The organism is Litorimonas sp. WD9-15 (assembly GCF_050271975.1).
Classification (GTDB): Bacteria; Pseudomonadota; Alphaproteobacteria; order Caulobacterales; family Maricaulaceae; genus Litorimonas.
Genome location: NZ_CP189850.1, coordinates 572,269 through 627,744, shown reverse-complemented (window position 1 = coordinate 627,744; position 55,476 = coordinate 572,269). Strand labels below are relative to the sequence as shown.

At 53.8% G+C, this 55,476-nt stretch carries 57 protein-coding genes (2 of these 57 cut by a window edge); 28 read left to right on the top strand and 29 right to left on the bottom strand.

Translation table 11 applies throughout. The features are described from left to right. Window positions 1-362 carry the 5' end (the start) of a PQQ-dependent sugar dehydrogenase gene (locus tag ACP9M6_RS03015; RefSeq protein ID WP_427453320.1) on the bottom strand. Its footprint begins 829 nt before the window's first position, so only the first 362 of its 1,191 coding nucleotides appear in the window; its start codon is at window positions 360-362; its stop codon lies off the left edge, out of view. A gap of 66 nt (window positions 363-428) precedes the next feature. Here ACP9M6_RS03015 and ACP9M6_RS03010 point away from each other — a divergent pair, with 66 nt between their 5' ends. Then, on the top strand, window positions 429-923 hold the full coding sequence (locus ACP9M6_RS03010; RefSeq protein ID WP_427453318.1) for a hypothetical protein: 495 nt from the start codon (window positions 429-431) through the stop codon (window positions 921-923). Between the two features lie 7 nt (window positions 924-930). Here the strand turns inward: ACP9M6_RS03010 and ACP9M6_RS03005 are convergent, their stop codons facing one another. Beyond that, complete coding sequence (locus ACP9M6_RS03005; RefSeq protein ID WP_427453316.1) at window positions 931-1,377, bottom strand: hypothetical protein; 447 nt, start codon at window positions 1,375-1,377, stop codon at window positions 931-933. A gap of 74 nt (window positions 1,378-1,451) precedes the next feature. Continuing rightward, the gene (gene rho, locus ACP9M6_RS03000) at window positions 1,452-2,750 is read right to left on the bottom strand and encodes a transcription termination factor Rho (RefSeq protein ID WP_427453314.1); all 1,299 of its coding nucleotides are present in this window, start codon (window positions 2,748-2,750) and stop codon (window positions 1,452-1,454) included. Window positions 2,751-3,028: 278 nt separating this feature from the next. Between rho and ACP9M6_RS02995 the strand changes: the two genes are divergently transcribed. The 3 genes from ACP9M6_RS02995 (at window position 3,029) to ACP9M6_RS02985 (ending at window position 6,701) form a co-directional block, all read left to right on the top strand. Continuing rightward, on the top strand, window positions 3,029-4,588 hold the full coding sequence (locus ACP9M6_RS02995; RefSeq protein ID WP_427453312.1) for a WS/DGAT/MGAT family O-acyltransferase: 1,560 nt from the start codon (window positions 3,029-3,031) through the stop codon (window positions 4,586-4,588). Window positions 4,589-4,650: 62 nt separating this feature from the next. After that, on the top strand, window positions 4,651-5,454 hold the full coding sequence (locus tag ACP9M6_RS02990) for an esterase/lipase family protein (protein WP_427453311.1): 804 nt from the start codon (window positions 4,651-4,653) through the stop codon (window positions 5,452-5,454). Between the two features lie 62 nt (window positions 5,455-5,516). Continuing rightward, the gene (locus tag ACP9M6_RS02985; RefSeq protein ID WP_427453310.1) at window positions 5,517-6,701 is read left to right on the top strand and encodes a DUF922 domain-containing protein; all 1,185 of its coding nucleotides are present in this window, start codon (window positions 5,517-5,519) and stop codon (window positions 6,699-6,701) included. On the opposite strand, the gene hemJ is transcribed toward ACP9M6_RS02985, so the two are convergent. The 3 genes from hemJ to hemE all read right to left on the bottom strand — a co-directional run bounded on the left by hemJ (window position 6,698) and on the right by hemE (window position 9,169). Further along, window positions 6,698-7,126, bottom strand: a complete 429-nt coding sequence (gene hemJ, locus ACP9M6_RS02980; protein ID WP_427453308.1) for a protoporphyrinogen oxidase HemJ — start codon at window positions 7,124-7,126, stop codon at window positions 6,698-6,700. The genes ACP9M6_RS02985 and hemJ overlap by 4 nt on opposite strands. 37 nt (window positions 7,127-7,163) lie before the next feature. After that, window positions 7,164-8,051 (bottom strand): bile acid:sodium symporter family protein, encoded by an 888-nt coding sequence (locus ACP9M6_RS02975; RefSeq protein ID WP_427453307.1) that lies wholly within the window; start codon window positions 8,049-8,051, stop codon window positions 7,164-7,166. A gap of 83 nt (window positions 8,052-8,134) precedes the next feature. Further along, window positions 8,135-9,169, bottom strand: coding sequence for a uroporphyrinogen decarboxylase (gene hemE, locus ACP9M6_RS02970; RefSeq protein ID WP_427453306.1), 1,035 nt, complete (start codon window positions 9,167-9,169; stop codon window positions 8,135-8,137). Between the two features lie 465 nt (window positions 9,170-9,634). Between hemE and ACP9M6_RS02965 the strand changes: the two genes are divergently transcribed. Genes ACP9M6_RS02965 through dnaQ form a run of 5 tightly spaced genes read left to right on the top strand, consistent with a single transcriptional unit; the run spans window position 9,635 to window position 13,230 of the window. Beyond that, the gene (locus tag ACP9M6_RS02965; RefSeq protein WP_427453304.1) at window positions 9,635-10,498 is read left to right on the top strand and encodes a pyruvate, water dikinase regulatory protein; all 864 of its coding nucleotides are present in this window, start codon (window positions 9,635-9,637) and stop codon (window positions 10,496-10,498) included. Further along, the gene (locus tag ACP9M6_RS02960) at window positions 10,495-11,088 is read left to right on the top strand and encodes a Maf family protein (RefSeq protein WP_427453302.1); all 594 of its coding nucleotides are present in this window, start codon (window positions 10,495-10,497) and stop codon (window positions 11,086-11,088) included. Before ACP9M6_RS02965 ends, ACP9M6_RS02960 begins: the two co-directional genes overlap by 4 nt. Then, window positions 11,085-11,936 (top strand): shikimate dehydrogenase, encoded by an 852-nt coding sequence (gene aroE / locus ACP9M6_RS02955; RefSeq protein WP_427453300.1) that lies wholly within the window; start codon window positions 11,085-11,087, stop codon window positions 11,934-11,936. Before ACP9M6_RS02960 ends, aroE begins: the two co-directional genes overlap by 4 nt. Then, the gene (gene coaE, locus ACP9M6_RS02950; protein WP_427453298.1) at window positions 11,933-12,517 is read left to right on the top strand and encodes a dephospho-CoA kinase; all 585 of its coding nucleotides are present in this window, start codon (window positions 11,933-11,935) and stop codon (window positions 12,515-12,517) included. The genes aroE and coaE overlap by 4 nt, the downstream gene beginning before the upstream one ends. Beyond that, window positions 12,514-13,230 carry a DNA polymerase III subunit epsilon gene (gene dnaQ / locus ACP9M6_RS02945; protein ID WP_427453297.1) on the top strand — a complete coding sequence of 239 codons (717 nt, stop codon included), beginning with the start codon at window positions 12,514-12,516 and terminating at the stop codon, window positions 13,228-13,230. Before coaE ends, dnaQ begins: the two co-directional genes overlap by 4 nt. Here the strand turns inward: dnaQ and ACP9M6_RS02940 are convergent. Next, entirely contained in the window at window positions 13,227-14,105 is an 879-nt protein-coding gene (locus tag ACP9M6_RS02940) for a glycerophosphodiester phosphodiesterase family protein (protein ID WP_427453295.1), read from the bottom strand. The genes dnaQ and ACP9M6_RS02940 overlap by 4 nt on opposite strands. 11 nt (window positions 14,106-14,116) lie before the next feature. Here ACP9M6_RS02940 and mnmE point away from each other — a divergent pair, with 11 nt between their 5' ends. From mnmE to ACP9M6_RS02905, 7 genes are all read left to right on the top strand, one after another. Then, window positions 14,117-15,439 carry a tRNA uridine-5-carboxymethylaminomethyl(34) synthesis GTPase MnmE gene (mnmE, locus tag ACP9M6_RS02935; protein WP_427453293.1) on the top strand — a complete coding sequence of 441 codons (1,323 nt, stop codon included), beginning with the start codon at window positions 14,117-14,119 and terminating at the stop codon, window positions 15,437-15,439. A gap of 147 nt (window positions 15,440-15,586) precedes the next feature. Next, window positions 15,587-17,455 (top strand): tRNA uridine-5-carboxymethylaminomethyl(34) synthesis enzyme MnmG, encoded by a 1,869-nt coding sequence (gene mnmG, locus ACP9M6_RS02930; protein WP_427454744.1) that lies wholly within the window; start codon window positions 15,587-15,589, stop codon window positions 17,453-17,455. Continuing rightward, window positions 17,452-18,087, top strand: a complete 636-nt coding sequence (gene rsmG / locus ACP9M6_RS02925; protein ID WP_427453291.1) for a 16S rRNA (guanine(527)-N(7))-methyltransferase RsmG — start codon at window positions 17,452-17,454, stop codon at window positions 18,085-18,087. The genes mnmG and rsmG overlap by 4 nt, the downstream gene beginning before the upstream one ends. 9 nt (window positions 18,088-18,096) lie before the next feature. Further along, a complete protein-coding gene (locus tag ACP9M6_RS02920; RefSeq protein ID WP_427453289.1) occupies window positions 18,097-18,876 on the top strand; it encodes a ParA family protein in 780 nt (259 codons plus the stop codon). A gap of 16 nt (window positions 18,877-18,892) precedes the next feature. After that, window positions 18,893-19,891 (top strand): ParB/RepB/Spo0J family partition protein, encoded by a 999-nt coding sequence (locus ACP9M6_RS02915; protein WP_427453287.1) that lies wholly within the window; start codon window positions 18,893-18,895, stop codon window positions 19,889-19,891. A 14-nt stretch (window positions 19,892-19,905) separates the two neighbouring features. After that, on the top strand, window positions 19,906-21,039 hold the full coding sequence (locus ACP9M6_RS02910) for a metallophosphoesterase family protein (protein WP_427453286.1): 1,134 nt from the start codon (window positions 19,906-19,908) through the stop codon (window positions 21,037-21,039). After that, window positions 21,036-23,675, top strand: coding sequence for an AAA family ATPase (locus ACP9M6_RS02905; protein ID WP_427453284.1), 2,640 nt, complete (start codon window positions 21,036-21,038; stop codon window positions 23,673-23,675). The genes ACP9M6_RS02910 and ACP9M6_RS02905 overlap by 4 nt, the downstream gene beginning before the upstream one ends. On the opposite strand, the gene ACP9M6_RS02900 is transcribed toward ACP9M6_RS02905, so the two are convergent. From ACP9M6_RS02900 to ACP9M6_RS02875, 6 genes are all read right to left on the bottom strand, one after another. Next, the gene (locus tag ACP9M6_RS02900) at window positions 23,672-24,511 is read right to left on the bottom strand and encodes a mechanosensitive ion channel family protein (RefSeq protein WP_427453282.1); all 840 of its coding nucleotides are present in this window, start codon (window positions 24,509-24,511) and stop codon (window positions 23,672-23,674) included. The two genes, ACP9M6_RS02905 and ACP9M6_RS02900, sit on opposite strands and share 4 nt — an antisense overlap. A gap of 3 nt (window positions 24,512-24,514) precedes the next feature. Continuing rightward, on the bottom strand, window positions 24,515-25,567 hold the full coding sequence (gene holA / locus ACP9M6_RS02895; RefSeq protein WP_427453280.1) for a DNA polymerase III subunit delta: 1,053 nt from the start codon (window positions 25,565-25,567) through the stop codon (window positions 24,515-24,517). A 10-nt stretch (window positions 25,568-25,577) separates the two neighbouring features. Next, window positions 25,578-26,090 (bottom strand): LPS assembly lipoprotein LptE, encoded by a 513-nt coding sequence (gene lptE, locus ACP9M6_RS02890; RefSeq protein ID WP_427453278.1) that lies wholly within the window; start codon window positions 26,088-26,090, stop codon window positions 25,578-25,580. Beyond that, window positions 26,087-28,765 carry a leucine--tRNA ligase gene (gene leuS / locus ACP9M6_RS02885; protein WP_427453276.1) on the bottom strand — a complete coding sequence of 893 codons (2,679 nt, stop codon included), beginning with the start codon at window positions 28,763-28,765 and terminating at the stop codon, window positions 26,087-26,089. The genes lptE and leuS overlap by 4 nt, the downstream gene beginning before the upstream one ends. Window positions 28,766-28,847: 82 nt before the next feature. Further along, window positions 28,848-29,654, bottom strand: a complete 807-nt coding sequence (locus ACP9M6_RS02880) for a helix-turn-helix transcriptional regulator (protein WP_427453274.1) — start codon at window positions 29,652-29,654, stop codon at window positions 28,848-28,850. Window positions 29,655-29,657: 3 nt separating this feature from the next. After that, a complete protein-coding gene (locus ACP9M6_RS02875) occupies window positions 29,658-30,098 on the bottom strand; it encodes a DUF3576 domain-containing protein (RefSeq protein WP_427453272.1) in 441 nt (146 codons plus the stop codon). A gap of 207 nt (window positions 30,099-30,305) precedes the next feature. Between ACP9M6_RS02875 and ACP9M6_RS02870 the strand changes: the two genes are divergently transcribed. After that, window positions 30,306-32,072 carry a porin gene (locus ACP9M6_RS02870; protein WP_427453270.1) on the top strand — a complete coding sequence of 589 codons (1,767 nt, stop codon included), beginning with the start codon at window positions 30,306-30,308 and terminating at the stop codon, window positions 32,070-32,072. A 108-nt stretch (window positions 32,073-32,180) separates the two neighbouring features. Further along, window positions 32,181-32,855 carry a hypothetical protein gene (locus ACP9M6_RS02865; RefSeq protein WP_427453268.1) on the top strand — a complete coding sequence of 225 codons (675 nt, stop codon included), beginning with the start codon at window positions 32,181-32,183 and terminating at the stop codon, window positions 32,853-32,855. A gap of 25 nt (window positions 32,856-32,880) precedes the next feature. Here the strand turns inward: ACP9M6_RS02865 and ACP9M6_RS02860 are convergent, their stop codons facing one another. Continuing rightward, entirely contained in the window at window positions 32,881-33,780 is a 900-nt protein-coding gene (locus tag ACP9M6_RS02860; RefSeq protein ID WP_427453266.1) for a thiamine phosphate synthase, read from the bottom strand. Between ACP9M6_RS02860 and ACP9M6_RS02855 the strand changes: the two genes are divergently transcribed. Continuing rightward, window positions 33,779-34,450 (top strand): YggS family pyridoxal phosphate-dependent enzyme, encoded by a 672-nt coding sequence (locus ACP9M6_RS02855; RefSeq protein ID WP_427453264.1) that lies wholly within the window; start codon window positions 33,779-33,781, stop codon window positions 34,448-34,450. The two genes, ACP9M6_RS02860 and ACP9M6_RS02855, sit on opposite strands and share 2 nt — an antisense overlap. Here ACP9M6_RS02855 and ACP9M6_RS02850 read toward each other — a convergent pair. Beyond that, a complete protein-coding gene (locus tag ACP9M6_RS02850; RefSeq protein ID WP_427453262.1) occupies window positions 34,447-35,049 on the bottom strand; it encodes an acyloxyacyl hydrolase in 603 nt (200 codons plus the stop codon). The genes ACP9M6_RS02855 and ACP9M6_RS02850 overlap by 4 nt on opposite strands. 66 nt (window positions 35,050-35,115) lie before the next feature. Beyond that, window positions 35,116-35,628: a L,D-transpeptidase family protein gene (locus tag ACP9M6_RS02845; protein WP_427453260.1), complete on the bottom strand. Its 513-nt coding sequence runs from the start codon at window positions 35,626-35,628 to the stop codon at window positions 35,116-35,118. 100 nt (window positions 35,629-35,728) lie between these two features. Here ACP9M6_RS02845 and ACP9M6_RS02840 point away from each other — a divergent pair, with 100 nt between their 5' ends. The 3 genes from ACP9M6_RS02840 to ACP9M6_RS02830 are packed head-to-tail and all read left to right on the top strand — an operon-like array spanning window position 35,729 to window position 38,109. Beyond that, window positions 35,729-36,436, top strand: coding sequence for a response regulator transcription factor (locus ACP9M6_RS02840; protein WP_427453258.1), 708 nt, complete (start codon window positions 35,729-35,731; stop codon window positions 36,434-36,436). Continuing rightward, the gene (locus ACP9M6_RS02835) at window positions 36,433-37,452 is read left to right on the top strand and encodes a cupin-like domain-containing protein (protein ID WP_427453256.1); all 1,020 of its coding nucleotides are present in this window, start codon (window positions 36,433-36,435) and stop codon (window positions 37,450-37,452) included. The genes ACP9M6_RS02840 and ACP9M6_RS02835 overlap by 4 nt, the downstream gene beginning before the upstream one ends. An 18-nt stretch (window positions 37,453-37,470) precedes the next feature. Then, a complete protein-coding gene (locus tag ACP9M6_RS02830; RefSeq protein WP_427453254.1) occupies window positions 37,471-38,109 on the top strand; it encodes a lysoplasmalogenase in 639 nt (212 codons plus the stop codon). Here the strand turns inward: ACP9M6_RS02830 and ACP9M6_RS02825 are convergent. The 3 genes from ACP9M6_RS02825 to ACP9M6_RS02815 all read right to left on the bottom strand — a co-directional run bounded on the left by ACP9M6_RS02825 (window position 38,092) and on the right by ACP9M6_RS02815 (window position 40,711). Further along, on the bottom strand, window positions 38,092-38,922 hold the full coding sequence (locus tag ACP9M6_RS02825) for an exodeoxyribonuclease III (RefSeq protein WP_427453252.1): 831 nt from the start codon (window positions 38,920-38,922) through the stop codon (window positions 38,092-38,094). The genes ACP9M6_RS02830 and ACP9M6_RS02825 overlap by 18 nt on opposite strands. Before the next feature lie 41 nt (window positions 38,923-38,963). Continuing rightward, window positions 38,964-39,632, bottom strand: coding sequence for a LolA family protein (locus tag ACP9M6_RS02820; protein WP_427453250.1), 669 nt, complete (start codon window positions 39,630-39,632; stop codon window positions 38,964-38,966). A gap of 86 nt (window positions 39,633-39,718) precedes the next feature. Next, window positions 39,719-40,711, bottom strand: coding sequence for an adenosine kinase (locus ACP9M6_RS02815; RefSeq protein WP_427453248.1), 993 nt, complete (start codon window positions 40,709-40,711; stop codon window positions 39,719-39,721). A 64-nt stretch (window positions 40,712-40,775) separates the two neighbouring features. On the opposite strand from ACP9M6_RS02815, the gene ACP9M6_RS02810 reads away from it, so the two are divergent. Then, entirely contained in the window at window positions 40,776-41,687 is a 912-nt protein-coding gene (locus ACP9M6_RS02810; RefSeq protein WP_427453246.1) for an ATP-grasp domain-containing protein, read from the top strand. A gap of 38 nt (window positions 41,688-41,725) precedes the next feature. After that, a complete protein-coding gene (locus ACP9M6_RS02805) occupies window positions 41,726-42,619 on the top strand; it encodes a phytanoyl-CoA dioxygenase family protein (protein ID WP_427453244.1) in 894 nt (297 codons plus the stop codon). On the opposite strand, the gene ACP9M6_RS02800 is transcribed toward ACP9M6_RS02805, so the two are convergent. Then, entirely contained in the window at window positions 42,591-43,451 is an 861-nt protein-coding gene (locus ACP9M6_RS02800; RefSeq protein ID WP_427453242.1) for a DMT family transporter, read from the bottom strand. The genes ACP9M6_RS02805 and ACP9M6_RS02800 overlap by 29 nt on opposite strands. An 803-nt stretch (window positions 43,452-44,254) precedes the next feature. Here ACP9M6_RS02800 and ACP9M6_RS02795 point away from each other — a divergent pair. Beyond that, window positions 44,255-45,520, top strand: coding sequence for a hypothetical protein (locus tag ACP9M6_RS02795; RefSeq protein ID WP_427453240.1), 1,266 nt, complete (start codon window positions 44,255-44,257; stop codon window positions 45,518-45,520). Here ACP9M6_RS02795 and nth read toward each other — a convergent pair. Then, the gene (gene nth, locus ACP9M6_RS02790; RefSeq protein ID WP_427453238.1) at window positions 45,517-46,200 is read right to left on the bottom strand and encodes an endonuclease III; all 684 of its coding nucleotides are present in this window, start codon (window positions 46,198-46,200) and stop codon (window positions 45,517-45,519) included. The two genes, ACP9M6_RS02795 and nth, sit on opposite strands and share 4 nt — an antisense overlap. Continuing rightward, window positions 46,201-46,743 carry an NADPH-dependent FMN reductase gene (locus ACP9M6_RS02785; RefSeq protein ID WP_427453236.1) on the bottom strand — a complete coding sequence of 181 codons (543 nt, stop codon included), beginning with the start codon at window positions 46,741-46,743 and terminating at the stop codon, window positions 46,201-46,203. A gap of 152 nt (window positions 46,744-46,895) precedes the next feature. Here ACP9M6_RS02785 and ACP9M6_RS02780 point away from each other — a divergent pair, with 152 nt between their 5' ends. Continuing rightward, window positions 46,896-47,399, top strand: a complete 504-nt coding sequence (locus ACP9M6_RS02780) for a hypothetical protein (protein WP_427453234.1) — start codon at window positions 46,896-46,898, stop codon at window positions 47,397-47,399. Here the strand turns inward: ACP9M6_RS02780 and ACP9M6_RS02775 are convergent. The 6 genes from ACP9M6_RS02775 to ACP9M6_RS02750 form a co-directional block, all read right to left on the bottom strand. Next, the gene (locus ACP9M6_RS02775) at window positions 47,396-49,363 is read right to left on the bottom strand and encodes a tetratricopeptide repeat protein (protein WP_427453232.1); all 1,968 of its coding nucleotides are present in this window, start codon (window positions 49,361-49,363) and stop codon (window positions 47,396-47,398) included. The two genes, ACP9M6_RS02780 and ACP9M6_RS02775, sit on opposite strands and share 4 nt — an antisense overlap. An 83-nt stretch (window positions 49,364-49,446) precedes the next feature. Beyond that, window positions 49,447-50,253 carry a 4-hydroxy-tetrahydrodipicolinate reductase gene (dapB, locus tag ACP9M6_RS02770; RefSeq protein ID WP_427453231.1) on the bottom strand — a complete coding sequence of 269 codons (807 nt, stop codon included), beginning with the start codon at window positions 50,251-50,253 and terminating at the stop codon, window positions 49,447-49,449. A gap of 26 nt (window positions 50,254-50,279) precedes the next feature. Further along, entirely contained in the window at window positions 50,280-50,783 is a 504-nt protein-coding gene (locus ACP9M6_RS02765) for an invasion associated locus B family protein (protein WP_427453229.1), read from the bottom strand. 63 nt (window positions 50,784-50,846) lie between these two features. Continuing rightward, window positions 50,847-52,211 carry an MFS transporter gene (locus ACP9M6_RS02760; RefSeq protein WP_427453227.1) on the bottom strand — a complete coding sequence of 455 codons (1,365 nt, stop codon included), beginning with the start codon at window positions 52,209-52,211 and terminating at the stop codon, window positions 50,847-50,849. Window positions 52,212-52,220: 9 nt separating this feature from the next. Further along, entirely contained in the window at window positions 52,221-53,036 is an 816-nt protein-coding gene (locus ACP9M6_RS02755) for a lysophospholipid acyltransferase family protein (RefSeq protein ID WP_427453226.1), read from the bottom strand. Beyond that, window positions 53,036-53,626, bottom strand: a complete 591-nt coding sequence (locus ACP9M6_RS02750) for a TetR/AcrR family transcriptional regulator (protein ID WP_427453224.1) — start codon at window positions 53,624-53,626, stop codon at window positions 53,036-53,038. The genes ACP9M6_RS02755 and ACP9M6_RS02750 overlap by 1 nt, the downstream gene beginning before the upstream one ends. Before the next feature lie 287 nt (window positions 53,627-53,913). Here ACP9M6_RS02750 and ACP9M6_RS02745 point away from each other — a divergent pair, with 287 nt between their 5' ends. Next, on the top strand, window positions 53,914-54,699 hold the full coding sequence (locus tag ACP9M6_RS02745; RefSeq protein WP_427453223.1) for an SDR family NAD(P)-dependent oxidoreductase: 786 nt from the start codon (window positions 53,914-53,916) through the stop codon (window positions 54,697-54,699). A 68-nt stretch (window positions 54,700-54,767) separates the two neighbouring features. Here the strand turns inward: ACP9M6_RS02745 and ACP9M6_RS02740 are convergent, their stop codons facing one another. After that, window positions 54,768-54,917 (bottom strand): hypothetical protein, encoded by a 150-nt coding sequence (locus ACP9M6_RS02740; RefSeq protein ID WP_427453222.1) that lies wholly within the window; start codon window positions 54,915-54,917, stop codon window positions 54,768-54,770. Window positions 54,918-55,067: 150 nt separating this feature from the next. Here ACP9M6_RS02740 and ACP9M6_RS02735 point away from each other — a divergent pair, with 150 nt between their 5' ends. Then, window positions 55,068-55,476 carry the 5' portion of a DUF917 domain-containing protein gene (locus tag ACP9M6_RS02735; protein ID WP_427453221.1) on the top strand. The gene runs 830 nt beyond the window's last position, so the window shows 409 of its 1,239 coding nt (coding positions 1-409); its start codon is at window positions 55,068-55,070; the stop codon falls past the right edge of the window.

The following is a 55,476-nucleotide window of genomic DNA, read 5'->3' as shown; positions in this document are numbered from 1 at the left end:
TAAGCATAAGAGAGATAAACCTCATGCGTTTCAGGAAAGTCCGGCGCGGGAGCAATATCCAACATCCCACCCTGCCCCGAGACAAAGAGATCTTCGGGCGCGAATGCGGGCCCGCCACTCCACGCCAGAGCTGTTGATGTTCCGTCCACGACGCGCAAAATACCGCCTGCAATTTCCGTGACGAGAAAACCACCACCCGCCTCTTGTGGGATTTCTGCAACAGCCCAAGGGCGCGTCATGCCTTCAGCCAATGTTTCAGCATTAAATTCCGTGGAAGAACGCTCCGTCAATTCAGGCGCGTTTTGTGGTTCCAAACACCCCGACAAAATAAGGGCCGCACTCATCATCATCAATTTACGCATGGGTGTCTCCGGCTTGACCTGCCCGCAGTCTTAGCCATAGCTATTTCGAGCGCAAGGGAGATGACGATGACTGTAACGAAACGCATACTAGAAATTATTCAGGCTTGGCTTGTGAGTCTAATCAAGAATGCCCCTGCGTGGATATTAGCTGTTGTGGTAACGGCCATTCTAGGCGTCATTTTCCAGACGCAGAACGTTATTGCACGGCTGGGTGGGATTGGGGCGGATATCTCTTTCGGAGAACGGTTAGTCATGACGGGATATGATGTCTCCCATCTCGGCACGCTTTATGCTATCTTTATCGCGCTGGCTTTTGTCATCGCTTTTCTGGCAGGTGGGCTCGTTTATCGCTTCGCCAAATTCGGACGCCCCGTTATCTATGCTGTTGCAGGGGCTGCGGCGATCTTCGTTATGCTCTTCGCGATGAAAGCCAATTTCTTCGATATTCATATCATCGCAGGCGCACGGGACATGGCGGGTATTTCCATGCAAATATTGGCGGGCGGGTTAGGTGGTTTTGTCTTTGCGAAACTTAGCGCAAAAACTGAAAAAACCGCGTAAGTTATATTTAAAGAGGTCTACCCAACGGAACGCAGGTAATTTTTTCACACATCAGCGTTTGATCTGCGATTTTGAATGTTGCGCGATGGGCTTCAGCGTCAAATTTTACTGCACGTCCATCGAGTGTTCCCGTTAAAACTTCACCCGCAGCTGTGGAAACAAGCGTCACATCTGCCTCAACACCATCATAGCTGAGAATGCTGGCCTCTTTCGTAAACTGGGTCAAAAGCTCTCTACCATCACACACATATTGTGCACTGGCATGACCATAGGGTGCGTGGTTTGAAGCCCCTTTATGATCCATTTCTTTATGATCCGCTTTTTTGGTCATAACAGGTTCGGCCTTCACCATGGCACCGGCATCCGGGGCCTCGCGTGTAGAGGCAGGGGCCGCACAGGCTGTGAGTACGGCCAATGCAGTACCAACAAAGATCAATTCAAACTTTAGATGCATTTAACCTCACAAACTTTTAAATACCTATCGGAACAAATGATTTGTTAAGTCAAATAACAATCTTAAAAAAGGCCTTAAGTATTCATTGAATCAAAGAAGTCCGCATTAGATTTATTATCTTTCAATTTCGACAGTAAAAACTCAATCGCGTCCATTGTCCCCATCGGGTTGAGGATACGGCGGAGGACGTAGGTTTTTTGTAGTTCATCCGCCGGGACGAGAAGCTCTTCCTTCCGAGTGCCGGATTTTGTGACGTCGATGGCGGGGAAAATACGCTTATCCGCGACTTTTCGGTCGAGCACGATTTCCGAGTTACCCGTGCCTTTGAATTCCTCAAAGATCACTTCATCCATGCGGGAACCCGTATCGATCAGGGCCGTCGCAATAATCGTCAGAGACCCCCCTTCTTCGATATTCCGCGCGGCACCAAAGAACCGTTTCGGACGTTGTAGGGCATTGGCATCCACACCACCGGTCAGGACCTTGCCGGAGCTTGGCACGACCGTGTTATAGGCGCGACCTAAACGTGTGATCGAGTCGAGCAGGATAACGACATCCTTGCCGTTTTCCGTCAGGCGTTTGGCCTTCTGGATGACCATTTCTGCGACTTGAACATGGCGGGTAGGCGGTTCGTCAAATGTAGAGGAAACGACCTCGCCCTTCACACTGCGCTGCATGTCGGTGACTTCTTCGGGACGCTCATCGATTAGCAGGACGAGAACGTAACATTCAGGATGATTGCGTTCGATAGAATGGGCGATATTTTGCAGCAGAACGGTTTTACCCGTACGCGGCGGCGCGACGATCAAGGCGCGTTGCCCCTTACCAATCGGCGAGACAATATCGATGACGCGGCCGGAATTATCTTTCAGCGACGGGTCTTCGATTTCCATTTGGAAGCGCTCATCCGGATAGAGCGGCGTCAGATTATCGAAATGCACTTTGTTGCGGGCATCCGCGACGGAGGAGAAGTTAATAGATGTGACTTCGCTCAGCGCAAAATATTTCTCATTATCTTTGGGGCTGGCAATCTGTCCGCTGACCGTATCGCCGGTGCGCAAACCGAATTTACGAATAAGTTTCGGGTCGACATAAATATCATCGGGACCGGGCAGATAGTTTGCATCGGGCGCGCGCAGGAAACCGAAGCCGTCCTGGAGTTGTTCCAACACACCGGACCCATCAGTACGGACTTCATCTTCAGCGAGATCTTTTAGAACGGCAAAAAAGATGTCCTGCTTGCGCATGGAGGCCGCGTTTTCAATCCCGACTTCTTCAGCAAATTTGATAAGTTCGGCGGGTTTTAATTTTTTGAGATCGTCGAGGGAGATGGTCTCCATCTCGTCGAGGTCTTGTTCAAGTAGGTTTGTCATTTGGGTAATCACTTTGGGAAATGGAGCCGTCCCTGATATATTCCATATCTTGTGAGTGTCGCTTTGGCGTGTCTCATATACAAATTGGGAGGGCGACAGGACCAGAACGGCCTGCTTCGTAGACTCGATATGGTCGAAAGCCTTCACTTCGTCAAGCCTGAAGCTGCCCTGCTATGAAAAGCCCTCCGCGCGAGCTGCTTGACTTGTTGCGATTTAGGGTGCTGTTTCTAACTACAATCAATAATGACGAAAAAATCGCAAAGATTGGGGAGTAAATTATGAAACAGATGCAAGGCTTGGACACTGTTTTTGTCTCAATGGAACGGCCCATCGCGCCGGTCCATATCGGCTCTATTCTCATTTATGATCCCTCCACGGCAGACGGGGGGTTTGTCCGGTTTAAGGATATTCTCTCTTTTATTGAATCGCGCCTCAGCATGTCTGACACGATGCGCCAGAAAATGGTAAAGGTTCCTTTCGGCATTGATTATCCTTATTGGGTGCAGGACAGCGCATTTGATATTGAATATCATATCCGTCATATCGCCCTGCCCAAACCCGGGGATTGGCGTCAGCTCTGTATTCAGGCCGCGCGGATTTTTGCGCGCCCGCTCGACCTCTCACGCCCACCTTGGGAATTCACAGTTGTCGAAGGGTTGGATAATATTGACGGCGTTCCAAAGGGCTCCTACGCGATTATCACGAAAGTCCATCATGCCGCGATTGACGGTGTATCGGGTGTCGATCTGATGAATGTGCTGCACACTTTATCACCCAATGAAGCGCCGCCTGCACAGCTTGATAATTGGCGTCCAGAAGCGGATCCCAGTCAGATTGGTATGTTTGCACGGGGCTATGGGCGGAATCTGATTAACCCGGTCCGCCAAGCCAAAGCCATTCGCCATACTGTGCCGGGCCTGTTCCGCGCGACCAAAGGTCTGATCAAGAAAGAGTTCGATTTCAACGCGCTCATCAAAGCCCCCAAGACACGGTTTAACGGTACGGTCTCCCCGCACCGCATGATTGATGCGCGGAGCTTTCCCATAAAAGATATCAAGCGCATTCGCGCTCTGGCAGAGGGCTCAAAGCTCAATGATGTGATGCTCTCCATCGTTGGCGGGGCCATGCGGAATTATCTCGATCATTATGCTGAAAATCCCGAAAGCTCTGTGACGGCAATGGCCCCGATTTCCGTGCGGGATGAAAAAGAAAAGAACACGATGGGCAATCAGGTCTCGGCCATGTTTGTGCCGCTGGGGTCTCACATCCCGTCCGCGGCAGAACGGATGAAATATGTGACGGAAGAAACCGTCAAAGCCAAAAGCTTCACCCATGCGCTGGGCGCCCGGCAAATGACGGAAATGGCGAAACTCACGCCTGCCCCGGTGATGAATATGGGTGCGAAAATCTTCTCGCAGCTCAAACTCGCCGATCACGTCAAGCCCGTGATCAATACGGTTGTCACCAATGTTCCAGGCCCGCCCGTGCCCATTTATTCGACGGGCGCGCAACTTGTCGGGCTTTACGGCATGCTCTGTCTCGTTGACGGCGTGAAGCTCGGCCATGTCGTGCATAGTTTTGTCAATGACGTGACCCTGACTTTCACCGCCTGTCGCAGCGCGATCCCGGATCCGGATTTCTATTCGCAATGTATTCAAGACAGTTTCGATGCCCATATGGAAGCTGTTAGTGATATTGAAAAGTTGGCCGCCGCGCGTGCGGAAAAGCTGGCGAAAAAAGATGTCAAAAAATCCGCTATCAAAAAGAAAATGACAACGGAAAAAAACGTGCCCGCGCCGAAGACCAAGCCCGCAAACGGATCTGCGAAAACACAGTAAACGCTGTCTTTACATTTTGTCAGGCAAATCAGGGGACGCTACGGCGTTTCAAAGGATAAATTATGGCCATCTCGCTCACCTCTTCTAAAATAGCACCACAAGGCGCAGCACAACTTGGCCTGTCCCGTAAGGGTCCGGCCCTGTTCTGGACGCTCACAGAAGGCGGGCGGGCGTCTGTTGAATTAACAAGCTTTGTCTTCATGCGGCGTCTGTTGCGGCGGTTACCAAAAGGTGACGGACATCCGGTCATCTTTTTCCCCGGCTTCTTTGCGAGTGACCGGTCAACCAAACCCATGCGTAAACTGTTCAGCCGCTTGGGGTATAAAACCTATGGCTGGGGTCTGGGCCGAAACCTTAAATTCAACGACACACGCGAAGCCAAGATGAATGTGTTGCTGGAAAAGGTTTACAAAGAACACGGTCAAAAAGTCTCCCTTGTCGGATGGAGCCTTGGCGGTGTTTTCGTCCGCGAGGTGGCGAAATCCAATCCGGATATGGTCCGCAGTGTCATCTCCCTCGGCAGTCCGATTTCTGGGGAGTTGGATCATTCCAATGCCCGGCGTCTGTATGAAGCCCTGAACGGAAAACCGGACAGCGCGATGAAAACGCGCCTGAGCACGATTGCAACGGCACCACCCGTGCCGACAACCTCTATCTATACAAAGACAGATGGCGTCGTCGCGTGGAAAGGTTCCATCCAACGCCCCGGAAAAACACCCTCTGAAAATATCTGCGTCCCGGCCAGTCATATCGGCCTGGGCGTCAATCCACTCGTCATGTATGCGTTAGCGGACCGCCTTGCCCAGCCGGAAAATGAGTGGACGCCTTTTGAAGCGGAAGGGCTATCGCGCTTCGTTTTTAAATAAACGTAATCTTTCTGACTGCAGCTTTGTCTTGATAAGGCGCCGCATTCGCCCGAATAAAACACATGCGCGGTTTTCTTTTCTCTCTTGCATTTATGGGCCTGTTTCTACTGGCCCTGAACCCGCAATTTGTTGTGAAGATCGAGACTGGTCTTTTCCCTTCACAGACAGACTCAATAGAAACTACGACACAAAAACCTGCGCCGTCGATAGAAACCCGTGTCGACATTCTCCCGGAAAAGCCGGTTATTGAAACCCCTCCACCACCGCCACAAAAGCCTGCCAGTGTCCCAGTGGTTGAAAAACCTGTGACGCCTGACCCTCAATTTATTCCCGTTTCCACACCGAGATTAGACCCTAAGATTATTCCCGCCGTTGAAAAACGAAGCCTGCCAAAGATTCCGCAAACAGACATACCCGACGAGTCTGAACTGCCTGTTCTTCCGAATTTTGATGAGGTTGCAACAGATGATGATTGGATTGGCGAAACACCCTGCGGTATTGAAATATTTGATATTCCAAACAGGCTCGCAAATTTAGGTCCGAGAGAAAGAGGGGAGGTTCAAACCGAACCTCTGATTTCGAGCATGGGATCAAAACTTATAGGTCAACCGAGTTATGTCTTTAAGAGCGAAAATGGCATCACGCTCAGGGTTGTTGAGCCTTTGGTCGAATTTTATAATGTCAGGGGCGAGACTTACCGCGAGGCGCAAGATGATATTTTCTCACGCAAACCTCTGGAAATTATAAGAGCTTCGCGACCCAATAACTCACCGCATATTAAAACAAGCAGCCCCGGTGCGGTCACGCTCGCTGATATTTTATCACCAACCGCCATGTCATATACGCTGTCCGGTTTAGATAATCGGTATGATGTTGTGGTGGATAGAACCCGTGTCACATCAGGGTTTCTCATTACACTTCCACGCTGGGAAAGTTATAAAACGGCCTCCACATCAGACCGCGCGAAATGGGATGACTTGCTCTGTAACGCCGCCCATCATGAACTTGGGCACCTTCGCATTCGCTTGGATATTCTTGCAGAAACCGTGGATGAATATGCCCTTTTCGGCACAGGGTCAGAGGATGAACTCGCAGATAAGATCGGCAACTACAGGGAAGCCGTAGAGGCCAGTATTCAAACCCGCCAAGATGTTTATCACATCTATAATGGTGGAGGACTGCGACGCGGCATGGTTGAATTACCCTATGCCGAGCTGCCTTTTCCCTGGTTGGAAACTCAGAACTAAAACGGTTTTACGATCGCCAGAATAACAATGATGATGGTGATGATCGGTGGTACTTCATTGATCACTCGGAAGAACTTTTCAGACCGTGGACGTCCCCCGTTTAAAAATTCTTTGCGCGTCTTCGCCAAAAAACCATGATAACCGATAAGACCAAAAGCGAGGATAGCCTTTACCCAAATTGAAATGGGTTGCGGATATACAAGAAGCAATGTCAGACCCAATATAAACGCAACAATCATAGCCGGATTCATGATAATTCTTAGGAGTCGAACTTCGGCTTCTTCCATCTGTGTTTCCAACTCCCCCCCAATCTCTGCGGCCGAATGATAAACAAACAGCCGTGGTAGATAGAGCAGTCCCGCCATCCAGAAGATAACAGCTGTGAGATGGATGGCTTTGATCCAGGGATAGAGAATATCGAACATGACAGGTATTTAGACTCTAAAGCGGAATATGGAAAGATCAGGCTTTGATATGTTTATGGACGCGCCGATTATACAGGATCAATCCTGCGCCTAAGAGCAGCATCATCGCGCCATAGAGCAAGACCGTCATAAGGACTGTCCCGCCTAAAACATGACCCGGCGGGAAGAGAGAGGCCGTCAATAATAAACCCAGATTCGTATTCCGCACGGTAATTTCTATCTGAATAGCCGTTCCGTCTTTAGCGGGGAGACGGAGAAGCTTCGGAATGATCACGCTCAAACTCAATAAGGTCAGAGCAAATGCAAGAATGAGCAGAACATTTGTCATGCCAAAAGATTCCAAATCCAAACGGCCTGCACCTGCAGATCCGATAACAATCAGGGCAATGACGAAAATCGAACCGTAAATACCAAATTTGGAAATCATCTCCGCCTGGTTCGGAAGTTTGGCAAATATAACCATGCCGATAAACAAAGGAAGAAGAAGGAAAAGACAAATCTCAAAGGCGATACGTCCGACCGGCATGATAAAATCCGCAGGCATATGTTGTGAAATTAAAAGATTTAAAACAATGGGCGTCGTGACAAGGCAGGCAATCGTCGTGATAGCCGTAATCGCAATGGAGAGAACAATATTCCCCTTTCCCATATAGGTGAAAATATTCGAAACCGTACCGCCCGGTATCGCGGCCAACAAAGCCAACCCGATGAGAAGACCCGCCGTCGCCCCTGAGAATGTGATGAATAAAAAAGCGGCTAATGGGACTAAGACGAATTGTAAACTCAGACCTATGGCAAAGGCGCGGGGCGTTTTGATAATCGCCTTGAAGTCTTTCAAGGTCAGGGTTGCCCCCATGCCCAACATCGCCAGACTCAATTGCGCCGCGGCAAACCAATATTCATGTGTTAAATAAAAACTGAACATAAATATCTTTCAGATCCGCGACATGTTTGGAGATAACGTATTTTAAGACACAGTCTTTTCATTTAATCGGAACAGTGCCGGGATTAGACGTAATTCGGCTCCCGCCCACGAATGTGATCCACGACCGCTTGCACATTCTCAATCTTCACATCCGGCGTGACACCGTGACCAAGATTGAAAATATGTGGGCCCCCTTCAGCATCTCGTAAAACGGCATCGACAGATTTACGCAGAACGGACCCCCCAATGCGCAGCGCCAACGGATCGAGATTACCCTGGAGCGGCATCCCGTCCGGTATGGTCGCCCGGAAATCCGCCATTGGCATTTGTGTGCCTGCCGCAATCGCGGTAATACCCGTCTCATGCGCGTAGCGAATGGCGTTGAGGCCTGATCCGCGCGGGAAGCCCAAGATCGGCACATCGACACCCGCCGCCCGGACACGGGAGATAATATCGCGGGTCGGGTTAATCACGAGACGATCAAACATGTCCGGCGCGAGACCTTCCGCCCAGCTCTCAAAAATCTTGAGCGCGTTGGCACCCGCGCGCGCTTGTCCGATCAAGTAATCAGCAGAACTTTCCACCAGTGCGGCGAGCAGGTCTGCCATGGCCTCCGGATTTTCATAGGCGAAACGTTTTGCGATCTCTTTTGTCGGGGAGCCTTTCCCCTCAATCATATAGGTCGCAACGGTCCACGGACCGCCCGTAAACCCGATGAGAGCTTTATCCGCAGGCAGCCCCGCCCGCACACGCTCAACCGTTTCCCAGACGGAGGAAATACGATCTGCTGCACCACATACTGTCAGTTGACGAATCCCCTCAACATCTATGGGCTCCAGCACAGGACCCGTGCCTTTGATGAACTCGACCTTACGACCTAAGCCAATCGGAATGAGAAGGATGTCGGCAAAGAGAATGGCCGCATCCATATCATAGCGGCGTATGGGCTGAAGGGTAACTTCCGCTGCTTTGTCCGGCGTAAAACAGAAGTCGATGAAATCCTTACAGGTCGCTCGGATCTCAAGATATTCCGGCAAATGCCGTCCAGCCTGACGCATGAACCAGATGGGCGGCGTATCAGCGGTCTTACCGTTTAGAACCTCTATCAGTTTCATCATCTCATCTTTCGCATTTTAAGGCTTTGCTAAGCCTGACTTTAGAGCAGGCCTTAGCGTTTTCCCCGCACATATCCAAGCCATCCCTTTTCTCTCTAAAAAAAAATTAAAAAGAGAAGTTGATGTAGAGCCTGTGAGGATGTGGGCGGATTCACCTTTTGTTAGGAGAGTTTAATATGCACGTCCGGAATCTGGACTGGATTATAATCCTCTTATGGGTAACTCTTATAATTCAAATGTGGGTAGCTGCTCATTTTACATAAAAGCCTATATTCTTTGTTGTATAAATTTGGGGACTAAATTCTGAGTAAGTCTTATACACGCAATTCACAATATTAACGTGAAAGGTGCCTCTCTGTGGATGTGAAGTGTGGGTTTCTTGAATCTACCCCTGTTTTTAAGGGGATAAGGTCCCGCTTCGCTTTGCCTGTGGACAGGGCCGCATAAATTCGCGAAACCCTGTCCAACATGTCGACCCGTAATCCGAACATCGCCATCTACTTTCATGTCCATCTTGTCTCTGACTCGACGGGTGAAACGCTTGTGGCTATGATGAAGGCCTCGACGGCGCAATTTCGCTCTGCCACGGCCTTGGAACACCTTCATGCTTTGGTGAGGTCCGAGGCCCAGATGACCCAGACATTGGAAACCATTGCCGCCAAACCGGGTGTTGTGCTTTATACATTGGTCAATCCAGAACGACGCGCGGCCTTGCAGGCCTTTTGTCGGGAGCGGAATATTCCTGCCATCTCCATTCTCGACCCGACTCTCTCTATGTTAGGGCGCTATCTCGGCGCGGCCATGACAGATGAGGTCGGGGCGCAGCGGAATCTGGATGACGCTTATTACTCTCGGATCGAAGCGTTGGATTACGCGATGGCGCATGATGATGGGCAAGCGGTTAGCGGACTAGCGGATGCTGATATTGTTTTGCTGGGCGTGTCGCGGACCTCGAAAACACCAACCTGTATTTATTTGGCCAATCGAGGGTATAAGGCGGGCAATATCCCATTGGTTCCTGGTGCACCGTTGCCAGTAATTTTAGACGGTATGACCAAGCCTTTTATTGTGGGTCTCGTTGCTTCGCCCGACCGCATCGTACAAATTCGTCAGCAACGTCTCATCGGGCTGAAACAGGATACACAGACGGATTATATTGATCAGGACCGCGTGCGGGACGAGATGAAACAGGCGCGCCGTATGTTCACGCGAAAAGGATATCAGGTCATCGATGTGACGCGAAAATCTATTGAGGAAACGGCCGCACAGATTATCAACCTCTATAATAAATCGCGTCCCATCGAAGAACGCCGCAGGGGCTTAAGATTATGAGCAGATTAATTCTTGCCAGCGGCTCGGCCATCCGTCGCCAAATTCTGGACGGCGCTGGATTGGACTATGAGGTCATCGTGCGACCCGTGGATGAAGCTGCAATCAAAGAGGCCATGTTGGCGGAAAACTCCCGTCTCCATGATATCGCTGATGCGCTCGCCGAGGCCAAAGCTTTACGCGTTTCGCGACAGGAACCCGGTCTCGTTATCGGGGCGGACCAGATCATGGTGATGGACGGGACATTATTTGATAAGCCTAAGGACCTCGCAGAAGCCCGCGAACGCCTGCTCTCCATGCGTGGCAAAAAACATGAATTAATTGGTGCCGTTGTCATTTGTGAAAACGGTGTACCTGTCTGGCGACATCTCTGCCGGACAAAGCTCTGGGTGCGGGACTTCTCGGAAGACTTTCTCGATCAATATATAGAATTGGAAGGTGAGGCCCTGACTAAATCCGTTGGCGCTTATCGTTTCGAAGGTCCCGGCGCGCAACTCTTTGAAAAAGTCGAGGGCGGTTTCTTCGCCATTCTCGGCCTCGACCTCCTACCCGTGCTGGACTATCTCCGGACGCGGGGGATGATTACCACGTGAATATTATACCGAAATTGGCGGGTGTTTGCGGATGGCCTATCCACCACTCCCTTTCCCCTGTTTTGCATAATTATTGGCTGAAACAGGCAGGCATTGCAGGGGCCTATATTCCCTTTGCGGTTAGTCCTGAGGATGCGATTGATGCGTTTCGGGCGCTCAAACGGACCTCGATTATGGGTGTGAACGTAACCTTGCCGCTGAAAGGGCAGGCCTTTCAAGCCGGAGACATCGCGACGGATGATGCGCAGAAACTGGGTGTTGCGAATTGTCTCTATAAATCCAAAGGCCAGCTCGTCGCCCATAATACGGATATGGAAGGCTTCGCCGCACCCTTATTAGAGCGTATGGGGGCGAACCAGTTACAAAATGGATCGGCTCTCGTGATCGGCGCGGGCGGCGCGAGCCGGGCCGTTCTCGGGGCGCTACTCTCGCTGGGCGTGCCTGAAATTTGCCTGACAAACCGGACCGATGCGAAAGCCGAGGATCTTGTCAGTCAGGTTGACGTGCCGAGCCTATATGCGGTGCCTTGGGCGCAAAGAGAAATAGCGGTTGCGCGCGCAGATCTCATTATTAATGCGAGTGCGGCAGGCATGGCGGGAAAACGGGCGCTGGATATCTCCCTCGCAGATGCCCGGTCCAATGCCTTAATTTATGATCTCATCTATACGCCCCGCGTCACGCCGCTGATGAAAGAAGCAGAAAGTCGGGGCCTACAAACATTGGGCGGTTTGGAAATGTTGATTGCGCAGGCCCGGCCAAGCTTCCGTCTTTTTTACGGCCAACTTCCCCCGGCTGAGGCAGACCCGACCGAAATTCTGTTTGACGCTTTACGGACTGGAATCCGATGAAAATCATTGGCCTGACAGGGTCCATCGGGATGGGAAAATCCACGACGGCGCAGATGTTTTCTGACCTCGGCTGTCCGGTCTTTGATGCCGATGCCACTGTCCATAAAATGTACGCCAAAGGCGGGCGCGCCGTGCCGTTGATCCGTGCGGTCTTTCCAGACGCTATTGTTGACGGGGCTGTGGATCGGAAAGTTCTGGGCCATCATATGAGGGCCGATTCTCTGAACTTGAAAGTCTTGGAAAGTTTCATCCACCCTTGGGTCGGCGAAGCCCGAACGCTTTTTCTCACGCAAGCGAAACAGAATGGCGTAAAGGCCGTCATCTTTGATGTGCCGCTCTTGTTTGAAACAGGTGGCGATAAAAAAGTCGATGCCACCGTCGTCGTCACTGCGCCTGCAGAGGTCCAACGTGCGCGCGTCATGTCTCGCCCAGGGATGACGAAAGACTTATTCGATATGATCTTGTCCAAACAAATGCCGGACGCCGAAAAACGCCGCCGCGCCGATTATATTATATCCACAGCCGAAGGGTTGGACGCCGCCCGCAAGGCGGTGAAATCTGTGCTAGATGATATCCTATGAGAGAAATAGTCTTCGATACGGAAACGACCGGATTTGATGCCAAGGGCGCGGACCGGATTACGGAAATCGGCTGTATTGAGATTGTCGATCTGCTGCCGACGGGCCGGGAATTTCATACCTATTGTGATCCTCTACGCGAGGTCCCGGACAAAGTTGTCGAGATCACGGGCCTGACGACGGATTTTCTGCGCGGCAAACCGCTTTTCAAGGATTGCGCGCAGGACTTTCTCGACTTTGTCGGGGATGCCACCCTCATCGCGCATAATGCGCAATTCGACATGGGCTTTATCAATGCGGAATTAGATCGTGCGGGTTTCGCACCCCTGCCCCGCACCCGTTTCAAAGATACGCTGGCCATGGCGAATGCTAAATTTCCGGGCTCACCGGCCTCACTCGATGCGCTTTGTAAACGGTTTGATATTTCGCTCTCCGCGCGGGACAAACATGGAGCCATCATCGATTCCCAACTCCTCGCCATGGTCTACCTGGAACTCTCCGGCGGACGCGAAATGCGCCTCGGCCTAACCCCCGAAGCGCAAGTCACACAGAATGAGACGGGGTTCCCCACCGCAAAATCAAGAGACATCCCTCTCATCTCCCGCCCAACGGAAGACGAGCTCGGCGCGCATAAGGATTTCATCGAAGGCCTAAAAGGCGACGCGGTCTGGGCGAAGGTCTGGTCGCGACGTCAGCGGGGATTGGGAAGCGTTTAATTCGTCGCCAAACAAGCCTTATACGCCATCTCATCTGTTAGCCGCATTACAGGATCATATTGTTCCATATAATCCGTGACGACGAGTTTGGCATTATCTAAAATATCGCCAAGATTATCCGCTTCCGAGCGTTTCCAGACGCGGCCAATGACCGTAGAGCCATTAGATAACAAGGGCTTAGCGATTGTATCATCGCCAGCATCATTGCCGAGCCAAACCAAATCCTGTGGGCGGGCGGCGGTAGGCGGTACCGAGAGCAACATGTCCGGCGCGAGTCTTGCGAGCTTCTTCGCTTGACCGTCTGAATAAGCAATCAGGACAACTTGATCGGTCATGCCGGCTGTGCGGATAGCATCTATAACAGGTTCAAATTTTGCCGAGGATTTGAAGTCGATTTCGAGATAAATTTTATTCTTCGCCGTTGTGAGCAAATCATCAAAAAGTGGGGGACGGTCCGTTGTAAGTTCACCTGCGCGGGTTTTGAGCAAGATGTTTTCAAGATCGGCTGCGCTGGACGCGGCGACAGCACCGGATCCCGTGCTCATCTCTTCCCAGACACCGTCATGATAGCTGAACAACACACCGTCTTTTGTACCGGCAATGTCGATTTCCGCGACTTTATATCCATCAGCGATGAGCTTATTCAGGCCTGAAATGGAGTTTTCTGGTACGGCCCAGCTGCGCGATGTGCCACGATGCGCCGCCATGAGTGCCGCGCCCTGCGGAAGGCAATCAAGCGCTTTGCGCAAGGATGGATAAGTTGAGTTAGCCGTGGATGTCGTGATCGGCGGCGCGTCTGATGCAGCACATCCATAAAGGAGCGCGGCGGCCAGTGCAGTTGAGATTGAGGCTTTGAAAATATGTAATGTCGTCATAAGTCGGCCCTATGACAGAACGTGATTTTTTACAAGACGAGACCATCTTTGCCCTGTCCTCCGCGCCGGGACGCGCGGGGGTGAGTGTGTTGCGTTTGTCCGGTCCAGAGTCAGGCGATGTTTTGAAATCTGTGACGCAATCAAAATTGCCGGAGCCCCGTCGCGCAAGTTTGCGAACCGTCTATGATTTGGACGGCGTGATGATTGACCGACCCCTTGTTCTCTGGTTCCCCGCACCAAAAAGTTTCACCGGCGAAGATTGCGCCGAATTCCACGTGCATGGCAGCGTCGCGATTTTGGAAGCCATGGCGCGGTGCCTGACAGAGGCTGGATTGCGACAGGCTAAACCCGGAGAGTTCACGCGGCGTGCGGTTGAGCGTGGAAAGATGGACCTGACGGAAGCGGAGGGCCTCGCGGATTTAATTGATGCCCGGACCCAGGGCCAGCGGATACAAGCGCTCCAAAATATGGAGGGTGCGCTTCGCGAAACTTATGAGGGGTGGCAATCTTTGCTACTTGACGCGCTGGCGCAGATTGAAGGCGAGATTGATTTTGCCGATGAAGCCGATGTGCCGGATGCGTTGTCTCATGCGGCCTACCCATATTTGACGCAGGCGCGTGACGGGATGGCGGCGCTTTTGGCGCAGGGCGATAAGGGCCGGGCGGTTCGGGACGGAATTCAGGTCGCGATTGTTGGCGCACCCAATGCGGGGAAGTCGACATTGCTGAATGGACTCGTTGGACGGGACGTCGCAATTACGTCGCCTCAAGCAGGAACGACGCGTGATATTGTTGAGGCGCAGACCGTCATCGCCGGGCTGCCCGTCACTTTTTCGGACACAGCCGGTTTGCGGGAGACTGTGGATTCCATCGAAGCGGAAGGCGTTCGCCGCGCCCTCGCCCGCGCAGAAGACGCCCATCTTGTCATTTTAGTCGAAAGAGAGGGTCTCGAAACGGCCTCTCACGTCGAGGAAAATATTGTTTTCCGTAACCTTGCAGGGGAGATCGACGGGAGAGTCGAGGAAAATGGCGATATTTCCGGTAATGCATTGAAAAATATAGGGTTAGACGCGCTACTCGGAAAATTGGAATCGCTGATTTTGGAGCGTTATGCGGGACTCGAATCCGCCGCTCTGACCCGTGTGCGGCATGTAAACTGTATAGAGGTGGCGCATTCATCCGTCGAAATGGCGCTGTCCCGCCTCGGCTCTGAGCCCGAATTGTCAAGTGAAGACATCCGTAATGCATTGATATCATTAGAAGAATTGGCGGGTCGATCCGATATGGAACAGGTCTTTGACCGTATTTTCTCCAGCTTTTGTATTGGGAAATAGGGTTTCTTTTGTAAAATTGTTCCACGTGGAACAATTTATGGCGCTGATCTCTTTATAGAATGTTCCACGTGGAACAATTGAGGGTTTCAACAGCAGAGTCCGCTCGACAGAATACCGCCCTGCCCCTATATCGCGGCCATGCAAAAGATGCAGACATATGATGTGATCGTCATCGGTGGCGGACATGCGGGCTGTGAAGCTGCGGCGGCTTCCGCGCGTCTGGGTGCGAATACACTTTTGCTGACCCATAAGATTGAAACAATTGGCGAGATGTCCTGCAATCCGGCGATTGGCGGGCTGGGCAAGGGCCACCTCGTCCGTGAGGTTGATGCTCTGGACGGCGTGATGGGACGTGTTGCGGATGCATCGGGCATTCAATTCCGTCTGCTCAATCGCTCCAAAGGTCCTGCGGTTCGCGGCCCGCGTACGCAATCGGACCGTTATCTCTACCGCACGGAGATGCAGACGCGTTTGGCGGAGCAGGACAATCTGACGATCATCGCGGGGGCTGTCGATGACATTATTGTTCCACGTGGAACACTCACGGGTGTACGGACCGAAGCGGGTGAGGAATTTCAGGCGGGGCAAGTTGTCCTAACGACGGGAACCTTCTTGAAGGGTGTCATTCACGTCGGTGAAACGCGTATCCCTGCGGGACGTTGGGGTGAAGCCCCTGCTCTCGGTCTGTCCGAACGGCTCTATGGTCTTGGTCTGCGCATGGGGCGGTTGAAGACTGGCACCCCCGCCCGCCTCGCGAAAAGCTCTATCAATTGGGACGTTTTGGAGCAACAAGCAGCGGATGAAACGCCCGTGCCATTTTCTTTTCTAAATAAAGAGATCACGGTGCCGCAGATCACCTGCGCGATTACCCATACAAATGAAGAGACACACCGCATTATCGCGGAAAATATAGAAAAATCAGCTGTCTATGGCGGAGGCATTGCGGGGCGCGGCCCACGCTATTGCCCGTCCATCGAAGATAAAGTCGTGCGCTTTGCCGACCGGAACCGTCACCAGGTTTTCCTCGAGCCGGAAGGTCTTTCCGGCAATCCAGATGGTGATACGGTCTATCCCAACGGCATCTCGACCTCCCTGCCCCATGAGGTGCAGGAGGCGTTTATGCGGTCAATTCGCGGTTTGGAAAATGTCGAAATCCAGCGCTACGCCTATGCGATTGAATATGATTATGTCGATCCCCGCGAGCTTCGCGCGACGCTGGAGGTCAAAGCGCAGCGGGGCCTGTTCCTCGCGGGACAGATCAATGGGACGACCGGATATGAAGAAGCGGCCGCGCAGGGTCTCATGGCTGGTGCCAATGCCGCCCTCGCCGCGCAAGGCCGCGAGCCGTTCATTCTTGATCGCAGTCAGGCCTATATCGGTGTGATGATTGATGATCTGATTACAAAAGGTGTGACAGAGCCCTATCGTATGTTCACCTCCCGCGCGGAATACCGCCTTTTGCTGCGGGCGGATAATGCGGATCGTCGTTTGACCGCGATGGGTGTGGAGTTGGGTTTGGTGGGTGAAGCTCGTCGTGAGATTACATCCCGAAAACTGGACAAACTTGATAAAGCTAAGTCTCTCGCACAGATCCTGATCGAATCTCCGTCCGTTTTGGCGAAGTCCGGCATTAAAATTAATCAGGACGGCGTGCGGCGATCTGTGATGGATCTGCTCGCCTACCCCAATATGACCGTTGCAGACTTGTCACCCGTCTGGCCAGAATTGTCTGATCTGGATGCGGAAACCGTGGAGTTTCTAACAACGGAGGCGACCTATGCCGGATATCTGGAGCGTCAGGCCAAAGATATCGCGGCGTTTAAGCGCGATGAAGGCTTGCGCATTCCGGAAGCGTTGGATTACGCCGCGATTGGTGGGTTGTCGAATGAAGTCCGTCAAAAACTGACAGACACGCGACCAGCGACATTGGGGCAGGCGTCGCGGATTGAGGGCGTCACGCCTGGCGCGCTCATGGCGGTTCTCGCTCATATTAAAAAAGCGCAGCGCGCAGCATGAGAGATGTCAGCCTCTGGACGGAATCCGATTTCGCCAATACCACGAATGTTCCACGTGGAACACTTTCGGATTTCGCGACGTGGAACACGCTTCTGCAGAAATGGAATAGCCGCATTAATCTCGTCGCACCGCGGGAAGTCGGTCAGTTCTGGCACCGTCACGCTTATGACAGTTGGCAACTCAACGCATATTTGCCTGACAACTGGACGCGCCTCGTAGATTTCGGCTCCGGCGGTGGGTTCCCGGGATTGTCTCTCGGCATCTACGCGAAACAGCGTGGGGCAGGGGAGGTGCACCTTGTTGAATCTGTGGGGAAAAAGACGAGCTTTCTCAAGACGGTCACGCGAGATCTCTCCCTGCCCATAACTGTTCATTCCGCACGTATTGAGGCGCTCCCGCCTTTGAAAGCCGATGTCCTGACAGCCCGTGCTTTTGCGCCGCTGCCAAAACTCTTCGCCTATGCCGCGCCGCATATCACAGAAGATGCAACACTCCTCCTCCCCAAGGGAGAAACTGCGGATAAGGAAGTGGAAACCGCCCGAGAGCACTGGCAATTCGATCTGGAGCGTTACAAAAGCAAGACAGACCCGGACGCCACCATTTTGCGCGTCACAAACCTCAAAGCCAAATAGAGGACGCCCGTGAATCCTGATCGCATCATCGCTATCGTCAATCAAAAGGGCGGCGTCGGAAAGACGACAACGTCGATTAATCTTGCGGCGGCGCTGGCGGCCAAGGATTTGCGGGTTCTCCTGATTGACATGGACCCGCAGGGGAACGCGTCCACAGGCCTCGGCATTCCACGTGCGCAACGGGAGCGTACCGTATATAATGTCATGACCGAGCGACTGGCCTTGGATGATGCGATTCAACCGACACAGGTTTCGGGCTTGTCCGTCCTTCCCAGCCATGTCGACCTCTCGGCCGCCGAAATGGAAATTGGCCAAGCGGAAGGCCGCACACGGATCCTGCGAGAGGCGGTACAAGTCTCAGAAGCGCAATTTGATTACGTTCTAATCGATTGCCCTCCCTCGCTAAACCTACTGACCATCAATGCACTGGCTGCCGCGCGATCCGTCATCGTTCCGCTGCAATGCGAATTCTTCGCCCTCGAAGGATTGAGCCAGCTATTGCAAACCGTCGAGATGGCGAAGTCTTCTATCAACCCATCGCTCGCCATCGATGGTGTGATGTTGACCATGTATGACCGCCGGAACCGGTTGTCTGCGCAGGTCGCCGAGGATGTCCGCAAGCATCTGGGCCGCGCTGTGTTCGAGACGATCATTCCGCGCAATGTTCGCATCGCAGAAGCACCGAGTTTTGGCCAGCCGGTCATCAGCTATGCGCCGTCTTCCAAGGGTGCAAAAGCATATCTCGCTTTGGCCGATGAATTGATTAAAAAACACAGAAACCGTAAATAAAACAACGGGTTATACTATGTCTGACGAAAAGAAAAAGCCAAATAAGAAAAAAGCCAGCGATCGGGGTCTGGGTCGGGGCCTCTCCGCACTCATGGCGGATATTTCTGTCCCCTCAGACGACGTCGAGACATCCGCAGGGCAACCGCCCTTGGAGACGAAATCCGTCCCAAGCTATGGCATGGCCCTGAGCCATAAAAAGCCGGAGACTGAAAAACGCGCCATTCAATTTATTTCGATCGCGCGACTGACACGTAATCCGGACCAACCTCGCAAACGGTTCGACCAGCGCGAATTGGAAGAGCTGACCGAATCCATTAAGGAGAAAGGCCTCCTCCAACCTATTCTCGTCCGGCCCCTGCCGGAGAGCGAGCGCAGCCGCGTCTCAAAAAAGGCGGATTATCAAATCGTCGCAGGTGAACGCCGCTGGCAGGCTTCGTTAAAAGCGGGGCTCAGCTCCATGCCCGTCCTCATCCGTGAGTTGACGGATCAGGAAGTTCTGGAAATCGGCGTTGTCGAAAATGTTCAACGCGCTGACCTGTCCCCGATTGAAGAAGCCCGCGCCTATAAAGCCCTGATGGAGGACTTTGGCCGGACGCAGGCCGATGTGTCAGATGCTGTCGGGAAATCGCGTCCGCATGTCGCAAACCTCATGAAATTGCTCGACCTGCCTGGGCCTGTTCAAATGCATATTGCGCGTGGGCGGATTTCTCAGGGTCACGCCAAAGCGCTCGCCAATGTGCCCGATGCGGAAGCGCTGGCGACGCGAATTGTTGAGGAAGGTCTGTCCGTTCGGGAAACGGAGAAGATTGCGAAGGCGCTTCGGGATGGTGAACCCGTCTCGCCGCCAAAACCGAAATCTTATAAAGACCCGAATATCATTAAGGTCGAATCCGATTTGACCGATGCGCTCGGCCTCGCGGTTGATCTGCGCGACAAGGGCGGGGCAGGGGAGGTCCGCATTAAATATAAAACGGCGAAACAACTTGAAGCTCTGATGCAGCGTCTCAAGGAATAGGCGAACACTCCACCTTGGCCTTTACCTTCATCCATACGGCGGATTGGCAACTCGGCAAGAGTTTTGGGCAATTCCCTGACGCTCAAGCCGGCCCCCTACGCGAAGCCCGGATAGAGGTCATCAGCCGGATTGCGAAAGCTGCAGCGGAAGAGGGCGCGACACATATTTTTGTTGCGGGCGATGTCTGGGACAGCGCTATCCCCTCCAACACAACCCTCCGCCAACCCCTGACCGTGATGGGCGAAACGCCGGAGGTTATCTGGTGGCTCCTACCCGGCAATCATGACCCCGATGGGGCGGATGGATTGTGGGATCGGGTGGAAGAGATTGCGCCGAAAAATGTCCGTGTCTTTCGGGAGCCCAACCCCGTTGAGATTGAAGCGGGTGTCTCGCTCCTACCTGCGCCATGGCAGCGAATACAACACGGGCAAGACTTGACGGCGTGGATGGACTTGGCAAAAACGCCGCCGGGAAACCTACGCATCGGCCTCGCTCATGGTGCGGTGAAAGGGTTCGGAACTGAGGGGGACACGGACCGCGAAGTCATTCCCCCAACCCGTGCTGAAACAGCTAGGCTCGATTATCTTGCGCTTGGTGATTGGCATGGGCGAAGTGCAATTAATTCCAAAACCCACTACTCTGGAACACCTGAACCTGACCGCCATAAAATGGGCGCTCGTGGACAGGTCTTATTGGTCACGGTGGGGGCTGGGCCGGAACCTCTTATTCGTGAAATTCCTACCGCGAAATATGACTGGCCCGTTCTGTCCCTTAAACTCCAACCGGATGAGATAGGCGCAAGTTTGGAGGTGTTGGAAAACCGTCTGTCAGAGGGTCAACCCTTACGCCGAACACATGTGCGTCTTGACGTTTCCGGTGGCGTCACAGTCGCGGATTGGACTGTTTTCGAAGCGCGCATAAATGCCTTACGCGGTGACTGCGCGTCACTGCAACTCCGTGGAGAAACCGATGTGAACATCGTTGTCGTTCCCGAAGATATTGACGCGCTGGATGCGCAAGGGTCTGTGCGCGATGCGGCGCAGGATTTGCTGAACCGCCGGAATGATGAAGACCTGTCGAAACTAGATCGCGACATTGCGAGCGAGGCGCTGCAAATTCTTCTGCGTTACGGGGCGGAAACGGCATGAGGTTGATCTCTCTGCGCTTTCGACATGTCGGCCCGTTTGGCGAAGATGGGATCGCTTTGGAAGGATTGACCTCCGGCCTCAACGTCATTTGCGAAACGAATGAGTTTGGGAAATCGACGGTCCTGAAAGCGCTCGAGACATTCCTGTTCAAACCGTTTTCCAGTTCCGACAAACAGGTCAAATCCCTCATGACGGGAGGATCAGAGTTTGGACCTGAGGGTGAGATTAAATTCGAAGCGGGTGGAGAAGCCTACGATCTCAAAAAACGGTTTATGAAAGGGAAGCTTTGTGAATTGCGCAGCGGGTCCGGGCAGGTTCTGGCCGTCAACCGCGAAGCGGAAGAACGGCTCGCCCACCTCCTCAGTCCGGAAGGTCATGAAAAAGGTCCGTCCGGATTGCTCTGGGTCCGGCAGGGCGACTCCATGGTAGGCGTTAGCGATGACGGTCAGGTTGCCAGCCGATTGGAGGGCGAACTCACAACCCTCGTCGGCGGGGACCGCGCGCGTGAATATCTGACACGGGTCGAAGCGGATCTGGCCGAAAATATTACGGGCACGGGTCGTGAAAAATCCAACGGGCCGTTGAAACTCGCGCGGGATGCACTGGCGGCAACGCAATCTGCATTGGCTGACGCTAAGGCCAAGCGCGAGACCACATATGAGACCGGATTGAAACTTGCAAAAACCCGCGACGATATCCAGCGCATGGAAGACGGGTTTGATGCAGCGGAGAGCGCGGTTGAAATCAAGGCGACGCGCGATGCGATGACCGCCGCGCAGGCCTTTGAAACCGACCTTCAACGCCTGCAAGCGGAACGCGACCGCGCCGCGCAAATGGCCAGCCGCGCGGGTGAGCAGCAGGCCGCGCATATCGAAGCACTGACGGATTTTATTCGCTGGCAGGCCGAGATCACGGCGCTTGAAACCGCACAGAAGGAACGTGTGAAATTACTCGAACAAAAGACCGAAATGAAAACCGCGCTGCGCTCGGACATCGAGGCGCTGGACACGCAAGCCGCGGAATATGGGCAGGCCCGACAAGCGGCGGAAGAGGCCGCAAATCTGAAACTCCGGCTTGAAACGGCAGGACGGGACACCGCTTATTTGACCGCAGTTGATGAAAACTACCGAAACTTATCCTCCCGTCTTGCAGCGCTCGATATGCAACTAGCCGATATGCCGATAGTCAAACGTGCGGATATTCACCCCCTCGAACGATTGGCGGATGCCTTGCGGCGGGTGGAGGCAGAGATCGCGGCGCTGACGACCCATCTCTATCTCGACCTCGCAAGTTCCGGCGCGGGGAAAATTACGCTAGACGGAAAAGCCCTGACCTCGGGCCCGATAGAACTCTCCGGCTCCCAGACTTTGGATATTGAAGGCATAGGACGATTGCGCGGCGATAATAACCGGCTGCAAGTTCTGGAGCGCGAGTTGAAAGAGGCGGATAAAGCCTTCGCCGCACAGCTGGATGTGCTGGGAGTGGCGGATGTCGCAACGGCGCGGCAGGTTGCGGATGAACGCCATGATCTGGAAACGGAACGCCAACGCATCACGGCGGATATGACATCGTTGGCACCGCAGGGCGAAGCGGCCATGCGGACGGAATTGGAAACCGCACGCCGCCTCGCAGAAGACCTGTCCGAAAAACTGGCGGATATTGATTTGGTTGAGGCTCGGCCAGCAGACGGCGAGGATGACATCAGGCGGGAACTAACATCCGCGCGGGGACGGTTGGATGCGTTGAATGGCGAGATTGCGGAACTGCGTGAAACGCAGGCGGCGGCCAAGGCGAAATTGGACGGGCTGCGAAATAATCTCACCGCCCTTCGACTGTCTGACACCGAAGCTGAGCGAACTACGCAAGCGGATGAATTTGCGGCGGCGGTCCTGAAGACCGCATCTGAGGCCCGACTGGCGGAAAAAGCAGTGGCGGCGGCGCAGTCCAATGCGCCGACACAATCGCTCACCCTATTGCAAAGCCGATTGACCCGCCTGGAACAAATCGCGGCGCAAACCCAATCAAACCTACAGGATTTGCAACGCCGAGAAGCCAGCCTGCGGGCCAATCGGGATGCCGCTTTTGAGGGCCAAGACGCAGATGCAAAAGTCGAGGCGCTGGTGGCAAAACTGGAACTGGAGCAGGCGGAGCTTGATCGGTTGGAGCGCCGCGTCGCCGCGCAAACGCTCTTGAGGGATACGTTACTTGCGTCTCAGTCTAAACTCCGCGAAGCTTATACTGAACCTGTGCGCGCGGAACTTGCGCCCCTTCTCGCCATGGTCCTGCCCGGCACTGAGGCAAATTTGAATGAGAGTCTCGGCGCGGATACGGTCAGTCGCGGGGGTCGTATTGAAGATATTGGACAGCTCTCAGGCGGGACGCGGGAACAGATTGCGATCCTAACGCGGCTGGCTTTTGCGCGACTGTTAAAACGCGGCGGGGCAGATGCCCCTGTTATTTTGGACGACGCGCTGGTCTATGCAGATGATCGACGTCGGGATGATATGTTTGATGTGCTCAATCATGTCAGTTCAGGAGAGAACGGCTTGCAATTAATTTATCTGTCCTGTCATCAGGGCGCAACGCAGCGACTTGGCGGCCACCGCATCACACCTGAAAATTGGCCGAAAGACTAATCCTCTTTCTTCATCGTGACGACGCGTTGCGGGAATGGAATTTCGATATCCGCTTTGCCAAGCGCTTCGAAAATCTCAATCCGAAGTTCCGACGCGCGGTTGAACCAATTATTGCCGGGTAACCAGACACGGCAATTATAGTTCACGGAACTATCGCCGAAGCTCATAACGAAAGCTTCCGGCGGCGTCGGGGCATTGTCTGAAATCCTGTCCTTTGCTGAGGACAGTGTTTCCAGCATAACCGACTGCGCTTGACGCAAATCCGTGTCATAACTCACGCCAATATCAAGGCGGAATTGACGCATATCATGACGCGCGTAATTCTGGATGCGACCATCCCAAACTTTTGCGTTCGGGATATATTGGAACAGCCCGTCTGCCGTTTTTAATGTCGTAGAAAATAAACCAATTTCCGAAATCGTCCCTGAACCGTTCGGGAGATCCACAAACTCGCCGACTTTAATGGGGCGGAGGAAAAGTAACACGATGCCCGATGCGATATTGGATAATGTGTCTTTCAGCGAGAGACCAATGGCCAGGCCCGCTGCGCCGAATACGGCGATAAGCGAGGAGGCCGGGACCCCAACTTTTATCAGGACAGCATAGATTGTCATCGCGATAATGACGTAGAAAATTGCAGAGGCGATAACGGGCTTTAACGTTGCGTCCAGATGGGAGCCGCCAATTTTCGAGCGGCGGATACGTTTCTGCACCCAACGTCCGACCATTATGCCGACAATAAAAATCAGGATCGCGGAGAGGATATTGCCGGAAATTCCGAGTACGAAAGGGAACTTTTCCTCCAAGAGCGTCCAATATTCCATCATCTTATCCATCACTTATCTCCTCTTTGCGGCATAGCCAGAGAGCGCGAGTAACAGACGCGAGACAATGGAATCAACAGGTGCGCCCGCTGTTTTCGCAGCGCGTTCGGCTTGCTGACATTCGAACAGGGACCGCCGCAACATGCGCAATCCCCAAATATCGAGTTGCCGTGAAAATACCCGTTCCTGCATGGCGAAAACGGGCGGGCGAAGGGCGCGCATAGCTTGCCCTTTGGGCTGTCCCGCGTCCATCAGGATTGAGGCTTCGGTCAGGCGCATGAGCTGTCTTTGTAAACCGAAGAGAATGCCGATGGGGCTGACTTTGCCCGCAACAGCGCGACGGAAATTGGCATCCATGGCGTCCACATCGCCGGTCAGGGCGTCGGTCACAATGGAGTCGATAGAGGCGGATTGCCCACCTGCGGCAACGGCTTGAATATCCGTCAGCGTGACAACTTCACCCTCGGATTTTCCGTAGCCCTTATATAGAGCCATCTTCTCGATCTCGCCCGTCGCGAGGGCGTGGTCACCCTCCAGTAGGGGCAACCAGTTTTCCAGCGCCTCGGGCGTGATATCGATAGAATGGGCTTTCAAGCTATCTTTAATTTGATCGCGGAGGTCATTGGCATTGGCGGCATAGCACCCAATAGCTGCGAAGTGTTTCGACGCTTCGACAGCCTTACGAATGGCGGAACGAGTCGTCATGTCGCCTGCCTCGATAATGAGTTTTGCTTCCGCGCGGTCAGGCTCGGTGTCGAAACTTTTAATTAATTTAGAAATGGCTGCGGCCTGCCGTTCATGGTCCAACCGTAATCGCACGAGCCGTCCCCCACCCAGCAAACTCATCGCGCTCATCTCATCAGAGAGTTTCGCAGGATCCCCCGTCAGGTCATCCGCCGTAATTAGCGTCGCACCAAAGGTCGGGTCCGCATCCGGCACCATGACGGTCGCGAGGGCTTGGGCGCGGGATTTCACGCGGCCCCGGTCCGGGCCAAATAATAAGACACCGATCACATCTGGCGGCGGAGATTGGAGGAAGCGCGCCTGTCTGGCACCCGTAATTTTCATAGCGCGAAAATCACCCGTCCTGATTGGCGAAGAACCGGGCCAGATCGCGGATTACTTTATCTGCCGTTTCTCTAGAGGCTTGTTCAATACCAACATTATCTGCCGTAATCACACCATAAGGCCCTATCGGGGCACCAAATGTCGAAATCGAGGACACATCACCACGCGCGACTTGGTCGCCCGACTTTGCATCATAGAGGCGGTATTTGGCTTTCACCGTAATATCATAGCGGGAGGCGACATCTTGGTCCGTAATACCCAGGCGCCGGCGACTGTAATCAGGTTCAATCTCCAGACGATATCTCGGGGCGACGCCGCCATCCCCCATCCGGTCACGCAAGCGTTGGGTCAGTAGGAAACCGGCCTGATTATCCGCTACATTATCACCCTTCTCAACCTGCACATTGATGTCTTGCAGCAGAGAGCCATTCGCCGTGCTTTGATGAACGGGCGTGAAGCCACAACCGGAGAGAACGAGACCTGATGATGTCAGGGCGAGGGATATGAAAAGAGCGCGGATCATGATGCTACTATATTCACGATACGCCCGGGGACAATGATGACTTTTCTTACCGTGCCGTCACCTATTGCGCGTTGCACGCCTTCATCGGCCATGGCGAGTTTTTCGATCTCGTCTTTGGGCAGGTCTTTGGCGATGTTCAATTCACCGCGACGTTTGCCGTTGACCTGCAGGGGCAGGGTGATCGTGTCGTCGATCAACATTTTCGGATCAACCTCCGGCCAAGGCGCGTGATAGACGAGGCCTTCACCACCCAGCTTGGCCCAACATTCTTCGGCCAAATGCGGCATGAAGGGTGCGATCGCGCGAATGAGAATCCCGAGGGCCTCACTGCGGGCGGCATCCTGTCCCTTATATTTATTCAACGCATTGGTCAGTTCATAGATCTGCGCGACGGATGTATTGAAGCGGAACGCCTCAATCCCGGCCGTAATATTTTCCATGGCGCGATGGGCGAGTTTGCGGAGCTCCAGCGCGTCGCCTTTTGCATCTGTCGCGACAGAGAGCGGGCCGTCCGTGGCCGTCGTCGCTGAGACAACATTCCAGACTTTCTTGGAAAACCGCCACGCGCCGATCACGCCAGATTCCGTCCATTCCACATCACGTTCCGGCGGAGAGTCTGAGAGAACAAACCACCGCGCGACATCCGCGCCATAACCTTTAATGATTTCATCCGGGTCGACGACGTTCTTTTTGGACTTGGACATCTTGATGACGTCGCCTTTGGTGACAATGGATTTCGTCCCAATGCGCAGCAATTGATTGCCGTCCTCAATGACGTCTTCCGGCAAAACATAGTCACCATCTTCATCTGTATAGACCGCATGGGTCACCATGCCCTGCGTGAATAATCCCGCAAAGGGCTCGCCGCTTGGCAAGTCCAGCAACCCGCAATCGCGCAGGCCCCGTGTGAAGAAGCGGGCATAGAGCAGGTGGAGGACAGCATGTTCAACCCCGCCAACATATTGATCGACGGGCAACCATTTCGAGGCAGCTTCCCAATCCAGATTCCCGTCTTGGTCGAGTGAACCACCGAACGCGGCGAAATACCACGAACTGTCCGCGAATGTGTCCAGCGTATCCGTTTCCCGTTCCGCGGCCTCACCGCATTTCGGGCAAGTGACGCCTTCCGTCTTCCACGTCGGATGACGGTCAAGCGGATTACCAGGTTTATCGAAATTAATATCGTAAGGCAGTTCAACAGGCAGTTGGTCTTCCGGAACAGGCTGAGAGCCGCAGGACTCGCATTTAATAACGGGAATCGGGCAACCCCAATAGCGCTGCCGCGAAACACCCCAATCGCGGAGACGGTATTGCGTCACGCCTTCGCCGAGGCCCATCTCAGAGATTTTGTGAATTGCGGTTTTAATGCCTTTGGATTTGTTCAATCCGTTCAGGAAGCTGGAGTTAAATAATTTACCTTCGCCGGTATAGGCCTCCGTACCAACGTCATAGGTGGCGGCGTCTTCACCCTCAGGCAAAACAACAGGCGTCACAGGCAAACCATATTTCCGCGCAAAATCCAAATCGCGCTGGTCATGCGCCGGACAACCAAAGACTGCGCCCGTGCCATATCCCATCAAAACGAAATTCGCGATCCAGACGGGGAGGGTGATTGACTCGTCGAACGGGTGTTGGACCAGTAAGCCCGTGTCGAAACCTAATTTAGGCGCTTGGGCGATGGCTTCCTCAGATGTACCGATTTTTTGACATTCCAAAATAAAGTCTTCGACTCTTGCGGTTGTCTCGAACATGTTTTTGGCAATTGGGTGATCGGGTGAGATAGCGACAAAGCTAGCCCCGAACAAAGTATCAGGCCGTGTCGTGAAAACCTCTATTCCGTCAGGATGATTATTTAATGCTGTAGTGAAGTCGTCATGCCAATCTAATTCAAGGCTTGTATAAACATCGCCCGACAATGGGTAATTCTCTACTAATGGACGCTTTTCTCCATTAGGAACTGCCCACTCAAATCGCATCTGCAAGCCCTCAGATTTCCCAATCCAATTCGCTTGCATCGTCCGAACCTTCTCCGGCCAGCGGTCCAGCCCGTCCAACCCTTCCAGTAATTCTTCCGCGTAATTTGTGATTTTGAAAAACCACTGATCCATGTCGCGCTGTTCGACGGTTGCGCCGCTGCGCCAGCCTTTGCCGTCAATGACTTGCTCATTCGCGAGGACGGTATTATCGACCGGGTCCCAATTCACTTTGGCGGTCTTGCGATATACCAGATCATTTTCCCAGAACTTCAGGAATATTTGCTGCTGCGTTTTGTAGTAGGCGACATCGGATGTTGCGAATTCGCGGGACCAATCCAGCGCAAAGCCGAGGCGCTGCATCGGGGCGCGCATTTCGTCAATATTATTATAGGTCCAATCTTTCGGATGACCGTCTGTTGCTATCGCTGCATTTTCCGCGGGCATGCCGAAACTGTCCCAGCCCATGGGATGCAGCACTTCAAACCCTTGCGCCTTTTTATAACGCGCGACGACATCACCCATCGCGTAATTGCGGACATGGCCCATATGGATTCGACCCGACGGATAGGGGAACATTTCCAGCGCGTAGAATTTCGGTTTGTCCGAGCTATCCTCCGCGCGGTAAATATCGGCCTCGGCCCAGACCTGCTGCCAGCGGGGTTCAACCTCGGCCGCATTATATTTCGTGGATTCGCTCATGGTCGCGTACTCAGGTGTGGGTCAAAATCAAAGCAGACCTATAGCAGACGGGACAGACGCGGCTAGGGGGATTTATCGTCTCTTAAACCCGTCTCAGGACTGAGGTATCTGCATCCAACAGTCCTGCGCCGATCCCGCGTAAGATTGCCGAGGGACGGTCGGAGACACCCATCTTTTTCAGGATGGCGCGTATGGTGCGTTGGACGGATTCGACTTGCGCGCCAACCACCCCGCAAATAATTTCGTCACTCATGCCGATGGCCATGCTCTTCAGCACATTGAGTTCGCGCTCATCCAGCTGGAAATCCTGTGGCAGGTTCAGCAGGACCAGTTCGCACCAACGCAGGTGAAAACATTCCAGCACCCAATGCAGGCGATTTGTCGTCAGGGGGTCCCAGTCCTCCAAAGACTGGTTTTTACGCCCAATCCCGACGTAACCATATCGCCCGCTCGGCCCAAAGGTCGGGAACCCTAAACCATCGCCCCGCAGCCATTGGTGCAGGTCTTCAAGATATTGGGTCTGTTCCGGTGTCAGGGGAACCAGCTTTTCGATCTGGCTCCACCGCACAGGACGGACGCGATAGGAGAAAATCTGTGTGATCGGGTCAATCTTGTGCAGCGACTCCCGCTCATACCGCGCAACCCAACCCTCCGGAAATCCATAGACGTTGATGGAAACATTTTGGTCATCCGGTGAAAAATCAGGCGCATGGTGGTGATAGGAGAGCAGGTCCGCGCCGAGCGTTTTTGCGTATTCGACAAGTTCGTCCCAGAGCGCGTCATGTGTTTCGGCATTGAAGAAGGCTTCATGCGCATCATGCGCGGCCTGTTCTCGCGCGGCCGAATCCCGAATTAGAGGCGAAACCGTGTTTTCGTCCGCCCCGTTCAATGTCTACTGACTGTCTTGGGTCGCGATATAGAGCTGACGGGCGCGAGTCAGGATGGCGTTTTCGATCTGACGCGCGGTGTCGGCATCGACATTGGCATCTTCCCACCCATTCACCGTGCGGTTTTGTTTAAAGATCGTCGCCTTTAACGCATCCGCGCGCAGGTTCGTATCTAGGATATAGACATTGGCCTTGAACCGCTCATTCGGGACCTGCGCATTGGCGTACCAATCCGTCACGATCACGCCGCCAAAAGGGTCGACCTGTTCCAGTGGCATAAAGTTCAACGTCTCCAGCGAAGCCCGCCAGAGGTAAGAGTTCACACCCATATTCGGCGCCGCGATCTGTGCTGCGTTTGACGATTTGGAATTGGACCCACATCCCGCAAGCAGGCCGGCCGCCAATACAGCACCGAGGAGAGGTTTAAGTGTCGAAGTGAGTCTCATGTGAAATGATCCGCAAATTAGAATATCGAAACGGCTTATAGGGGGGCTTATGCCCCGCGCAAAGCGTTCGTTTCATAAATTGTCGGTCACAATTGCGGGTTTTAGGAGCTTTGGCCGCATATGGTAAAGACGTGTTAACCCTTTTTTAGGGCGGCGCAGGGCAAATGGTTAACGTAACTTCAACGCTTTCCTGCCGGGCCCGTCTACATGTCACGATTTCTAGCTTCCGCCGCCCCGCTCGCCGTCATCGCCCTTGGCGGTATTGGCTTGGCCTCGGCGCAGTCCAGCTCGCCCTTTGCCAGCAAAAAACCGCGTCAGGCGTGGGAGCAGCCCGCTGCGCCTGCACCCACACCGCAACCCGCGCCGGTTCAGACATATCAGGCGCCTGCCTACACCCCGCCCGCCTATGATGCGCCAATCCAGACAGCCCCGCCTCAAACACGCGCCACAAAGCCCGCATATCAACCCAGCTATGAGGGCGGGCGCTCCACACCGCCCACGGAAACGCCGAATTATGGCCGACCCACTGCCGCGCCCGCGCCGCAATATTCGGCCTCACCAACGGCACCGTCCAGCCGTGCCTATCCGCAGACCCGCCCGTCCGGACAAGCCGCGCCGTCACAATACGGAACGCCGCAGCTGCAGCAATATGGGCAGCCTTACGCACAGCAACCGAATTACGGTCAAACCCCGCAATACGGACAACAATATGCACAAACGTCCTATCCACCACAGGGGGGACAGCCTTTTCCAGCCCCGCAACAGCCGCAAACTTGGAAACAGAAACTCGGACTGGATAAAATTGCGACTTTCTTCTCGGGCGGGTTACGCTCCGGCGCGGCGCTGTCCTACCGCGATGTTCCGCCCAATCAGGTCGGCGCGGAAGATGGCTATAGCGAAGATTTCATCATCGATGCAGATGTCGAGTTCGAAGCCAGCGCGATTACGCAGGGCGGCTTGGAATATGGTGTGAACCTTGGCGCCCGCGCGCAATATGACCCCTATCGCCGCGGCTTTGGCGGACGTATCCCAACCTGCACGCCGGGCATAGCCGGGTGTAATGCCTCGGGCGGCAGCACATTGCGTGGGCACACCTCGCAATTCTACCAATTCGGGGAAGACACGGCGAAGGACGCGCAATTCGCGGTCGAGAGCGCACATCTCTTCCTGCGTTCCGCCTATGGTGATGTGACGGTCGGGCGGGATGACGGGGCGGCCTTCCTGTTCAGCCTCGGCGCACCGACCCTGCTCGCAGTCAATGCCTCCAACTCGCCCGTCGATTATACGGGCCTCGACAGTGTGAAGACCGTCAATGATGCGTCGGGTTTCTCGGAAAAAATCACCTATACCTCGCCCCGCCTTCTGGGTGACCAAATTGGTGTCGGGGTACAATTCGGTGTGTCCTATGCGCTGGATGCGGAGGCTTGCGGTGTTGATTTCTGCACGGACCGGGATGTCGCGCGCGTCATCGCGCCGGAATTGGAAGACGTGTTTGAAGCGGGCCTCGCGCTTGACCGCACATTTGCGAACGGCCTCTCGGTCGAAGGCACGCTGACCTATGCCACGGCGACTGAAAAATCAGGGTTCGCCGGATTGGATGATCTGGAAAGCTATGGTGCAGGACTTGAATTTGAATATGCCGATTGGACGCTGGGCGGCTCCTATCTGCAATCGAATAACGGGCTGCTCGACGGCGATTACAGCGCCTATGATATCGGCGTCACGTGGAAGCCCAGCGCGCTCGGCTTCAGCCTCGCCTATGGCCACGCCGAAGACGACAATGTCGGCCTGACCTCGGACCAAGGCACATTCGGCGTCACATACGACTTCGACCGCTTCACCCTCGGCACAGGCGTCCAATATGTCGACCGCACAGTGACGGGATTAATCCCGCAGGGGGGCGGCGTGTTTAATGCAGGTGAGTTGGACCAAAAAGGCACGAGTGTGTTTGTTGAGGCGGCGGTGAAGTTTTAGGTTTTTCCGTACTTTTTAACGGAAAACTACTTCATATTCAGATGCGCTAATGTGGTGGTATTCAGGGCCTTATCTTTGATAAACTATTTGTATTTAAGATCCTTAGCAGTGAAAAAATTTAAGGTAAAACTTGTTGGCCTGACTTTGTCGGCTTTAACGTCAGTTACAACGAATTCATGCGCACAAACACTTATAACGCCAGAAGCTGAGTTTATACCTCCGGGCTATGATTGCGAAGCGCAACACGGAATGGCATCGGCGATGTTCAGCCTTAATCTTGAAGGCGAGTTGTTAGGGGCTAATTTTGCCCTTAGTACCGATTTTCCTGAGTTCGGCTTAGATGGTTTTGCTATAGGTGGCAGCTTTAATGAAAGTTTCATAAGAGACAAAAAGTCTGGATTTGGAAGCATTTCAATTCGGCCCTCAGTAAATACATGGTCCGATTGGGATCGAAATCTCTCATTGGAGGTTTGGAAAGAAGGCGAAAGCGGACGCATAAGAGTAGAAAAGACACCCATTCAAAACTTTGTTGGATATATGGCGTTTTTCAGAAGTTGGGAAGAGTTACGGCAAATCACATCAAATATTGAAAGTTTAACCTTCGAACTCAAAAGTGCTGATGGAAGTTTAGTTTTCAAAGATAATTTTAATACATCTGACTTTGTTGCTATTAACAAAGATTTGCTAGCTGTTGCGAATATGGCGAACAGTAAGATAGATGCTTTTAAAACTGAATGCACTTATCATGAAAGACAGCAACTAGATGTTATTACGGTCAACTGAAGTGGTGGGTTGAAAAAATTTACTTTTAAACACCAATCACCGCCGCCACATCTGGTTTACGCTTAAATTTCATCGCAATATAAGGACAGCCGGCGATGACTTTGTAACCCTTCTCCATCGCGTCCGCTGCCATGACGTCAAAGAGTTTTCCGGCGATGCCTTGGCCTTCCAAAGGTTTGGGGACAAAAGTGTGGTTGGCGTTGAAGATGCCGTCTTTCACTTTGGCCATCGTCAATTCCGCCTCTCCATGGTCGGTGTCGATCACAAAGCGGTGGTCGTCATTCATATCTTCGCGGCGAATATCCATCTTGAGTCCTTCTATTGCGGCGAGGCCAGTTACGCCCGAACGGGTGAGATTTAAAGCGGTTGCGGCGTTTACACCGCCTAGCGCATAGAGCGGAACGGGCAGGCGGGTGACCCTGTCTTTTAAGGCTTCAACCCCAATTGCTTCTCCGGCGCTCTTACTCAGGCTGGGGAAAACTGCACTAATAAAAAGCGCGTCGAGACTGTCGAGCGGCGCGGCGTAATGGCCTGATTTTAATCCCGCCATGGTGATGATCCAATCGGGCCGCCTTGCGCGCCATTTAATGGGGTCAATTAATTCCGGGTCGCGGGAAAAATGAACGCCGTCCGCGTCGACGTCTTCCGCGAGTTCGGGATCGCTTCCGATGAGGAATTGTTGATCCCGTTGCTTGGTCACATTGCGTAAAGTTCGCGCCGCCTCAGGCTGGCCAAAATGCCGATAGATAATCGCGGCCCCGCGCGGCAACCGTTTTGCAATCGCCACAGGGTCCGGCACCCGCGTCGGGTCCGTCATAAAGACGAGCGGCGAGAGGCGGCAGTCTGGACCCGCTGCGCGTAATTCCGTCGCGATGCGTCCCAGCACACTTCCCTTTTTCGTCAGTTCAGAATAGGAGGCGCTCATGTCAAAAATTTCCGATCAGCATAAAGATGTCCTAGCCAATCTCGCAGAGGCTTCCAAGCGCGCAGGCCGGATGGATGTGCCGGACCTCGTCGCCGTCTCCAAGGTCCAGCCGGATGAACGGATCGTGGCCATGATTGAGACAGGCCAGCGAATCTACGGCGAAAACCGTGTACAGGAAGCGCAGCAGAGATGGGGCGAAACATTTGCTGCGCATCGCAAAGATATCGAACTCCGCCTGATCGGACCGCTGCAATCGAATAAGAGTGATGATGCCGTCGCGCTCTTCGATGTGATTGAGACGGTGGACCGTGTGAAATTGCTGAAGACTCTGACGAAAGCCGCCGAAGCCCACGGCTCCATGCCGCGTCTTTATGTGCAAGTGAACACGGGCGAGGAGCCGCAAAAATCAGGCGTGTTGCCGAGCGAGCTTCCCACCTTTCTCAAAGCCATGCGCGAGGATTACGCGTTGCAGCCAGAAGGCCTGATGTGTATCCCCCCGCTGAAAGAAGCGGCCAGCCCGCATTTCTGGCTGCTCTCCAAACTCGCCGAACAAAACGGCGTCGAAAAACTCTCCATGGGGATGAGCGGTGATTATGACATGGCGACGGAAATGGGCGCGACGAGTGTGCGTGTTGGCTCGGCCCTGTTCGGTGAGCGGGATTACGGTTAGAACCGACGCGAGGCTTTCACGCCGAGTGAATTCACGCCGTCATTTTGACCATCGCCGATTAACGTGCCATTGGATAAATGCTCCACAAAGACTTCGGCGGCCCAATCCTCATTGACCCGTACGCCCAGTGTCACTTGTTCGCGAAACAGGAGGCGGGACCCGAACTCGATTTCGGTTCTCAAGCGTCGGAAAAATTCTGATATACTTTCATCTGTCTCGGGGCCGCTAAATTTAACATCGGTTTCGCCGTCATGGATCACGCCGCCAAAGGCAAAATCGGCGTAAAGCCTATCTCCCAGACTTTGCCGCCACATCAATCCACCGCCCGCAAATGAGGTCTTCCCGCCAAGGTTCAATGTGCCGTTGACATAGGGCTGCGGTGACAGGGCCCATTTCAGGACCTCCGGTTCCTCAAATATAATTTCGGTATTCACCCCAACAGAATTTTCATCCGCAAATTTGAGAGATCCCGGCAGATTTAGCGTGCGCTCGTCAAATTCGGTTAGGCCCGCCCTGACCTCCGCGACTTGGGCCGATGCCGTTTGGACATGTGTGAGTGCTGCGCAAAGTGCTGCGCCAATAAATAATTTGAAAGCCATAAACCCCTCCAAGGATGGGGTGTGCTACGGACCTGAAGATGACAACAGCCTGTCCGACGTCTTACACTATTGAGAGATATGGACTGTCTGATCCATATGTAATTCAGGCAGCAACTTCACCATCTCCTCCGGGGCGAGCGCGATGCACCCTAACGTCTTCCGGTCATCGGGTTGGGCGATGTGGATGAAGACGGCGCTGCCCAGACCCGCGACGGGTGGGCTGTCATTATGGCTCATGACAAGGAGGATGTCATAAGCCCCGTCTTCCCGCCAGAGCGCTTCATGGCTGGCGGGGTAGGGCCGGCGGATGAAGCGGTTATAGGCGGGGTCGGTCTGGGCGTCGCACCACCCGTCATCTTGGCGTAAAGGCCGGAACGTCAGAGGCGATTTCGGTTTGGGCAAGCGGTCCGCGCGGTAGAGCCCGAACCGCAGGCGGTAATGCCCCAGCGGTGTTTTCGCATCGCCCTCACGCCCCGCCGCGCCGTCTATAAAACCGGATTTCCCAATCCGACATGGGAGATGGAGCGGGCCACACCGTAATAAACCCGCGTCACACGCAATTTTTATCGCTTCACTCATGGTCGGGTCGCATTTTTGTGATGCATTCTCATCAATCCGTCATTAGCTTGTGAGCGAGCACATCTCTATGTGCGCCCAAACGCATTGAAGGAATATTATCATGGCTGTCAAGAAACGGGTTCTCCTGGTCGATGACGACAATACACTCCGCGAAGAATTGGTCGCGCAATTCGCGATGTATGACGAGTTCGAAACGCATGATGTCTCGACGGGGACCGAAGGATTGGAAGCGGCCAAGTCCCAGACATTCGATATGATTATCCTCGATGTCGACATGCCTGATATGCAAGGCACAGAGGTCGCCAAACTGATCCGCGCGGCGGGCGTGGCGACACCGATTGTCATGCTGACGGGCAATACGGGCGATGCGGATCAAATCCTCGGTCTCGACTCCGGTGCTAATGATTATGTGACCAAGCCCTTTCGCTTTGGCGTCCTGCTGGCCCGCTTGCGCGCCCATCTGCGGTCCTTTGAACAATCTGAAGATGCCGTGTTTCAGGTCGGACCTTACAGCTTCAAACCCGCCGCGAAGAAACTCACCCCACCGGAAGACCCCGCCGGTCGTCCCGTGCGCGATATCCGCCTAACGGAAAAAGAAACGAATATTCTGAAATATCTCTACCGCGCAGGCGGCAAAGCCGTGAAACGCGAAGAACTTCTCGAAGAAGTCTGGGGTTATAATTCCGGCGTCACAACACACACGCTGGAAACCCATGTTTATCGCCTGCGTCAGAAGATCGAACCACAAAAGGGCGAGGCGATATTATTATTGACGCAACCCGGTGGATATTCTCTAGCCCTGGGGTGAGCTCAAAACTTCGAGATATTGACGCGGTCACCCGCAACCAATTTGAATCTGATATTTTAACGGGTGGAGAGCCGGTCGTCTTGCGAGGCCTCGTCTCGGACTGGCCGGGTATCGTCTCGGACGCCTCAACGCTTTTCGCTGCATTAAAGTCTTACGATAACGGTATGCCCCAAGGTACATTGCTGGGCGGCTCCGGCGTGAAAGGGCAATTTAACTACGCGCCAAATTTACGCGGTCAGAACTACACGCAAGTCAGCGAGACGGTCAGTGTGGCGTTAGACCGATTGCTCTCAAGCGATCATCCGGATGGTGCCTATATTCAATCCATCCCGCTGGATAAACATATGCCGCGTTTTGTGGCGGACCATCCGATGCCGCTCCTGCCCGAGTCCGTGACGCCGCGTGCCTGGATTGGCACGCCCACCACGGTGCAAACGCATTTCGATCAATCCCACAATATTGCCTGTGTCCTGCTGGGTGAGCGGGTCGTGACACTCTTCCCGCCAGATCAATTGCCGGGCCTCTATCCCGGTCCGCTGGAAACCGCGCCGGGTGGAGCTGTCGTCAGTTTGACGGATTTAGACGCGCCTGATTTTGAAAAACATCCAAAGTTTGAAGAGGCGTTAAAGCATAAACAGACCGTCACTCTACAGGCAGGCGACGCCCTCTACATTCCCTATGGCTGGTGGCATCATATTCGCGCCACGGCACCGCTCAATATGCTCGTCAATTATTGGTTCATGCCGCTGACCCCACGTCTGGAAACGCCATATGCGGCGATGGCGCTGGCCATGCTCTGTTTTGACCGGATGGACGATAAGGCCCGCGCCGTCTGGTCCGGCTTGTTCGACCATTTCGTCTTCCGAAAAAACGGAGACCCCATGGGTCACGTCAATGATGACGTCAGGGGGTTCCTCGGCGGTAATCCCGAAGGACAAGAGGGGAATGCAATTTTCGAAATCCTCGGAAGCCTCGCCCCGCTCGTGGGGTTGAAGCTTCCACCGATCAAAAAATAGTCGCGGCGGGTGGAAGGCATGATCTGGGCCATCTGTATTTATGTCGTCTTGGTGACCGGCCTCTTGCTGTCGGAACTCTTGAGCAATTTACGGGCGCAAAGAATTTTCAAACCTTTGGCGGCCTTGGGTTTTATCGGTCTGGCTCTGTACGCGGGCGCATTGGACACACTCTATGGACAGATCATATTGTCGGGTCTTGTGGTTTGTGCCTTCGGCGATGTCTTGCTTTTATCTCGCAAATCGAGCCAATTATTTTTGGCTGGTATGGGGGCATTCGCGCTGGGGCATTTTGCCTATCTAACCGCCTTTATGACACAACAAACGGGTGTCTATTCGACAGTTTATTTGGTGGTCTCTATGATTGGGATTGGCGGAGCTGTGGGGTTTTATGCTTGGCTAAAACCGAAACTTCCACGCGGCATGGCCATACCTGTCGGCATTTATACAGGCATTATCATCCTTATGGTCATAAGATCATTCGGTCTGCCCATGAATGGGCCTATGATTTTTGCCCCGATTGCCGCGGTTCTGTTCGCAGTTTCAGATATGTTCGTCGCAAGAGACAGGTTTGTTACGCCGAGCCCGAAAAACGCATGGGCTATCACCCCGTTATATTTCGGGGCGCAAGCGTTGTTTGCGTTAAGCACTCAAATCTAAAATCTGCGTCATAGGAACATGGTCGGATGGCTTTTCGGCCCAAGTCCGGCAGGGCACGTGGATCTCGTGACCGTTCGGCCCCATCGCTTCGACACAGGGTTTCAGCGCGGGGCTGACCCAGATATGGTCGAGCCGTCGTCCCTTATTTGATTTCATCACATCGCGCGCCCGGTAGGACCACCAACTATAAAGTTTCTCCGCATCATCCGCGAAGAGGCGGGAGGTGTCAGTGAAGTCATGCGTTTTGCGCAGTGTTTCCAATATACCAACTTCCAGCGGCGTATGGCTGACAACTTTCAGGAGTTGTTTATGGCTCCAGACATCATTTTCATGCGGGGCAATATTGAAATCTCCGACGAGGATTTGTTGGGCGTCGCCCTGTGCAAACCGTTCCGTGAAATAGGTCCGCATATTCTCCAAAAAGTCGAGCTTATGCGCGAATTTATCATTCACTTTCGGGTCGGCGACATCGCCGCCGGCCGGAATGTAAAAATTATGAAATTCGAAATCGTGATCGCCTGCAATGACTTTGGTGGAAACATGCCGCGCATGATCCAGCGGGCAGAAACTGGTGGGCAAGCGCTCTATCGGCAATTTTGAAACTGTCGCCGCGCCGTGATAACCCTTCTGGCCTTTTACCTCGATAAACTCATATCCGATCTCGCGAAAAGGCTCATAGGGAAACTGTTCCTCCACACATTTAATTTCCTGCAGGCCGAGTACATCCGGCTGTTCCTGTTCGAGGAAACGAATGACCTGATCAATCCGCAGACGGACCGAGTTAATATTCCACGTGGCGACTTTGACTTTCATCCGCGCTCTGTAAGGGACAGCGCACAGGATGTCACCCGCTTCTATCGACGACGATCCCGACGATCACTGTCCTCGCGTAGGATAAACAGGCGTGGGTCGAGACGGCCATTATATTGCAGGTTCGAGAGGATGACGCGCGTGTTTCCACCAAAGGCATCAGAGATTATCCATTCGCGAAGGGCAAGGGTTTCTGCGTCAAAGACGAGGGTGATCGCACCGTCCAGCTCGCCTGACCCATCACGGGCTGTGACACGCCAGATGCCGTCGAATTTTTGCAGGGCAACGATTTCCGTATCTTCGGCCAGATTGACGTTTTCTTTCAGAAAATAATTGAGCGGTGTAGCAGAGAGCGGGATGCGGTCAAAGGTTTCCAATTGGCGGTCATTCTGCACCATCGTCACACCGTCAGAGACGATGAGTAGCGGGTTCGGGTCTGCATATTCAAACCGGACTTTACCGGGACGTTGCAGCCAGATTTGACCATTGGACGAACTGCCATCCGGTGCGATCTGTGTAAAATTACCCTGAAATGTCGTCGTCGCATTTAAGGACGCATCAATCCGCGCCAAGTCTGCCAATACTGTCGTCGGCGACGTAAAAGGCGCAACCGCTTGCGGCGCAGCGGTTAGCGGCTGCCCCGTTTGTGCGGAGGCCGTCGCGAAAAGCGCGGATGTCGCCAAGAGGGCGGGGAGTAGAATATGTTTCATCATGGGAACGGCCATAGCGGAATTTGCTTTAACCGCATCTGAACATAACGCTCAGATTAATTACAAAGCGGTCATCTGCGTCCCGTTTTCTATCCATGTGCCGCGATATCGTGAATCTTTGTTTCCGGCCGTGCGCCGTAATGCTGAATGACTTCGGCGGCGGCGAGGCTGCCGAGATAGCCTGCATCCGGCCAATCCAGCCCCATGGCGCGTCCGGCCAAAACACCTGCCGCATATTGATCGCCCGCGCCCGTTGTGTCGACGATTTTTGAAATCGGCGCGGCGGGGACGTGATAGCGGCGCTCTGATGTTTGAATGATGGAGCCTTTATCCCCGCGCGTGACACATACAACCGGGCGCATGCCGGCCAGCGCGTCAAGGGCTGTGTCCAAACGGTCTGTTTCAAACAGGGCGAGTAACTCTTCCTCATTCGCAAAGAGGAGGTCTGTTTGATGTTCCGCCAATTGACGGAAACCTGCGCGGTGGCGTCCGACGCAAAAACTGTCTGAGAGGGTCAGCGCAACTTGTCCGCCCGTCGCCTGAGCGATCTCTGCGGCTTTGACATAGGCGGCTTTTTGCGCGTCTGAGTCAAAGAGATAACCTTCGAGATAAATCATCTCAGCCCGTGCAATCTCTTCGCGGCGGATATCATCCACGCCGAAATCTGTATTCGCGCCGAGGAACGTGTTCATCGTCCGCTGCCCATCCGATGTGACCGCGATCATAGAGCGGGCCGAGGCTGTGCCGGACGACGTTGGTGTTGTGTTAAACCAGACACCCGCGTCACGATAACCCGCCGCCAAACGCTCGCCCACACCGTCGCGCCCAATCTTCCCGATATAGCCGGAGTGCACGCCGAGTTCCGCAATGCCAACAACCGTATTGGCCGCGGACCCACCCGCAATTTCCATCAGGTCAGAGGAGGCTTTCAACGCTGTGTTCAACATCAGCGCGCGCGGCTCATCAATCAGGTTCATGGACCCGGGCGCCATCTCATGTTCCGTCAGGAATTCATCTGGGACGGGCGCAATAATATCCATGATGGCATTCCCAATGCCGAGAATGTCGATGTCTTTAGTCATAATGGTAGGCCGTTCGTCTATTCGTTTGCGTCCGCGCCTCTAACGCAATATCTGGATCAACACTATGAAGAAAATCGCTCTCCTTATTTCTGATAACCTCCTGCCCGATTTTGAAAATGGGCGTGAGGACCGATTTGAACTGCTCGAAGAAGTTGGGAAGCTCAAACCCGCTCTCGCCGCGCAAGGCATGGAACTTGTTGAGGTGCGGTGGCGTGAGATTGCGGATAGGGCGGCAGAATTCGCAGCCATCCTTCCGCTCATGGTCTGGGATTATTTCGAAGGGAATGAAGACGCCTTTCTTTCTGCGATTGCAAAAGCGGAAGCTGTCACACCTGTCTTTAATAGCTTCGACACATTGAAATGGAATTCCGACAAATCCTATCTGGATGAGTTGGAAGCGCGCGGCGCCCCCGTCATCCGAACGACTGCTGTAGAGCGCGTGACAAAGACGAACGTGGCTCGCGCGTTCGAGGAATTGGACACCAATACGCTCGTGATTAAACCGACGGTCGGCGGCGGGGCGTGGCGGCAAGTGCTCTATAAACAAGGTGATCCGTTTCCTGACGCATCGGAATTGCCGCCAGAAGCGGCGCTCCTCCAAGCCTTCCTGCCGAGTGTGAAGGAGGAGGGTGAATATTCCTTCCTCTATTTCGGTGGACGGTTCAGCCATGCGGTTCGCAAGACGCCGAAAGCGGGCGATTACCGGATCCAATCGATCTATGGCGGGCTTGAGCAAACCTATGTTCCAACAGGAGCGGAGCGTGAAACCGCGCGGGCCGTGCTCGACACATTGGATGAGTTGCCGCTCTATGCGCGAGTGGATTTGCTGCGCGGGCGTGACGGTCAATTGAAACTGATCGAGTTGGAAATGATCGAGCCCTATCTCTACCTTCCCCATGCAAAAGGTGAGGGCGGGGAGAATGAGGGCGCACAGAAATTTGCGGCGGCGCTGAAAGCCCGTTTGGACAAGCCCTGACTGGACAGGCCCAACTGTTCGCGTCTACTCTAACGGCCATGCGCGCAACTCTGAAACATGTTTCCACCGATACTCCGGTCTCTGAGATCATGGAGATTATTAATAGCGATGGCGGTGTAATTATTGACGCCATTCTAAGCCCCGAGGAGGTGCAGGTTTTCGCGGATGAACTCGCGCCGCTTCTTGACAAGGCGGCTGCTGGACAAGACAGCTTTTCCGGCTTTTCGACGACCCGTGTCGGGGCGCTAATCGCGCGGTCCTCCATCTGCCGCAAGATAGCGACCAACACACAACTCCTCGAGATTGCCGATGCTATGCTCGGCCCGTTCTCTCCGACCGTGCAGCTCTCCCTGACACAGGCCGTCAATATTGCGCAGGGTGAGGGTGCGCAGATCTTGCATCGCGACCGTGGGCTCTGGGGCGGACACATTCCCCGGCGGATTGAAACACAGCTCGGTACGATGATCGCCGTGACAGATTTCACCCATGAAAATGGCGCCACCCGCGTCGTCCTTGGCAGCGCAACATGGGACGCCAAACGTCAGCCCGAGCCGCATGAAATCGCGAGTGCCGAGATGAAGGCGGGCTCCATCCTCGTCTATAACGGCACGGTCATTCATGGCGGCGGGCCGAACGCGACTAATATTCCGCGCCTCGGCGTGCTGCTCCATTATACGCTCGGTTGGTTGCGCCAGCAGGAAAACATGTACCTCTCCTGCCCGCCCGAGATCGCCAAAACTTTCACCCCCAAACTCCGGCGCTTGCTGGGCTATACTCAAGGCTCGCCTGTCATGGGGTTTTATTCCGACCCTTATAATAGCGGTACGGAAACGGCCTCACCTGAAACCCTCTTTGGCGACGTGGTGAGTGCGGTGGGTCAACGCGCGAGCGGCGAAGACGTGGTTAGTCGGACGACTGGGAAGAAAACTTAATCGTCGCCAACCCAACACCGATCAGCACGACGGCGCAAGATAGGGCGAAAGACAGCGTCACAGGCTCCAAGATAAATATCGCGCCGCCAACAGCTGCAATGACGGGGACAGACAATTGTGAGACCGATGCCGTTGTCACGCTTAAATCCCGCAACACATGATACCACAAGGCATAGCCTAAACCCGATGTCACGGTGCCGGATAAGATCGCGAGACCAATACCCGAAATTCCGGGCGCGGCTTCAGGCGAAATAAATAAAATGAGCGGCGTCATGATAATTAATAAAATTCCCGCCCGTGCAAAATTCCCCGCCGTCCGCGCGACCGGATCGCCAGCCCCTTTACCCAAAACGGAATAGAGTCCCCAACCAAACCCTGATGCGGCCATTAACAGCGCGCCGATAGGCGAGGGCGCATTCAGTCCGGGCGAGAGAAGGTAAATCAATCCCCCAAAAGCCAGCGCGAGCCCAATCCATTGCACGGCCCGCATCCGCTCTCCGCGTTGAAAGGCGACCGCCAGCATTGTCAATTGAACGCTCGCAAATAAGAGTAAGGCCCCTGTTCCCGTGTCGAGCAAGAGATAGGCAAAGGAGAAGAAGACGCCGTAAGCACAAAGCGCGAGAGCGGCCATCCATCGTCCCGCCACCCACCCGGCTTTCGGGCGCGCGAGCAAAAGCAAAATCATCGCGCCGGACACAAAGCGCAGCAGTGAAAATGTCCAAGGCCCAATGTCACCCCCACTCAACGCCAAACGCGCAATCACGGAGTTTCCCGCAAAGGCGATCAGGACGAAGAGGCTGAAAAAGGCGAGGCGCATAGGGGGAGGTAACATGTTTGACGGGAAAAGAGACGTCACAATTTTGATAGAAAGCGATAGAGTTGACGCCACCCTCCTATGTCACCCCGACACCAATGGATGCGGGGTCTGTCGTTTATAAACGCAGGCTTAAGGGTACAGCCGACAGGTCCCGCATCTCCACTGCGTTACGTGCGGGATGACAGGCGGTGGGAACCGCAGGTTTTGTAAACCTCGCCGCCTTCTAGCGCCTGTATCTTTTAGTGTGCCCGTTTATTTTAGTTAAAAAAACGGGATGTCCGCGTGGGTATTCAGGGTTCTGGTCGCAAACCAGGGTTAAAGCTAAGTTTTCGAACCCCAACGGGCCCACGCGGCGGCGCCTTTTCGCACTAACGGCCGAACCATTCAGTCGGGGAACGATCAGCTCTCGTTAGGCCACCCAAGCAACCGGGACATTACGCCCTTCGCTCCAATGACAAGCACCGCTTCTTTCCGATTAAGCCAATGTGCACCTGACCGCCCTGTGAAAGAAGACAGGCTAAAGATTACACAACTCTCAGGGGGTGTGGACGCAGTTTTTGAAATAAATCTCAATCCTCGTCTTCTCCGTTCACCCCAGCGAAAGCTGGGGTCCAGAGCGTCAATCAGATATCGGTGCTCAACTCACTGAAATCACAACCAACTCTGGATTCCAGCTTTCGCTGGAATGGACGGAAATTGAGAAGAGAAATTTCTTGCCAATCCACGCTTTCAAAAACGGCATAACCGAGGATTAAGTTTAAAGTGTTGCAAAATTATAAGAAATACACTTTGAAGGTGTGTGTCTTTAGAGGGAAATCATGGCGGAACCAATCAATCAAGGCTTTAAGCCAACTCTGTTTCCAATGATGTCTTCAGGAGAAGACCAAGCAACTTCAATATTCTTTGGGATGATGTGTCTTGTCTTACCACTGCGTGACACATTGTTGAGAACCATATCTCGTTCCGCATACAAATCGGGTAATGACTTTTCTGCATTTCTTCATCCGTCATTCGGCGGAAAGTATTCGAAGAAAGACGTTCCAGATGGCGTCATACATTTGGAGCAAAAAGAGAATTGGAGCGCATTGGTCGAAGTTAAAATAAAAAAACAAGATCTTTCAAATATACAACTCGACAACTATTTGCAGCGTGTGAAAGAGTCCAACATGGACGCCTTGATCACAATATCTAATGAACTGTGCGCGAAACCTGACCGGCCTCCATTACGGCTGAAGAGCTCTAATAAAAACTTTCGTAAGATTCCTCATTACCATTGGTCTTGGCAATTTATACGGTTTCAAGTGAAAAAGCTTTTAAACAGTGATGATGGCTTAACAGAAATTGAACGGGAGCTACTAAGCCAGTTTTTAAATTTCCTCGAGCATCCAAAATCGGGTGTAGCCGGCTTTACGTCAATGCCAAAGGATTGGAAAAAGCTGGTGGATAAGTTGCGGGAAGGCGGAAAGCCTGACCAAGACATGTTAGAAGATTCTGTAAGTGGCTGGTTTCAAGAAACAGCAGAGTTGGCCCTCATTCTTTCTGGCGAACTCGGCGTTGAAGTGGAAGAAATGGCTATCCTCGACTCTGTCGAGCGAAGACGCGAAGATGCAGTCAATCGTTTGGCAGAGACAGGCGATCTTGTAGCAGACTTTAGAATTGAAAGCTGCAAATCACCTTTAAATGTAAAATTAGATGTCGATCGTCGGTGTGTTCAATTTTCGGTAACGCATGATGTACCAACATCAGCAAAAACACCATTTGTTCAGGTTCAGCATTTTTTGAGAAGATTTCACCAAGAAGATGAACGGGACCAATGGGGTGCACATGAGGATGTTAGAGTATTTTGTCGCTGGCCCCGTGCGAAAGACAAAACGGATATGACGCTGTTTGATGCGATACAGCACTCAATAGATGATGAGATGAAGAACTCCCCCTTAATACGTCAAGACAAAGATAAAATCATGGATATAGATCTGTGTTATACGCCTTCGAAAGTGTCATCAAAGATTTCAAGCCGAAACCAAGTTATCACGCTCTTGGAAGAAGAAGCCGTATTTTTTGCTAGAAATTATCTCCCCACCTAAGGCGCATGGGTCTTCTTCGTAAACCTGCAAATATCTTGAATACCGCAGGCATAACATTCCGGGGTTCTGGCTTTACAGACATATCGTCCGTGGAGCAGGACCCAGTGATGGCCGCCCTTTAAATATTCTTCCGGTGTGACGCGGAGGAGATTTAATTCGACCTCCAGCGGGTCTTTGCCGGGGGCCATGCCTGTGCGGTTGGAGACGCGGAATATATGCGTGTCGACCGCCATTGTGTGTTGGCCGAAGACTTCATTCAGGACCACATTAGCCGTCTTGCGCCCGACCCCGGGGAGGCGGATTAACTCTTCGCGCGTCTGCGGGACTTCACTGTTGAAATCATCAATCAGCATTTGCGAGAGCTTGATGACGTTCTTCGCCTTGTTTCGGTAAAGGCCGATGGTTTTGATATAATCGCGGACTGTGTCTTCGCCCAGTGCGACCATTTTCTCGGGCGTATCCGCGATGAGGAACAGGTCTTTTGTCGCCTTATTCACGCCGATATCTGTGGCTTGTGCGGAGAGGGCTACCGCGACGACGAGCGTGTAGGGATTAACGTAATCCAGCTCTGTCTCCGGCGCGGGGCGCTCTAGCGACAGGCGGCGGTAAATCTCCGCGATCTGCGCCCGATTGAGTTTCGGGCGCGGCAGGTTCTTATAAAGTTTTTCTTTTGTCGCCATCTATTTGGAAATATTCGCCAGCATGTCTTTCATCATCTTATCCGCGAGGGAGGAAGACGGCTCCGCAATTAATTCATCATCCCCGTCAAAGGCGACACTCGCATTGCCGACGCCGACCTGGAACGGACTCACATGGCAACCGACGCGCATCAGGATGTAATTCACCTGTCGCATACACATGATGCCGCTCATCGGGCCGGGCGTGCAGGACGCAATGCCCCAGTAATTTTCCTTGAAATGTGTCGTGTCATGGGTCGATGTCCAATCAATCGCGTTTTTCAAGAGTGGCGGCAGGCCGCCATTATATTCAGGGCTGATAACGACAACACCGTCACAGACTGCGAGGTCTTTGCAGAGCGTTTTCACGGCTTCCGGCATGTCGAGATCGCCATTGTAAAGCGGCAGGTCATATTTGCCGAGATCGGCCACAAAGCATTCCGCGCCGGCCTTTTCAAACCGGCTGATCAGGGCCCGTTGCAGACGTTGATTGATAGAGCCTTCGCGGATGGATCCACAAAGAAAGGCAATTTTTGGAGCGGTCATATCTCGGCTTTCAAAGTCAGGCTGAATATCTCGGCCTCTCTTGTGGGACAGGCCTAATGGGGTAGATACGGCTTTGCAACGGTTAGGGGGCAAAGTCAGGCCATACAGGACTGTGACTTGTAATCTTCGCTCCTAATCGTAATATTATAACTATGAAAAGTTTTGACGGTATTTCCTTTTGGTGGGCGCTTATTGGCGGCGCTGTGCTCGCGCTGATATTGGGTGTGAGAAGCTGGTTGTCTTACCGCCAAGTCCGGGCGGATGCTAAAGACGATTATAGCTATAAGACGCAGCACGGTATGATACCGGTCGGGCTGAGCCAAACGGAGTATGAGGCGATTTACGAACGCGTGCATGCGCCGCGCGCGCAGTTGCATATGTTTATCGGCCTTGTCGCCATTCTCATCGCGACACCGATTGCGATGCTGATTTTAGAACAGGGCCTGAACCTGATTTATAACTTGTCGGGACAGAGCCGCGTGATTGAGCCGGGCTTTCTGGTCTGGCAGTTTTTTATTTTTTTCGGCTTGCTCTTCACCTGGGTTGGCATCGCCTATCTCGTGGCGCGTCGCTACCACAGCCAAACACCGGGCAGCCTGCAATTCGAGATCGACCAACATCTCTATGCCGGAACGGATTATGGTGAGCGCTTCTAGCTCTTCGTGTCTATGGCCAGCCAGCGCGGGTGATCCTGTAGCCTGTCATAGGCGGGGTCCTGTTCCAAAACGCGCAGGATATGCGGTCCGGTGAGGCCGACGAGTTTTTCAATAAAATCAAAAGCGCGCTCTGTTTCGCCAATCCGGATCAGCGCAATCGCGATATCCGCATAGGCGGAAATGCCCGCAATCGCATCCTCGCTCGCGCGGTCGCCATAGCTCTCCGCCAAGGTCAGAACCTGCTCCCGCTCATCCAACCAAGCGGCCACGAGAATGAAGCGCGAATAGGCGGGGTTCTCCCAATTCACCTCCGGGTCGTAATAGGCGCGGAGCGAGGCTTTTAATTGCGCAATATCTTCCGCGGGCCTTTCCAAAATACCGGAAACATTTAATTCTGCGAGTATCCTGTCCCGGGTCGTTGCCGCTGTGGGGACGGGCCATGACTCCAGGGCCGCCCGGACAGTGTTCGGGTCACGCGTCGCGAGGGCATAATTGACCATGTCATAGGGCAGAAATTCTGCGAGCGGCTGAAAGCGCAGCCAGGCCTGTTCACTCCGCCCGCCAAATTGCGCAATGGCGGCGCCAAAGGCCGCGCCTTGCAAACTGTCAGGATCCATCGCGCGGGCTTTATCCATCAGGTTTTCAGCCTGGCTGTCCTGTCCCATCAACGCATAGGTCAGGGCCAGTTCCGGCACGAGATAATAGGAGAGCGGGTCAAGACGCCGGGCCTTTTCCAATCCATTGGCGGCCGTTTCAAAATCGCCCAGACTGCGCGTGATAAAAGCTTTCCCGGCCAGCGCGTCGACATTTCCGGGCGCAACCGTGAGGGCCCTATCAAACGCGGCATCGGCCGCCCGCAAATCACCTTCGCCCCAATATTTATAAAAGGCATCCCAGATGAGTGTATCCGGTAAGTTCGCCCCAAATATTTTTGCGCGGTCAAGGGCCGCCTGCGCAGCTTCGCGTTCAACAGGTTGCCGCCCGTGCAGACGATAGAGCGCGAGACGGGCTTTCGCCTTCCCGGCCCAGCTTTCCGCATATGTGGGGTCCAGTGCGAGGGCCTTCTCGTAAAGCCGTATAGCGGCGCGGAGATCATCTTCTTTCTGTTCGCCTGGCTGGTTGAGAAGTTGGGCCTGAATATAAAGCTCATAGGCGTCGACATTTTCTGTTGGACGCGCCGCTCGTTCGCCCTCCAGCAAGACACCTTCCAATGATCCCGCAATAACGCGCGTAATCTCGGCCTGAATATCGAATATATTTTCCGCGCTCAGGGGGCGGTCATAACTTTCTGCCCAAATCTGACGATCATTTCCGCCGTCAATTAATTGCACGGAGATACGAACGCGCTCACCGGACCGCTGAACGGCCCCTTCGAGGACGGTACCGACGCCCAGCTCTGTCGCAATATCGGGAACGCGTTTATCCGTGTCGCGATACCCCATGACGGATGTCCGGGAAATCACGTCCAATCCCGTAACGCGGGACAGCGCGGTCAGGAGTTCATCATGAATGCCGTCCGCAAAGAACGCATCAGAAACAGCTTCGCTTCTATTTTCAAACGGTAACACGGCGAGGGATTTGCCGCTTGTCGTCACCACGAGTGTGGGGGCAGCGCGGTCCGGTTTTACGCGATCAAAAATAAGGATGCCCGCGACCAGCAACAGTCCAACAAAAATTGCGATATCAAGACGCTTGCCCGTGGTTTCCGCAATCGAATCGTCTTTTGAGACAATTTCAGTGCGCTTAAAACCTTCGGGCGTGAGCTCAAAGGCCCAAGCCAAGATTGCGACAATAGGCAGGCCCATCATGGCCAGAGAAATCACAAAGGCGTCGAACCAATCCGGCAGGTTCATCACGCTTTCCAGCGTAAAGGCCGTCTGCACGAGAAACCACGCCGCCACGACATAGGCACCGCAAACACGGAACACGTTCCGCCGCCGAAGTTCAGCAAAAATTTTAATCATGGCGTTGCCCCACTCTTGATCCTCTGACTATCATGTGAGGCGGTAGGAGTCTCTAAAAAGCCTCTCAACCCTAGCGGGCTATATTAAAAGCCGAGAACGTCCCGCATATTGTAAAGGCCCTTGGGTTTTCCATGTGTCCAAAGCGCAGCATCCACCGCGCCGCGGGCAAAGACAGATCGGTCAAAAGCGTCATGCCCCAATGTGATCATTTCCAGGTGGGAGGCCAGTCGCACTTCATGTCGCCCCACAACACCGCCGCCGCGGAGAGTCGCAAAGCCGATTTCGTCATCTTGACGCTCACCCGTGACGCCTTCGCGGGAGAGGACAGCGGCGTCTTCAAAGGCGAGCCCGCGCCCCTTGGCGGAAGCTTCGCCGAGTAGGAGGGCCGTGCCGGACGGCGCATCAACCTTGTAACGGTGGTGCATTTCCAGAATTTCAATATCCCAGCCCGTGCCGAGCTTTTCCGTCGCGATTTCCACAAGTGCGGCGAGGGCCGTCACGCCGGGAGAGAAATTGCCGGACCTGAGAAGCGCAATGCTTTCCGAGGCGGCTTCCAACGCGTTGTTTTCTGTCTCGGTAAATCCTGTCGTCCCGGAAACCATGGCCTTACAGCGATGGTTATGCATGGCCAGCGCCGTATCAATGGAGGCTTTCGGCGCGGAGAAGTCAATCAGGACATCGCATTGATCAAGTGCGGTCGAAAGGTCAGAGCCGAGTTTGACGCCCAGTGTCCCGACGCCTGCCAAAGCTCCGGCATCCTGTCCGATAGCGTCAGAGGCGGGCGCGGTCAGGGCCGCTGTCAGCCGCGCGCGTGGCACTTGCGCCATGGCCCTGATAACGGCCACACCCATGCGGCCATCCGCGCCTAATATTCCGATATCAACAGTCATGGCGGGGCTTTAACCCGCAGACAGGTTTAGGCGCAAGCGGCTTTGGCCGACCGCAGCGCGGCCGTGACGCCCTTGAGTGAGAACTGATAGCTCGTGTTTGTGCCGCGCTCGGAGACGGCAGAGACGGTCATGGTCGCACCCGCCCGCATTTTAGAGACGAGCTTTTTCTCATCAGCCCGGGAATCGACAAAGGCGTCCCGCGCGGCGGCATACATGTTCAGGGAGGTCGACCCCACGCGGGCTTTCGGGGCGCGGGTCGTTTTGAGATTATAGCCTGCGAGGAAGGAGGGTTGCTCAATGGCCGTCCCGTTCTTCCAATTGGACACCATAAAATAGACATCGCCGTGATTGACATTGCTGGGCGATTCCGTCTTGGCCTTTGTCAGGGCAAAACAGACTTTATCGGACCCGGCCCCGCGTGTGTAAACGGACCAATCACCATGCGTTTTATTCAGCTTTGGCGTTGAGGCCTGCGCCGTCACGGGGGCAGCCAAGGTGAGGGCGAGCGGGAGAAGGAAGAGTGCTTTCATAATGGAACCATAGTGCGGCAAACGTTATTAATCGCGGGTTAAATACAGTGTCGCGCCACTCGATTATTTGTCCTTAATATAGGCTTTTGTTTGTCGGGTCAGATGAAATGTGCGGTAGAGTGCATAGGCGGAGACACAGGCACTGCCGATCACAATCATCAGGAACGGCGCCTTGGGCGGCATGGCGAGCGCCGCCATCCCGATCAGGCCGAATGTCAACACATTCACGGCCGTATTATAAAGCACAGAGCCCGCGCTCATGAGCTGCGCGCGGATGCGCGGATGGGCGCGGCGCTGGGCCATGGCCTGTAAGGGTACGACGAACATACCGTTAAAGATGGACGACGCTGCCACCGCGCCTAAAAATGCGGGCGTGTTTGGGTGAGAGAGAAAGTCTTGATAGGTGCCTTTCCCGATCTCTCCGTCAAAAACGGGAATTGGAAGGAGGTAGATCAGCAGCGCTGAAATCGTCACGCCCACAATACCAAGTGTGACGAGGCGAATGGCTTCCGGCCCCCAGATCTTCCAATTTCCTACAATCATGGTCAGGATAGATCCAATGAAGATCGCAATGGTCGAGCTGGCCATGATGAGCATGAAAACGGTCGCATCATACCCCATGACCCGCGCGATGAAATTTGGGAAAGCGGTGAGGAAGATTGTCGATAACCCGTAAAACCAGGCGATGCCCAACCAAGGTCGCAGGACCTCGGGGTGTTCAAAAATTTTCTTCACGACGTTCCAGATCGCCGTGACGGGATTATAATCGACTTTTAAATTGGGGTTGGGCGCCGCTGCGGGGGGGCAGGCTTCTGCAGCTAACCAGCCTATGATTGCCAAGCCGAATAAAAGGGCCGCCAGAATCATGGGCTGTGTTGTGGCTAATAATGTGCCGATAATTGTACCCAATAAAAGGATCGCGAATTGGGTGCCTGAGAGCAGCGCATTGCCGCGGATGAGCTCGTCACTGTCCAGCCATTGCGGCATGACCGCATTTTTCGTGGGCGCGAAAAACGCCGATTGCGTGCCCATCATGGCCAAGGTGATTGCGAGGATTGTGATATTTTGCAGTAGAAAGCCCAAACCTGCGAGCAGCATGATGAGAACTTCTGCACGTTTGATCCAACGGAAGATGATGCCGCGATCGATCTTATCCGCGATTTGTCCGGCAATCGCGCAAAATATTAGGAAGGGGCCCGTGAATATCAGCGACGCGACGGGGACTTTTATGGCTTCCGGCAGGCCCGGTAAAAACTCAAAGGCCGGGTTAATGAGCGCCACATAGGTGATCAGTGCGATAAGCGCGTTTTTCAGCGCATTGTCGTTAAACGTGCCGGCTTCGAACAAAATATAAAGCGGCGCGAAGCGGCGGGAGAGCAGGAGCGGGCGGCGTTTTGTTTCAACCGCCATGAGTTTCGTTTTTGACATGATCTTCGCCTATCCCGCTTCCGCTTCAGCGTCTACGTTTTCTCTGGCCAGTCTCTTGGCCTCCGCAACGTGGTTTTCGCGAAGCTGTCCAATATCGTCCGGGTTCAACGCGCCGAGATCATCAAGTTCTAACAGCGCAATCGAACGGCTCTCAATCCGGTCCTGGAGGAGGTTCATAAAATCATCTTTTTCCATGCCGGGTGGGATCGGTTCCAGAAATTCAACCGTGGCCTTGCCCGGATATTTTTTCCAATCTGTCTGGTTCCAGCGCTGGCCCAGCGTATTGGCGACGGGGACGACGGGACAATCGAAATCCTGTTGCAAGTGCCAAATGCCTTTGCGGTATTTATGGTGGGTTCCGATCTGGCTCAGGTGACCTTCCGGAAAAATGAGGAGACGGCGGCCTTCGCGTTTCACCCGCGCGGCCTCGCGCTCCATCTTTTTCTGGCTGTCAGAGCCCCCGCAATTGTCAATTATAACGGCGTTCATTTTCGTCAGGATACGTTTCAGACCCCAGACCTTTTCCAGATGATCGCCCGTGACGAAAGACAGGTCTTTGAACTGTGAGAAGATAACAAACCCATCGCCGTAAGATTGGTGTTTTGCTGCGATGATAACGGGGCCATCCTGCGGGATATTCTCCCGACCCAACACCTGAATGTTCATCCCGCCAATATGCTTCATGCCCCAGACCATCACCTTTGTATAACGCCGTAGCGCCGCCATCAGCGCGCCGCGCCCGGGAATGAAGGAAAAGAGGAGGCAGGAGATGACATAAATAAATGTCACGCTGTAAGAGAAGATATTGAAAATTAAGGATCGCATCACGCATCCTCCAAAACGGCCATCACAGCCCGCTCAAAATTCGGAATATAATCAGATAAGGGTCCGGCCAGAACGCCCGCGACTTTTGACTGCGCCGTTTGCAGCACAACACCCAGCGCCATCGAGGCCAGGATTTCCGGCGGCAGACTATTCGGCAGTCGGCCCGCACCCTGATTGAACGCGACGAGGTCTGCTGCCGCCTTTAATGGGCTATCATCCGTCAAGTTCGGGAAACGGTGCATATAGAGTAGGTGATAGGCGAAAAGCGCCCAATCCTCATCGGCCAGCGCCGCATAATCGCGCACAATATCGGATACGGCGGCGTCCAAGCTTTGATCCGCATGTTTGCGCACAAGGTCTGTCAGGCGCGTGTGAATTGCGAGCATGAGGGTCCGCGCAAGATCATCTTTGGATTTGAAATGGCGGTAGAGCAGACCTTCACTCACGCCGGCCAGCGCCGCGAGTGATTTGGTCGAGACGCCTTCAATCGATTTCTCAATGAACAAGGTCAGGGCCGCGCGTTCAATCCGGGCCTTGGCCGTACCGGGCGCGGCCGTGACGCCGCGCTCATCGCTGATAATCTCTCGCATTTGGGACATACCTTTGCCGGACGGTTGGGTGTAGCTTCATCCAGCGTGTAAGTGATTAATCACATATAGTCAAATCTATATTTAAACTCAGTTTGTCAAATCGATTTCGCTCGAAGCTTCAGCCGAAAAGAAATGGAACACCTCGAGTGCAATATGTGAGTAATCACTCTATACTCGCTCTGGCACGTTTATTGCCGCGCTATTCAGGAAATACGCTTGATATCGGTGGATGAAATCGGCACGTCATACCGCAAGATCAAAAACGAACTCCACAACGAGGCCTCCCCATGAAACTCTCCAACTCAATCTCAGCTATTGTCACAGGCGGGGCATCCGGTCTCGGTGAGGCGACAGCTCGCGCATTGGCCGCCAAAGGCGTCAATGTCGGTATTTTCGATATGAATGAAGAGCGTGGCGAGTTGGTTGCGAAGGAAATCGGCGGAACATTTGCCAAGGTCAATGTCTCAAACGAGCCCAGCGTTGATGCGGGTTTTAGTTTCGTCCGCGCCGCAAATGGCACGGAACGCATTCTCATCAATTGCGCAGGCATCGGCCTTGGCATGAAAACAGCCAGCCGCAAACGCGATACGGGCGAAATCGTCGCCCATGATGTCGCCGCCTATAAACGTGTCATCGACATCAACCTGTTCGGCAGCTTTCTCTGCGCCTCAAAATCCGCCGCCGCGATGATGGCCCTGGAACCAACTGACCCGGACGGGGAGCGCGGTGTTATCATCAACACAGCTTCTGTCGCCGCGCAAGACGGTCAGATTGGGCAGCTCGCCTATGCTGCGTCCAAAGGCGGCATCCTGTCTATGGCGCTTCCCATGGCACGGGATTTGGGGCGTGAAGGCATCCGTGTAAACACAATCCTACCCGGCTTTTACGAAACCCCGATTTATGAGCAGATGAAACCGGAAGTGAAAGAAAGCCTTCGTGCCCATGTTCAATTCCCCAACCGTTTCGGACAACCGCATGAGTTCGGTGAAGTCGCGCTCTTTATGTGTGAGCACGCCTATATAAACGGTGAATATATCCGCACAGACGCCGGTGCGCGCATGCCACCACGATGAAATACGTTTGTACGGCCCTTCTACTCGCTGTCGCATCTATCTTTATTGGCTGTGGCAGCAGTCCGCGTTCAAAACCAATTGATCCAAAATAACAAAACGGCCGTTACCTGGCGGCCTGTGAGGTTGGGGGCGGAGCGGCCTGTTTCGCGCTGGGCAAAAATATTGCTATTGGCAGTGAGGCTCATAAATATTTTGTGGCGGGCTGCGAGGCGGGTCATATGAGATCCTGCGAGATACAGGACCAGTTGATCAATGATGCGGCCGATGCCTTGGTCCGATCCATATACGGAGATGAGTAAGCCCGTTATATAATTTGATGCTTGCCGAAACGCTGCGCTCCCCTTAGCCGTTTATTGAGGGAGAACGTTATGATTATACGTCGACAATTCATTGCGGGCTTGGCCGTCGCGACCGGAACTTTGGCCGCCTGCCAACCCAGCTCCACTGCACAATCGTCTGAGAAAAAAACAAGCAGAACAACAAGTCGGTCAGCCGGAACACGCCTAACGCAAGAGATGTTGGAAGATGCGCTGACTGGCAGTTCCTATCTCGGTTGCGGCGGGGGCGGTGGACTGCAAGAGGCGCGAGATTTAATTGCCGGCGACCTCGCCTCAGGACATATTTTCAAATCAATCACTGTGGATGAATTATCTGACACTGACCGTGTTGCCTGTCCTTATGGCCTGGGCAGTATTGCACCGGGAACGGAGATGTCCAAAACGCTCGACGCGCTGGATGACCGTATAGACGAACCCGTCCAAGCGGCATTTGAGCTTC

What these genes read in the sequence shown, in the direction of transcription:
- ACP9M6_RS03010 (WP_427453318.1), top strand. Translation starts at nt 429, where the DNA reads ATGACTGTAACGAAACGCATACTAGAAATTATTCAGGCTTGGCTTGTG.
- ACP9M6_RS03005 (WP_427453316.1), bottom strand. Translation starts at nt 1,377, where the DNA reads ATGCATCTAAAGTTTGAATTGATCTTTGTTGGTACTGCATTGGCCGTA.
- rho (WP_427453314.1), bottom strand. Translation starts at nt 2,750, where the DNA reads ATGACAAACCTACTTGAACAAGACCTCGACGAGATGGAGACCATCTCC.
- ACP9M6_RS02995 (WP_427453312.1), top strand. Translation starts at nt 3,029, where the DNA reads ATGAAACAGATGCAAGGCTTGGACACTGTTTTTGTCTCAATGGAACGG.
- ACP9M6_RS02990 (WP_427453311.1), top strand. Translation starts at nt 4,651, where the DNA reads ATGGCCATCTCGCTCACCTCTTCTAAAATAGCACCACAAGGCGCAGCA.
- ACP9M6_RS02985 (WP_427453310.1), top strand. Translation starts at nt 5,517, where the DNA reads ATGCGCGGTTTTCTTTTCTCTCTTGCATTTATGGGCCTGTTTCTACTG.
- hemJ (WP_427453308.1), bottom strand. Translation starts at nt 7,126, where the DNA reads ATGTTCGATATTCTCTATCCCTGGATCAAAGCCATCCATCTCACAGCT.
- ACP9M6_RS02975 (WP_427453307.1), bottom strand. Translation starts at nt 8,051, where the DNA reads ATGTTCAGTTTTTATTTAACACATGAATATTGGTTTGCCGCGGCGCAA.
- hemE (WP_427453306.1), bottom strand. Translation starts at nt 9,169, where the DNA reads ATGATGAAACTGATAGAGGTTCTAAACGGTAAGACCGCTGATACGCCG.
- ACP9M6_RS02965 (WP_427453304.1), top strand. Translation starts at nt 9,635, where the DNA reads ATGTCGACCCGTAATCCGAACATCGCCATCTACTTTCATGTCCATCTT.
- ACP9M6_RS02960 (WP_427453302.1), top strand. Translation starts at nt 10,495, where the DNA reads ATGAGCAGATTAATTCTTGCCAGCGGCTCGGCCATCCGTCGCCAAATT.
- coaE (WP_427453298.1), top strand. Translation starts at nt 11,933, where the DNA reads ATGAAAATCATTGGCCTGACAGGGTCCATCGGGATGGGAAAATCCACG.
- dnaQ (WP_427453297.1), top strand. Translation starts at nt 12,514, where the DNA reads ATGAGAGAAATAGTCTTCGATACGGAAACGACCGGATTTGATGCCAAG.
- ACP9M6_RS02940 (WP_427453295.1), bottom strand. Translation starts at nt 14,105, where the DNA reads ATGACGACATTACATATTTTCAAAGCCTCAATCTCAACTGCACTGGCC.
- mnmE (WP_427453293.1), top strand. Translation starts at nt 14,117, where the DNA reads ATGACAGAACGTGATTTTTTACAAGACGAGACCATCTTTGCCCTGTCC.
- mnmG (WP_427454744.1), top strand. Translation starts at nt 15,587, where the DNA reads ATGCAGACATATGATGTGATCGTCATCGGTGGCGGACATGCGGGCTGT.
- rsmG (WP_427453291.1), top strand. Translation starts at nt 17,452, where the DNA reads ATGAGAGATGTCAGCCTCTGGACGGAATCCGATTTCGCCAATACCACG.
- ACP9M6_RS02915 (WP_427453287.1), top strand. Translation starts at nt 18,893, where the DNA reads ATGTCTGACGAAAAGAAAAAGCCAAATAAGAAAAAAGCCAGCGATCGG.
- ACP9M6_RS02905 (WP_427453284.1), top strand. Translation starts at nt 21,036, where the DNA reads ATGAGGTTGATCTCTCTGCGCTTTCGACATGTCGGCCCGTTTGGCGAA.
- ACP9M6_RS02900 (WP_427453282.1), bottom strand. Translation starts at nt 24,511, where the DNA reads ATGGATAAGATGATGGAATATTGGACGCTCTTGGAGGAAAAGTTCCCT.
- holA (WP_427453280.1), bottom strand. Translation starts at nt 25,567, where the DNA reads ATGAAAATTACGGGTGCCAGACAGGCGCGCTTCCTCCAATCTCCGCCG.
- lptE (WP_427453278.1), bottom strand. Translation starts at nt 26,090, where the DNA reads ATGATCCGCGCTCTTTTCATATCCCTCGCCCTGACATCATCAGGTCTC.
- leuS (WP_427453276.1), bottom strand. Translation starts at nt 28,765, where the DNA reads ATGAGCGAATCCACGAAATATAATGCGGCCGAGGTTGAACCCCGCTGG.
- ACP9M6_RS02875 (WP_427453272.1), bottom strand. Translation starts at nt 30,098, where the DNA reads ATGAGACTCACTTCGACACTTAAACCTCTCCTCGGTGCTGTATTGGCG.
- ACP9M6_RS02870 (WP_427453270.1), top strand. Translation starts at nt 30,306, where the DNA reads ATGTCACGATTTCTAGCTTCCGCCGCCCCGCTCGCCGTCATCGCCCTT.
- ACP9M6_RS02855 (WP_427453264.1), top strand. Translation starts at nt 33,779, where the DNA reads ATGTCAAAAATTTCCGATCAGCATAAAGATGTCCTAGCCAATCTCGCA.
- ACP9M6_RS02860 (WP_427453266.1), bottom strand. Translation starts at nt 33,780, where the DNA reads ATGAGCGCCTCCTATTCTGAACTGACGAAAAAGGGAAGTGTGCTGGGA.
- ACP9M6_RS02850 (WP_427453262.1), bottom strand. Translation starts at nt 35,049, where the DNA reads ATGGCTTTCAAATTATTTATTGGCGCAGCACTTTGCGCAGCACTCACA.
- ACP9M6_RS02845 (WP_427453260.1), bottom strand. Translation starts at nt 35,628, where the DNA reads ATGAGTGAAGCGATAAAAATTGCGTGTGACGCGGGTTTATTACGGTGT.
- ACP9M6_RS02840 (WP_427453258.1), top strand. Translation starts at nt 35,729, where the DNA reads ATGGCTGTCAAGAAACGGGTTCTCCTGGTCGATGACGACAATACACTC.
- ACP9M6_RS02830 (WP_427453254.1), top strand. Translation starts at nt 37,471, where the DNA reads ATGATCTGGGCCATCTGTATTTATGTCGTCTTGGTGACCGGCCTCTTG.
- ACP9M6_RS02825 (WP_427453252.1), bottom strand. Translation starts at nt 38,922, where the DNA reads ATGAAAGTCAAAGTCGCCACGTGGAATATTAACTCGGTCCGTCTGCGG.
- ACP9M6_RS02820 (WP_427453250.1), bottom strand. Translation starts at nt 39,632, where the DNA reads ATGATGAAACATATTCTACTCCCCGCCCTCTTGGCGACATCCGCGCTT.
- ACP9M6_RS02815 (WP_427453248.1), bottom strand. Translation starts at nt 40,711, where the DNA reads ATGACTAAAGACATCGACATTCTCGGCATTGGGAATGCCATCATGGAT.
- ACP9M6_RS02810 (WP_427453246.1), top strand. Translation starts at nt 40,776, where the DNA reads ATGAAGAAAATCGCTCTCCTTATTTCTGATAACCTCCTGCCCGATTTT.
- ACP9M6_RS02805 (WP_427453244.1), top strand. Translation starts at nt 41,726, where the DNA reads ATGCGCGCAACTCTGAAACATGTTTCCACCGATACTCCGGTCTCTGAG.
- ACP9M6_RS02800 (WP_427453242.1), bottom strand. Translation starts at nt 43,451, where the DNA reads ATGTTACCTCCCCCTATGCGCCTCGCCTTTTTCAGCCTCTTCGTCCTG.
- ACP9M6_RS02795 (WP_427453240.1), top strand. Translation starts at nt 44,255, where the DNA reads ATGGCGGAACCAATCAATCAAGGCTTTAAGCCAACTCTGTTTCCAATG.
- nth (WP_427453238.1), bottom strand. Translation starts at nt 46,200, where the DNA reads ATGGCGACAAAAGAAAAACTTTATAAGAACCTGCCGCGCCCGAAACTC.
- ACP9M6_RS02785 (WP_427453236.1), bottom strand. Translation starts at nt 46,743, where the DNA reads ATGACCGCTCCAAAAATTGCCTTTCTTTGTGGATCCATCCGCGAAGGC.
- ACP9M6_RS02780 (WP_427453234.1), top strand. Translation starts at nt 46,896, where the DNA reads ATGAAAAGTTTTGACGGTATTTCCTTTTGGTGGGCGCTTATTGGCGGC.
- ACP9M6_RS02775 (WP_427453232.1), bottom strand. Translation starts at nt 49,363, where the DNA reads ATGATTAAAATTTTTGCTGAACTTCGGCGGCGGAACGTGTTCCGTGTT.
- dapB (WP_427453231.1), bottom strand. Translation starts at nt 50,253, where the DNA reads ATGACTGTTGATATCGGAATATTAGGCGCGGATGGCCGCATGGGTGTG.
- ACP9M6_RS02765 (WP_427453229.1), bottom strand. Translation starts at nt 50,783, where the DNA reads ATGAAAGCACTCTTCCTTCTCCCGCTCGCCCTCACCTTGGCTGCCCCC.
- ACP9M6_RS02760 (WP_427453227.1), bottom strand. Translation starts at nt 52,211, where the DNA reads ATGTCAAAAACGAAACTCATGGCGGTTGAAACAAAACGCCGCCCGCTC.
- ACP9M6_RS02755 (WP_427453226.1), bottom strand. Translation starts at nt 53,036, where the DNA reads ATGCGATCCTTAATTTTCAATATCTTCTCTTACAGCGTGACATTTATT.
- ACP9M6_RS02750 (WP_427453224.1), bottom strand. Translation starts at nt 53,626, where the DNA reads ATGCGAGAGATTATCAGCGATGAGCGCGGCGTCACGGCCGCGCCCGGT.
- ACP9M6_RS02745 (WP_427453223.1), top strand. Translation starts at nt 53,914, where the DNA reads ATGAAACTCTCCAACTCAATCTCAGCTATTGTCACAGGCGGGGCATCC.
- ACP9M6_RS02740 (WP_427453222.1), bottom strand. Translation starts at nt 54,917, where the DNA reads ATGACCCGCCTCGCAGCCCGCCACAAAATATTTATGAGCCTCACTGCC.